This window comes from Pseudomonas sp. F007 (assembly GCF_057814275.1).
Genome location: NZ_JBVATA010000001.1, coordinates 276543 through 332336, shown reverse-complemented (window position 1 = coordinate 332336; position 55794 = coordinate 276543). Strand labels below are relative to the sequence as shown.

Genomic DNA, 55794 nt, shown 5'->3' with positions numbered 1-55794 from the left:
TCACCTGGACCATCAGACCATCCTCACCCTGGCAAGCAAGACCCGGCACTTCCTGACGCCCTTGGGCGTGGGTGAAACCCTGGTCAAATGGGGTGTCGATGCCAGCAAAGTCCGGCAACTGGACTGGTGGCAAGGTACCCAGGTCGACGGAATCCATTTCATCGCCACGCCTTCCCAGCACTTCTCCGGTCGTGGCCTGTTCGACGGCAACAGCACGCTATGGGCGTCGTGGGTCATCATCGACGCGGACAAGCGGATCTTCTTCAGCGGCGACACCGGCTACTTCGATGGCTTCAAGCGCATCGGCGAGCAATTCGGCCCGTTTGACCTTACCTTGATGGAGACCGGTGCCTACAACGTCGACTGGCCACTGATTCACATGCAGCCGGAACAAACCCTGCAAGCCCACATCGACCTCAAGGGACGCTGGTTGCTGCCTATCCATAACGGCACCTTCGACCTCTCCATGCATGCCTGGCACGAACCCTTCGATCGCATCCTGGCCCTGGCCTGGGAACGCAATGTGGCGATCACCACGCCGCAGATGGGTGAGGCATTCGACCTGAACCAACCATCAAGCGGACAGGCCTGGTGGCTGGAGGTCGAGGGGGCGGCCGAGCCGGCGGTTGCCAGGGGCTAGGGCCGGGCTCATTCAATCATCACGAAATCGGCTCGCCCCACCGGATCAGGTGCCGAACCCCTGACGCTCATGCCGCGCCCCGGGGCAAATCCCGGGAAGAACACCAGGCCCTCTGCCTCCAGCCTGTAGGTGATGGCCAGGCGCGTGACGTCAAGGACCTCGGCACCGGCTTCAAAGCGCTGGATGGCTTCGACGCTGACGCCGGACTCGCTGGACAACTGCTCGATCGACCAGCCGAGCATGGCCCGTGCCTGGGCGCAGTGTTTGGGGGTGAACTGGAACAGGGCGATCCGTTCCAGGGTGACTTTCATCGCAACTGAGGCCATGGCTTGCTCCGGCTTGAATGTGGCAAATCAACGAATACTGTGTTTTTGTACAGTTGTTTTGCGTGCGGATCAAACTCATTTTTTTGATGGATGGGATGTTGACCGATCGTCAGTGATCCAGACCCGGCGCCTCGCGGATGATGAGGTGGTCGAGATTCTCGATGGCAGCGCTGAACACCCCGAAAGTCTGATCAGGGTTTTTCTTGCTCGGCACCTGCTTCAACTCCGGCGTCACCCCGTAAAAGAAGCAGTACAGTTCATGCTCACTTTCAATGGCGTGCTTGATCTCCTCGAGGAACGCCTTGCGCTTGCGGTAGCCATCGATCAGTTTTTTGCTGAGGTAGACGGTGACCGAGTAGGGCTTCTTCTCGAGCCATACCTTCTTTTCGAAGTCGATGCGAAAGCTCTGGGTGTAATCCTTGATCTGCTTGATCCTGCCCCAGTAGACCAGCCCACTGTTGTCCTGCAGGTACTCGATCTTCTTGAAGAACGAGGCATAGGAGGCGGTGTGTTCGCCGATCTTCAGCGGCATGCGCTTGAGCAGGTCCTTGTTGGCGAAATTGGAAACAAAACATTCCACCGGGTGCGCAAACACACTGGTCTTGTCCGGCGCTGAATCTGCGCCAGGCGGGGAGATCTGCCGGGTGAGCGAGGTGTCAGACTCTTGCACCGGCAACCCGTCTGCAACGGCAGAAGCACTTATCGGCTTGCGCACATACTCACGTCGAGTCAGCAATAATTCCGACGGAAAATGCTCCTCCGGCCCGTCATCCGTTTCCCCGTTCTCCATGCTTGGCGTCTTCAGGCTGACATACGGACAACCCTCGACATGCCGGGTGCTGGGCACATTCTTGAAATGCGGTGTCCTGATGTAGTTCACGCTCTTGGCATTGATCGTCCCCAACACGTTCGTCCCATCAAACGCCCGCCGACAGTCATCGTTCGGGCACTGGAAGCGCTCCTTCGCGGAGTCGAAGTCCAGGGTCTCGTCGAAATTCAGATCGCGCACGTCATAGATCGATAGCTTGGTGTCGAGGCCGAGGCAGTAGGCGAGGTCGAATTTCATCGTGGTTCAGGTCCTTGGACGGAGGGCGTCGAGTCGTCGCTGCTTTGTTCGGCAATCAGCTGATGCACTTTCTCATATCAATGACGCTGAGTTCGTTTCTCATGCATGAGTGCGGCTTGTCTTACGCTGGTTGGCGCATGGCCTGTCTGATCTATCGGACTTGTCGCCGGCCACAAAAAAGCCCTGAACGTATTTCACATTCAGGGCTTTTCAGGTCAGCCATTCAGCAGGGATGAACCAGAGGCATCAGTCCCAGCTCAATGCTCCACCGGTCTGATACTCGATAACCCGGGTCTCGAAGAAGTTCTTCTCTTTCTTCAAGTCCATGATCTCGCTCATCCATGGGAATGGGTTGGTGGTGCCTGGGTATTCTTCTTTCAGGCCGATCTGCGACAGGCGACGGTTGGCGATGAATTTGAGGTAGTCCTCCATCATCGCGGCGTTCATGCCCAGTACGCCGCGCGGCATGGTGTCGCGGGCGTATTCGATTTCCAGTTGGGTGCCTTGCAGGATCATCTGCGAGGCTTCTTCCTTCATTTCGGCGTCCCACAGGTGTGGGTTTTCGATCTTGATCTGGTTGATCACGTCGATACCGAAGTTCAGGTGCATGGATTCGTCGCGCAGGATGTACTGGAACTGCTCGGCGACGCCGGTCATTTTGTTGCGACGGCCCATGGACAGGATCTGGGTGAAGCCGCAATAGAAGAAGATGCCTTCCAGAACGCAGTAGTAGGCGATCAGGTTGCGCAGCAGTTCCTTGTCGGTTTCGACGGTGCCGGTTTCGAACTTCGGATCGGAGATCGAACGGGTGTATTTCAGGCCCCAGGTGGCTTTTTTCGCGACCGATGGGATCTCGTGGTACATGTTGAAGATTTCGCCTTCATCCATGGCCAGCGATTCGATGCAGTACTGGTAGGCGTGGGTGTGGATCGCCTCTTCGAAGGCCTGGCGCAGGATGTACTGGCGGCACTCCGGGTTGGTGATCAGGCGGTACACGGCCAGGACCAGGTTGTTGGCAACCAGGGAGTCGGCGGTGGAGAAGAAGCCCAGGTTGCGCATCACGATGCGGCGCTCGTCGTCGGTCAGGCCTTCCGGGTTTTTCCAGAGGGCGATGTCGGCGGTCATGTTGACTTCTTGCGGCATCCAGTGGTTTGCGCAGCCGTCCAGGTACTTCTGCCAGGCCCAGTCATATTTGAACGGGACGAGCTGGTTGAGGTCGGCACGGCAGTTGATCATGCGCTTTTCGTCGACCGCTACGCGGGCGGAGGCGCCTTCCAGTTCAGCCAGGCCTTCGGCGATATCGAGTGTGTCGAGGGCGGCCTTGGCGCGAATGATCGCGGCCGAGTCGCTGGCGGTTACCGCGCGTGCTTCAAGCGCTGCAGCACCACCGGCGCTGTCGAGGCGGTCCATGTTGGCTTCTGTTGCATGGCCAGCATTGGCGCCTTTGGCGACAACTTCGCCGTCTTCTTTATCGAATTCGTCCCAGCTCAGCATGACGTGTCGTCTCCTGCGTGAGGGCCAGTTGCCCGTGTGAAAACACTGATGGTCGGTTGTTCACACGGCCGGTTGGCCGCGGTGGATCTAAAAGGAATCGTTTTGTTGCAGCGGTACGCAGGCAAAAAACAGAAATGTATACGGGTGTTCTGTAGCCGCTGGAGGGTGGGGGCGACGGGGTAGGTTCCGACGCAGACTCCAGCATGGCTGTGCCTCTCATGTAAGGAGGTGTTGCAGGCCCGATTGACCGGCGCATTATAGGTGTTTTTTCAGGTTTGTGGTGCGGCTAAGTGGCCCAGCAAGTCGGCTATTTCGGACAGAAGCCAGCGTTTATGGGGCTTTGCTCGCTATAGATTTTTTTACCGCGACCAGCGGAAATTTCGTCGGTCAATAAAACATCGAACGTGAGTCTTCCAGTTCCGCGCAGGTGATCGGCTTGTCCGGGCTGATACCCAGGCGTTTGAACGCAGGCAAGGTCGACAGGTCGATCTGGCCCAGCGGGTGGTGGCTGCCCTGATGGCTGTGGATAGTGGCCACTTGCACCAGATCCACATAGTCGACGAATTCGTTCTGGCGCTGCAGGTCGAGGTACTGTCCCGGCATGTTGACCAGCATCTCCGGAAACTCCCAGACGTGCAGCAGCTTGTCGCCGAGCATGGGATGGATGCGCTCGATCACGTGGTTGAGGCAGACCGGGTCCGACAGCAGTTCGTTATGGTCTTCGGCATAGGTCAGGATTGGCAGCACGCCGATCTGGTGCACCAGCCCGGCAAGGGCCGCCTGGTCGGGCTTGAGTTGTGTGTGGCTGCGACACAGGGCATAGCTGATGCCTGCCACTTCCTGACTCTTGCGCCAGACATCGCGCATTTTCTGAGCGACGACATCGGAGCGGGCGTGGAAGATCTGTTCCATCACCAGCCCGATCGCCAGGTTGCTGCTGTAGTTGATGCCCAGTCGCGTGATGGCGGTGTGCAGGTCGGTGACTTCCTGGGCCGAGCGCAACAAGGGGCTGTTGACCACTTTGATCAGGCGCGCCGACAGCGCCGTGTCGCGGCCGATGACTTTGCTCAGGGTGGTGACGCTGATATCCGGGTCTTCGGCGGCCCGGCGAATCTGCAGGGCCACTTCCGGTAACGTTGGCAGAACCAGGTCATCGTTATCGATGGCCTCAACCAAATCCTGTTGGACCATTGCTGCCAGCTTGCTCATTTCGTATCTCTAGGTGTTGCAACAAAAGTACTGCGGATTAACGCTGGATCTCACGATCGCGATCCAGTTGATAGGGCAGGTCGAGCAATTGCAGGGCAGGCCCTTCGAGCGCGCCCAGGTGCAGGTCGCCGCTCTCGGCCGCTTCGGCTTGCAGCACCGCGAGCAATTCGATGGCGCTCTCGGCGTGGGCGGCAATCACCACCTCACCGATGGAGCTGGCGTGGGTCGGGGAGAACAGGACGGTGCCTGGCTCCGGCAGTTCGCCGGCAGGCAGTTGCAGGCGATACAGGCGACGCTTGAGTTTGCCCAGGTACTGCATGCGCGCGACGATTTCCTGGCCGGTGTAGCAACCTTTCTTGAAGCTGACGCCACCGACGGCCTGCAGATTGAGCATCTGCGGGATGAACAGCTCGCGGGTTTGCGGCATGACCTGGCCAATACCGGAACGGATCTGCCCCAGCAGCCAATCATTGAGCGTGCCTTGCGCCAGGCTGGCCGAGAGTTTTTCGCCCAGTTCCTGCGCCTGCTCGCCGGCGGCCCACAACTCACAGCGACCCGGGGACACGCGAATGGCGATCAAGCCGGCGTGACGGGCGACGGCATCGGTGCTCTCGGGCAGGTCGAGGCCAAGGCTGGCGAGCGCCGCATCAGCGTTATTCAGGCCGAAGCGCACCCATGCCGCGCTTTCATCGGTGAGCTTGGACTTGGAGAACACCGCGTATTTCTTCAGGTCCGCCAGTTGCGGTTCCAGCAACTCACTGGCCATTGCCAGCAACACGCCATCGCCTTCCAGCAGGATGCGAAAACTCGATTGCATGCGGCCTTTCTGCGTGCAGCGGGCGCCGAGGCTGGCCTGGGTGTCGCTCAGGTAGTTGAGGTTGCAGGTCAGTTGTCCCTGCAGAAACTTGCTGGCATCGGAGCCGCGGACGGCGAGCACGCCTTCGTGGGACAAGGTGCAGAAAAAAGCGGAATCAGCCATGGGTCATCGCAGGGTAAAAAGTCTGGGGGACATCATAAGGGCGCGCTGTGGAAATGGGTAGTTCACAAAAGGATGGTGGTGCCCGACCAAAGCCGACTGTTCTACCCAGGCTCGGGCTGTATACTTGCGCTCTATTTGAGGAGCGCTCCATGGTCGAAGATGTTGAACTGAATCGCCTCTACTGGCACAGCCGCCGCGGCATGCTTGAGCTTGACGTGTTGCTGGTGCCCTTTGTCAAAGAGGTCTACTCGCAGCTGAACGAAGTTGATCGTGCCTGCTATGTCCGTCTGCTCGAGTGTGAGGATCAGGACATGTTCGGCTGGTTCATGGAACGCTCCGAATCCGAAGATCCCGAGCTGCAGCGCATGGTCCGGATGATTCTGGATCGTGTCCAGCCCAAGTAGTTTCGAATGCCGCTGGCAGGCCTCCGGGCAGTTGCTGGCGGCGTATCTGATTGCCCAGCTGTTCGCGCTGGGGTCATTGCTCCTGCTTGATATTCCCCTCTGGGCCAGCTTTGCTGCTGCTTTGGCGTGCCTGGCGCATGCTGCCTGGGTGCTGCCGCGAAACATTCGCTTGAGCCATCCGCGGGCCTTCAGTGGCTTGCGCCGCGATGCCCATGGTTGGCAACTGTGGAGCGCAGCGGGCGGCTGGCAGGCGGTGCAGTTGCGTCCCGACAGCCTGGCATTGCCCTTGATCGTGGTGCTGCGTTTTCGCTTGCACGGCCAGCGCCGCGTGCGTTCGATCTGCGTGCCCCGCGACGCACTGGCGCCGGATGTCCATCGGCGCCTGCGCGTGCGGCTCAAGTTCAGTCGACGTAGGTGGGCGGCACCAGAATAGTGTCCAGCGCCTGCGGCAACATCTGCGGATAGTCGAGGGTGTAATGCAGGCCGCGGCTTTCCTTGCGCGCCATGGCTGAGCGAATCATCAACTCTGCGACCTGGGCCAGGTTGCGCAATTCGATCAGGTCGCGACTGACTTTATAGTTGCTGTAGAACTCGCATAGATGAGGCTAAACCCAATGGATACAGGGGTTTCAGCCGATGACCATCAACCAGCGCTCCCAAACTGGGACAAACCTGTTACAAACTGCCCTCGCCAAGCCGTACCACTATCGCCGGTCTGGTCGCTATTACCTTCGCCTTCGCCCTCAAGGCACCGCTAAGGGCTTCTTCACGCTATCGCTCAGGACCACCGACAAGGCCACCGCTATGACCATCTCCCAAGACATCCTTCAGACCCTCAAGGCTTTCCACTTCGACAACCCTGAGGCCACTTGGGATGAGCTGAGAGGGCGCCTTGAGGACATCGCTGAGAGCTGCCTGACGATGGCTCATGGGGATGGCTCATTGATTGCCTACGAGATGATCCATGATGAGCAGCATGTTGCCCTTCGTGAGGCCAGCGCCAAGCTACCGCTCACAGTCAATCAGCAACGGGCTGTGAGCAAGGCATTGGAGATCCTTGAGGCCGCTCAAGAGCGCTTGGAGGGTCGTCCGGGGAAGCTGGTCGAGATCATGAGGGACCTCAAGAGTGAGGGTTGTAGCACGTCTGTAGCTCTGTCTCCGTCCCTATCTGTATTACCGTCTGAGCCTCTGACCTTCAAGACCCTCTCAGGGCTCTACATGGATGAGCATAAGGAGCATGCGGGGGAAGGGACCATACGAGACGTGAGGTCGTCCTGTAAGACCATCGCTGAGATCCTCGGTGGCTTGGACCTCAAGACCCACACTCGGGAGGACATGAAGAACCTTCGGGCCAAGCTCCTTGAAGGGCGCAAGCCTTTGACGGTGGGGAAGATCCTGACCACTCTATCAACGGTGATGAAGTGGGCAGTGAACAACGACTATCTCAGCAAGGCTCTCACGGATGGTCTCAAGCCAACCAAAGGCGCTGAAAGCTCCCGTCAGGCGTTCTCTCAGGATCAAGTCAAAGCCTTAATGGCTCACGCTGAGACCCTTCCAGTGGATGCATGGCAACGTTGGGCGCTGTCCCTTGGGGTCATCGCTGGGACTCGTATCGAGGAACTGAGGCAGCTCACCAAGGCGGACGTTAAGCGAGTCGGGGGTGTTTGGGTGATCGACATCAATAGGAATGATGGTAAGACAGCGAAGACCAAGAACGCTTTGAGGGTCATTCCGTTGACCGATGGGGGTCATGGGTTTGATCTTCAGGCGTTCCTTGAGTTTGTCGAAAAGGCAGACTCTCGGTTGTTCACGTTGGGCGGCGGTCAGTTCTCTGTATTGCTCAATGGAATGCTCAGGGATGTCTTGGATCTGAAGGCTGATAGGACCCAAACCTTCCATTCATTACGGCACTCACTGGCTGGCGCTTTGAAGGCCGCTGAGGTGCCTGTAGGGACCGCTGAGTCAATCTTGGGGCACGCTTCGGGGTCGATCAGTTATGACCTTTATGGAGCTGGGAGTGCCGTTGAGGTGGGGCGTATGGCTGAGGCGCTCGTGAAGACGTTCTCACTGGTCGCCAGAGTGATGTCTTAATGATACTGTTCTATCGTGTCTTAAGGAGATTTCAGATGCGTAAGGGGTCAATCGGATTGGTGAGTGCTATCTCCCTGATCCTCAGTTTCTCGGCTTCTGCGGGGCCAAGTTGGATAAGTCTTGATGAAACCAAGGATGGTTTAAAATGGGAAGCAAAGCCCGGCTCATTTGAGTTCTCTACAAATAGAAATAAAGTTTCCGTTGCGGTCATCGCAGGGAGAGTGGTTAATTCAAAGACTTCTGATATAGCGTTGTACAAGTGGTATGTGTCGGCTGCGGATTGCAGCAAGAAAATGGGGAAGCTTGTAAGCTTAGGTGTCGACGGCGAATATCAATTTGATAATGATTTTATGTATGGGAGTGGAAGTGTCGCTTCCAGTGTTGCTGAATTTATTTGCGCTGTGGCGGATAATAATATTAAGAAAGCAGAAGGTAAAAGCCTGTAAGTTGGACGTTCTGGTAGGTCACCCTGAACACGACCTGTTGTTTGTGGCTACACAAGTGGCACGCTACAGCGGTTTAAAAGACCCAAGCAATGCCGTCTCCGTCTATCGCAGCAAGAACCCTAAGGTAACTGGGGCGCTTCAATGGCGGGACGCCTTGAGAGTCTTGGATTCAGTCCAAGGCTCGTCTAACGCACACAACCGCGTCCCCGGACAACCGCCAAGTCAGGTGATTCAATCCAACTCGTGGCTGGCCTCTGAGGGCTGGGTCTACCGGATGCTCATGCGGGGTGACTCTCAGGCAGCCGAAGCATTCCGTACTTGGATTGCAGACGAGGTGGTCCCGACCATCCGCAAGACCGGCAAGTATGATGCTAAGCAGTCCACCAACCCTATCGCAATGGGCCTCATGGATGAACTCAAGGCGCGGCTGTTGAACCCAGAGGTTACCCAGAGGTGACTTAAAAACCCTCACTATTGCGACAGGCACCCCGCTTGTTGATCAGGCGATAGGAGGCCAGCCAATGACTACCGTTCAAAACACAATCAAGACAACCCTCGACACCCAAACTGGGCATGAACTGACGTTTGACATCCGCTCAGGTGAAATCCTTGCGACCCAAAAGGTCCACATAAAGAAGCACACCATCACCACCGATGTGGGCAAGCAATGCCGGTTCCCAATCGCTGCCCGCACCTCTGAGGAGCTCCTTGAGATCCTTTCTGTTCATGACCAGTGGACCAACAACTTGACCGTCGAGGCTGACAAGCTACTGGACCTACTCGAAACAGGAGAGATCACAGCGGGCGCCGTTAAGGTATTCCGGCAGATCCTCCTGGGACTGGCTGGTCGGAACATTTGGTTCGGCAAGCTGGCGGACATCGGGACCAAGCGAGAAATCGGGGACTTGACCCGCGCTGGCTTAATCCGTGTGATCCGACAAGGGAAGACGCTGCCCACCAAGGTGGCTGTGCATCCGTGGTATGGCTGGCGTGGGGACCTGATGAGTCGGCAGTCTTATATAGGCGACTGGATCGGCATTGGCAGCGTGGAATAAGGTCAAGGTTCCGAAACTGCAACCAACACATGGCTGGAGACCATAGCCACTGTGGGCCCTTGAATCTGCCTATACATATAAAAGGGCTACTTCAAGTTTCTCATTGAGGCCCATCGACCAGACTCATAGGAAGAGGGCGTTTGTTAATTACAACCCTCATCGAAAGGAATCTCAAAGTACATCGCCAAGGAGAACTTTATGACCGATCTCATCGCCTGCCCAGCTACCTCCCTGCTCACTGAGGACGACCTGACCACTTTGTCTCTTGTCTTCCCTCCACCTTCACGACCTCAACTGATTGAGCTTCGTTGTGTCCTCAATAAGCGAAACGCATCCTTTAGGACCTATGAGTCTGGGATCGTCACCTTCGACAAGAACACCATGCTCCGTGAGGTCGCCTTGAAGTGCTCCGCAAAGACTGCCGAACGGGTAACCCATCTGGTCGCCCAAGGTGTATGCCTTCAAGCCATCGCTTCGGTGCCCTTGAGGATTCCCTTGACGGGAACTGAGCCAATCTCGCTCAGGCTTTAAGGTGCCCGTCAAGGTAACCTTTAAAACCCCTCACTATTGGGAGACCCTCAGAGAATCCTAAAAGATTCCTGTAGTGGACCCTCACCAGCAATACCCGACCGTCGCCACGGTTGTCCTTCGATGCCTCTCAGGCTTGCCATGTCCTGATCCAGCATTAGCCACAAACCCAAACCAAGAACCTTTTGATCGACCTTGGAAGATGCCCATGCGGCTCCCTCCTTGCCGTCTTGTCGTGCGCGTCTATGGCGCCAAGGTCGATCAAAGGGTCACCTCACAGGAGATCCAAACCCATGAAAATCACTATCACCAAAGTCCTGAAGAATGAAGTAACCGTGTCCGGTCAGACCCTGGCCCGTGAGTATGTAGAGAACGTCATGTTGCCCTTGCTGATGGCCCAATGTGGTCGCAACAACGGCACCAAGTTCGCTGTGATCAAAGCCTTCGATGAAGCAGGTCTGTCCCTTAAGGCCATCCAAGAGGACGCACAGACCTACTTCCAGACCAAGCATGAAGAACAGGCCAAGAAGGCCCGTGAGCAACGCGAAGTCGATGCCCATGCTGAGAGTCTTCGTGAATGGTCGCCCCGTGAGCTGGCCCAAGCGAAGGCCGAGAAAGAAGCCCGTGCTGCTGCCATCCGTGAGCATGGTCGGCAAATCTTGGCTGCCCGGTCCCGTAACTCTGGTTGGTAAGCCCTCAAGGGAACTTAAAGACCACCTCTCTCAAAATCATTCAATCACCCAATTCAGGAGAACCAAACCATGAAACTGACTAACCAATACATTGCACCAACCAAAGACACCGTAAAGCACGCCTCAGTGGCCTACGAGAACGGTAGTACTATCCAATTCTCTACCGGTGACATCCGCCATGAGGACCTTGGAGCCTCCGACGTGTCCGTATATGTGGAAACTCTGACCGAGGGTCTCGATGAGTACCTCAACGGTGACGAATGGCGCCAAGCGGCTGCTGAGAGAACCCCTTGCGAGTTCCGTCCGGCTGGTACTGAGGCCACTGGTCAGCAGATCATCACCATGGCTGAGCGCACTGTCACCTTCGACCCTCGTAAGAACTGGGACAACCAGACCATCTCTAAGGGCCCCGTCTTGGCCGGGTCTGTGATCATCACTGAGCCTACCGACACCGCTCTGCTGATCAGCTACCGCCACACCATTCTCGACCACACCTTGATTGCTGGCTTCACTGAGCAGGCCTTGGACCAGACCGCTGAGAAGCTGCTGCGCGATATTGAGTATGGCGCCAGTGGCGAGATCGCTGGCATCCTCTCGACCGCTCCGAGCACCGAGGTCGTCTCTGAGACCAAGCCTACTGGCAAGCCTGTAGAGATCGCAGATGACCTCATCGACATCTTGACGATGAACATCAATCAGACCGTGGGCACCTCACTGGCGGACTTTGTGGTCCTGTTGCCAGTGTCTCTGGTTGCCGTGCTTGAGCGAGCTGCTCAGCGAGCTGGCAAGGGTGACCTCCAAGACCTCATCGGCGCCTCAGTGCAGCCTTACACTGGCACCGACTACGGTATGTTCCTGCTGCCTAAGATGTTCACCAGCCTGAGTTACCGTGAAGGCCGTAACGGCGACATCTGGAAGATCCAAGCGACCCGTAATGCTGCTCATCAAGCATGGGACGTTGAGATCATGGCTCAGGTGGACATCGTGGCTAACGGAAAGGTCAAGGTAAAGCTGACCACCGATGGTTTCCAGACTGAGGCTGTGGCCTTCCCGATGATCACCCGCATCACCTTGAACTGACCTAAGGGAATCCCTTAGAAGCCCTGTAAGGCCGACCCTGAGAGGGATCGGCAGGGGCATCGCTTCACCTGAGAGAGTTCCGAAAAGCCGAACTCTCCCTATCGCCCGTCGCTGGGCAATCACCAATTCGTAGAGTCTTCCTGTTTGCTTCTTCATGCCACCGTCCAGAACCTTTGTCGGGTCTCTGCGCTGGACCGTGGGAGCGAACTTGAGGGAGCAAACAAGAGGAACAAGACAATGAACGTGACCAATACCCCTATCCCTGTTTCCCTGATGGGTCAAACCTTCTCAGCCAATGACGAACGTATGTGGCATCTCAACGAGATCCATAAGGGGCTCAATCTACCAGACCGTAAGTCGCCGTCTGAGTGGCGTAACGCGGTCTCCGTAGAGCTACGAACCTCCGGAAATTTGCGGAGCTTGGATGGTAGCGGGACCTTTGCTGATGAGCTGGGAACAATCGCCTATGCCATGTGGGTCTCGACTGACTTCTATCTAATGGTCGCTGGTGCCTTCGTCGCTATGCGTAACAATGCTGTGGGCGAATTGAGATCCGCTAAGACTCTCTTAGATGCCAACATGCCCAAGGCTTCGACCCTCGACATGAAAGCCCGAGGCGCTGGTCTGACGTGGACTGAGGCTTGCCGTGTCGCTGGTATCCAACAATCACGCCTCGCGCTTGAGGCTCTGGTCACATTGGGCAACTTTGTGTACCCCGTCGACAACTTCGGAGCCCGTGAGGGCTCACCTCGACCACACAAGCAGGGCTTCGAGGTGGGTGCCTTTGTGAAGGTCTCATCTGACTTTGGCAACCGTGAAGGCTGGCGGGTAAAGCCTCGTGGTCTGGACTGGCTCCGCAAGAATGCTGAAGCGGTGAACCTCAGAGTGGCCGAAGTGAAAGCCCGTAAGGACAAAGCTCAGCGGGATGCCAAGGCCCGACTCAAGGAGAACCTCAAGGCATCATCCCCGGAATTCTGAGTCCACCACTATATAAAGGAGAACCCCAATGGACACCTTACAGGCTGCCTATCTGGTCTGTGTGGCTGTCCATCTGGCCTTGTGGCTGTACGGGCACCTCAAGAGACCTTAACGAGAAAATACAGAAAATTTGGGAGTGACCACCTCATTGCTTCTACAGGCTCAGTTTCCCCCGTATGGCCTCGCTCAGGTTCTCACGGGCAGGCGATAAGGACCCCAGCGATGGGACAAAGATGGCCCAAAGCTGTTACAAAACGGGTCCTCAGCGTGCTACGCTCAGGGCTCCTAACGTGCCTCATCTGGTCGGGGTAAGGATCGTATCCTTCGCCTCTGGCAGCATCTCTGGATAGTCCAGCGTGTAGTGCAGACCCCGAGATTCCTTGCGTTCCATCGCTGACCGGATCATCAGTTCAGCTACCTGAGCAAGGTTCCTCAATTCAATCAGGTCTCTACTCACTTTATAGTTGCTGTAGAACTCATCGATCTCGTCCAGCAGCAGGCGCACGCGGTGCTCGGCGCGCTGCAGGCGCTTGTTGGTGCGCACGATGCCGACGTAGTCCCACATGAATCGCCGCAATTCGTCCCAGTTGTGCGCAATGATCACGTCTTCATCGGAGTCGGTGACCTGGCTGGCATCCCAGGCCGGCAGCGCGTTGGGAATCGACACCCGCGGCAGTTGCTCGAGGATGTCGGCGGCCGCCGAGCGCGCGTAGACGAAGCATTCCAGCAGCGAGTTGCTGGCCATGCGGTTGGCGCCGTGCAGGCCGGTGAAGCTGGTTTCGCCAATCGCATAGAGGCCGGGCACGTCGGTACGACCCTGCTGGTCGACCATGACCCCGCCGCAGGTGTAGTGCGCAGCGGGCACCACCGGGATCGGCTGTTTGGTGATGTCGATGGAGAATTCGAGGCAGCGCTCGTAGACGGTCGGGAAGTGCGACTTGATGAAGGCTTCGGGCTTGTGGCTGATGTCCAGGTAGACGCAGTCGATGCCCAGTCGCTTCATCTCGTGGTCGATGGCACGGGCGACGATGTCGCGCGGCGCCAGCTCGGCCCGCGGATCGAAGCGCTGCATGAAACGCTCGCCGTTCGGCAGCTTGAGGTGTGCGCCTTCGCCACGCAGGGCTTCGGTGACCAGGAAGCTCTTGGCCTGCGGGTGATACAGGCACGTGGGGTGGAACTGGTTGAACTCGAGGTTGGCGACCCGGCAGCCCGAGCGCCAGGCCATGGCGATGCCATCGCCGCAGGCGCCATCAGGATTGCTGGTATAGAGGTAGACCTTGGCCGCGCCACCGGAGGCGAGAATCACGAAGCGTGCGCCGTAGGTGTCGACTTCGCCGCTGTCGCGGTTGAGCACGTAGGCACCCAGGCAGCGATCGCCAGCCAGGCCCAGGCGCTTCTCGGTGATCAGGTCAACGGCGACCCGCTGCTCCAGCAATTCGATGTTCGGCCGCTGCCGGGCCTGCGCCAGCAGCGTATTGAAGATGGCCGCGCCGGTGGCGTCGGCGGCATGGATGATGCGCCGGTGACTGTGGCCGCCTTCGCGGGTCAGGTGGAACTCGAAACCGCCGTCTTCGGTGCCGGACTGTTCATCGCGGGTAAACGGCACACCTTGATCGATGAGCCATTGGATGGCTTCGCGGCTATGCTCGACGGTAAACCGCACGGCGTCTTCATGACACAGGCCGCCGCCCGCATTGAGGGTGTCATCGACGTGGGATTCGACGGTATCGGTGTCGTCCAGCACGGCGGCGACGCCGCCCTGGGCCCAGTAGGTCGAGCCGTTGGCAAGGTTGCCCTTGCTCAGTACGGCAATGCGCAAATGCTCGGGCAGTGTCAGTGCCAGACTCAAACCGGCAGCGCCGCTGCCAATCACCAGAACATCGTGTTGAAACTGTTGGCTCATTTCAGGATTCCGCTCAAAGCGACCCGGGAAGGGGTTGGCGCAAGACACCTGATTCGGCGAGTCGAGGCAGCCACACAGCGCACTAGTATATAGAGGGGTGGATCGGCACAATAGCCGGGCCTACGTGGCAATGTGAAACTACTGTGACGGAGAGGTCTTGCCCGATTGTCGGGCGATTTACCTTGTGATGGGCGTTGGAGGTCGGCTTTTCGCCGACATATAGCGCTTTTTCGCCTCGGTTCATACAGTATTGGTTTCACCCTGCTTGAAAGATTGGGAACTTTTGCCAAGCGCCCAAACTCAATAGAAGGTTGCCTGAAACAAGGGACAGCGTCGGTTTCACGCAGGGATCTGTGTAGCGGTCATTGCGTCTGGATTCGACAACAGGATTATTCGCGCAGCCGGCCCAGCCGGTGCTGCGTTTTTCGTGTGTGCCAAATCAGAGCGCACAGGAAACTTGCTTGGAGGGGGAGAACTTTTGCGAAAAGCCCGAGTCTATGTTTGCAAGCCTGATCGATTAGTTTTGCAAGCCTCCTCCGAGCTTATCGAGGAGTGTTCATGCTAACCCAGGAAGAGGATCAGCAACTGGTCGAACGCGTTCAGCGCGGCGACAAGCGTGCTTTCGATCTGCTCGTGCTGAAGTATCAGCACAAAATTCTCGGGTTGATCGTGCGTTTCGTGCACGACACCCATGAAGCCCAGGATGTTGCCCAGGAAGCCTTTATCAAGGCCTACCGAGCACTTGGAAATTTTCGCGGCGACAGCGCGTTTTACACGTGGCTATACCGCATCGCCATCAACACGGCGAAGAACTATCTGGTTTCACGCGGCCGTCGGCCGCCGGATAGCGATGTCAGTTCCGAGGATGCGGAGTTCTACGACGGCGATCACGGCCTCAAGGACCTCGAGTCGCCAGAGCGTGCATTGTTGCGCGATGAGATCGAAGGCACTGTTCATCGAACCATCCAGCAATTGCCAGAAGATTTACGTACAGCGCTAACTTTACGTGAGTTTGATGGTCTGAGTTACGAGGATATTGCGAGCGTCATGCAATGTCCGGTGGGTACCGTGCGCTCCCGGATTTTCCGCGCTCGGGAAGCCATCGATAAGGCCCTGCAACCGTTGTTGCAGGAAAGCTGAGACAGCGGCGACAGCCAAGAGAGGAACCGCCATGAGTCGTGAAGCCCTGCAGGAATCGCTGTCCGCAGTGATGGATAACGAAGCGGACGAACTGGAATTGCGTCGGGTATTGAATGCCTTCGACGATGTTGAAACCCGCGAAACCTGGGCGCGTTACCAGATTGCTCGGGCGGTGATGCACAAGGATCTGCTGATCCCGCGTCTGGATCTGGCGTCGGCCGTTTCCCAGGCCCTGGCCGATGAGGCGGTGCCGGCAAAAGTGAGCCGTGGTCCTTGGCGTAGCCTGGGGCGTCTGGCCGTTGCTGCTTCGGTGACTGTGGCGGTGCTGGCGGGTGTGCGTCTGTACAACCAGGATGAGATCGCCGGTGTCGAATTGGCCCAGCAATCCACCCAACCCGGTCTTGCCGTTCCTCAAGTAAAAGGCCCGGCCGTTCTGGCAGGCTACAATGAGAGTTCGCAAGCCACGGGGCCAATGGCCAATGGGGTTTTGCAAGGTCAGCCAGGTTGGCACGATCAGCGTCTGCCAGGCTATCTGCGCCAACATGCTCAAGAAGCTGCACTCAAAGGCACTGAAAGTGCCCTGCCTTACGCTCGTGCAGCGAGCCTGGAAAACCGTTAAGGGGGATCATGCGCGCCATACCTCTACTTACGCTGTTGCTGAGCGGCTGGTTCGTTGTACCAGCCCATGCCGATGAGGCTCAGGATTGGTTGAACCGTCTGAGCCAGGCCGAGCAGCAGCAAAGCTTCCAGGGCACCTTCGTCTACGAGCGCAACGGTAGTTTTTCTACCCATAACATCTGGCACAGCGTCCAGGATGGCAAAGTCCGCGAGCGTTTGCTGCAGCTCGACGGCTCGGCCCAGGAAGTCGTTCGCCTTGATGGCCGTACGCAATGCGTCAGCGGCACGCTGGTAGCAGGGCTCGGAAGCACTCCCGATTCATCAGCGCGTGCGCTCGATCCGCAAAAACTCAAGAGTTGGTACGACCTTGCCGTTATCGGCAAGTCGCGTGTGGCTGGGCGGCCGGCAGTTATCGTCGCGCTTACTCCTCGTGACCAGCATCGTTACGGATTCGAACTGCATCTGGATCGGGAAACCGGTCTGCCACTGAAATCCCTGTTGCTCAACGAAAAAGGCCAATTGCTCGAGCGATTCCAGTTTACCCGGCTGGACACCCGCGATTCGCCTTCGGACGATGATCTGCAAGCCAGTGCCGAGTGCAAGCCAGTGGTGCTCGACAACGACAAGGCGACAGCGGTCAAGACCGCCCAGGTCTGGCACTCCGACTGGTTGCCGCCGGGTTTTGAGCTGACCAGCAGTGGTGCGCACAAGGATCCCGAGACCAAGACCCAGGTCAGTAGCCTGATGTATGACGACGGCCTGGCGCGGTTTTCGGTATTCCTGGAACCCCTCAATGGCGAGGTCGTCACCGACACCCGCACTCAGTTGGGGCCGACCGTTGCCGTGTCCCGGCGCCTGACCACGCCCGAGGGCGAGATGATGGTGACCGTGGTGGGAGAAATCCCGATCGGCACGGCTGAACGGATTGCGCTGTCGATGCGCACTGACGCCACAGCCAAGCAGTAAATCACCCATGCTGCGGACGGATCGACAGGGTCGTCGGAGAAAGGTCAGCCTTGGCGCCATTCTTCGACGAGATGTCGAAATGTTTGGTGAGCATTTCAATTTGCAAAACTTCTTAAAATTTTCTATAGGTCAGGGTCCCTCGGCTCTGGCCTTGTATAGTTGTTCCCGGAACAAAAGTATCGGCGCCTGTTCCCCGGTACTTGTTGTTCCATATCGCTTAACCATGCTCGTCGTAACGGGAGCCGTATGTCGATACCACGTTTGAAATCCTACCTGACCATTTTTGCCACCGTATTGGTGCTGGGTCAGGCCGTCTCCACCCAGGCGGCCGAATTGCCTGACTTCACGCAATTGGTCGAGCAGGCCTCGCCTGCGGTGGTGAACATCAGTACTACGCAAAAGCTGCCGGACCGCAAGGTCTCCAACCAGCAGATGCCTGACCTCGAAGGCCTGCCGCCGATGCTGCGGGAGTTTTTCGAGCGTGGCCTGCCGCCGCAGCAGCGTTCCCCGGGAGGTGGTCGCCAGCGTGAGGCGCAATCGCTGGGCTCGGGCTTCATCATTTCGCCCGATGGCTACATCCTGACCAACAACCACGTGATTGCCGATGCCGACGAGATTCTCGTGCGCCTGGCTGATCGCAGCGAGCTCAAGGCCAAGCTGATCGGTACCGACCCGCGCTCCGACGTGGCGTTGCTGAAAATCGAAGGCAAGGACCTGCCGGTGCTCAAGCTCGGTAAATCCCAGGACCTGAAGGCCGGGCAGTGGGTGGTCGCGATCGGCTCGCCGTTCGGCTTTGACCACACCGTGACCCAGGGCATTGTCAGCGCCATCGGTCGTAGCCTGCCGAATGAAAACTACGTGCCGTTCATCCAGACCGACGTGCCGATCAACCCAGGCAACTCCGGCGGCCCGCTGTTCAACCTGGCGGGTGAAGTGGTGGGGATCAACTCGCAGATCTACACCCGTTCCGGTGGATTCATGGGCGTGTCGTTCGCCATTCCGATCGACGTTGCGATGGACGTGTCGACCCAGCTGAAAAGCGGCGGCAAGGTCAGCCGTGGCTGGTTGGGTGTGGTGATCCAGGAAGTGAACAAGGATCTCGCCGAATCCTTCGGCCTGGACAAGCCGGCCGGTGCGCTGGTGGCGCAGATTCAGGACGACGGTCCGGCCGCCAAGGGTGGTTTGCAGGTGGGTGATGTGATCCTGAGCATGAACGGCCAGCCAATCGTCATGTCGGCTGACCTGCCGCACCTGGTAGGCGCGCTCAAGGCGGGGGCCAAGGCCAATCTGGAAGTGATCCGCGACGGTAAGCGCAAAAACGTCGAACTGACCGTGGGCGCCATTCCGGAAGAAGGCAAGGAACTCGATACGTTGTCGCAATCTGGCGTCGAGCGCAGCAGCAACCGCCTGGGCGTTGCCGTGGTCGAGCTCAGTGACGAACAGAAGAAGACGTACGACCTCAAGGGCGGCGTGGTGATCAAGGAAGTCCAGGACGGTCCTGCAGCCCTGATCGGCCTGCAGCCAGGCGATGTGATCACTCACCTGAACAATCAGGCGATCTCGTCGGCCAAGGAGTTCACTGACATTGCCAAGGCATTGCCAAAGAATCGGTCGGTGTCGATGCGCGTCCTGCGTCAGGGCCGCGCCAGCTTTATCACCTTCAAGCTGGCTGAGTAACCAGGCCGGTCACTGAATAAAAAACCGCCTCGATCGAGGCGGTTTTTTTTTGGCTCGCGGATTACAGGCAAAAGAAAACCCCCGGCAAACCCAGAGGGTCTGGCGGGGGTTGAGATGAGCGCCGGGCAGCGCTCATCGGCTCAGCTTATTGGCAAGCTTCGCAATCCGGCTCGTCGATGGCGCAGGCCTTCGGTACTGGAGCTGGACCGGCAGGGGCTGCCAGGGCCGAGTCGTCACCGTGGTTGCCGCCGCTGGAAACAGCGTTCAGTTTACCGGTGTTGATGGTCGACTTCTCGGTGCTGGTCGCGGCCAGGGCACGGAGGTAGTAAGTGGTTTTCAGGCCACGGTACCAGGCCATGCGGTAGGTCACGTCGAGCTTCTTGCCCGATGCACCCGCGATGTACAGGTTCAGCGACTGCGCCTGGTCGATCCACTTCTGACGACGGCTGGCCGCGTCAACGATCCACTTGGTGTCCACTTCGAACGCGGTGGCGTAGAGCGCCTTGAGCTCGGCCGGGATGCGCTCGATCTGCTGCACGGAACCGTCGTAGTACTTCAGGTCGTTGATCATCACCGAGTCCCACAGGCCACGAGCCTTGAGGTCGCGAACCAGGTACGGGTTGATCACGGTGAATTCGCCCGACAGGTTCGATTTCACGTACAGGTTCTGGTAGGTCGGTTCGATCGACTGCGAAACGCCAGTGATGTTGGCGATGGTTGCGGTCGGAGCGATGGCCATGATGTTCGAGTTACGGATGCCTTTCTGTACACGGGCGCGAACCGGTGCCCAGTCCAGGGTTTCTTCCAGGTTCACATCGATGTACTTGGCGCCGCGAGCCTCGATCAGGATCTGTTGCGAATCCAGTGGCAGGATGCCCTTGGACCACAGCGAGCCCTGGAACGTCTCGTACGCGCCACGTTCGTCCGCCAGGTCGCAGGACGCCTGGATCGCGTAGAAGCTGACCGCTTCCATCGACTTGTCGGCGAACTCGACGGCAGCATCGGAACCGTAAGGAATGTGCTGCAGGTACAGCGCGTCCTGGAAGCCCATGATGCCCAGGCCGACTGGACGGTGCTTGAAGTTGGAGTTCTTCGCTTGCGGCACCGAGTAGTAGTTGATGTCGATCACGTTGTCGAGCATGCGCACGGCGGTGTTCACGGTGCGTTGCAGCTTGGCGGTGTCGAGCTGGCCGTTGACGATGTGGTTCGGCAGGTTGATCGAACCCAGGTTGCAGACTGCGATCTCGTCCTTGTTGGTGTTCAAGGTGATCTCGGTGCACAGGTTCGAGCTGTGGACCACGCCAACGTGCTGCTGCGGGCTGCGCAGGTTGCACGGGTCTTTGAAGGTCAGCCATGGGTGGCCGGTTTCAAACAGCATGGACAGCATCTTGCGCCACAGGTCTTTGGCCTGGATGGTCTTGAACAGCTTGACCTTGCCCGGGTACTCGGTCAGGGCTTCGTAGTACTCGTAGCGCTCTTCAAAGGCCTTGCCGGTCAGGTCGTGCAGGTCCGGAACTTCCGATGGCGAGAATAGGGTCCACTTGCCGTCATCGAAGACACGCTTCATGAACAGGTCAGGGATCCAGTTGGCGGTGTTCATGTCGTGGGTACGACGACGGTCATCACCGGTGTTCTTGCGCAACTCGATGAACTCTTCGATGTCCATGTGCCAGGTTTCCAGGTAGGCACATACAGCGCCTTTGCGCTTGCCACCCTGGTTAACGGCTACAGCGGTATCGTTGACTACTTTCAGGAACGGTACGACACCCTGGGACTTGCCGTTGGTGCCCTTGATGTACGAACCCAGTGCACGGACCGGGGTCCAGTCGTTGCCCAGGCCACCGGCGAATTTCGACAGCATGGCGTTGTCGTGGATCGCGTGGTAGATGCCCGAGAGGTCATCCGGCACGGTGGTCAGGTAGCAGCTCGACAGCTGAGGACGCAGGGTGCCGGCGTTGAACAGGGTCGGGGTCGACGCCATGTAGTCGAAGGACGACAGCAGGTTGTAGAACTCGATCGCACGGGCTTCGCGGTCTTTCTCTTCGATGGCCAGGCCCATGGCCACGCGCATGAAGAAGATCTGCGGCAGTTCGAAGCGCACGCCATCCTTGTGGATGAAGTAACGGTCGTACAGGGTTTGCAGGCCCAGGTAGGTGAACTGCTGGTCGCGCTCGTGGTTGATTGCCTTGCCGAGTTTTTCCAGGTCGAAACTGGCCAGCTCAGGGTTCAGCAACTCGTATTCGATACCCTTGGCGACGTAGGCCGGCAGGGCCTTGGCGTACAGGTCGGCCATCTCGTGGTGAGTGGCGCTTTCGGCGACTTGCAGGAAGCTCAGGCCTTCGGCACGCAGGGTGTCCATCAGCAGGCGGGCGGTGACGAACGAGTAGTTCGGCTCGCGCTCGACCAGAGTACGGGCGGTCATCACCAGGGCGGTGTTGACGTCGGTCAGGGCCACACCGTCGTAGAGGTTCTTCAGGGTTTCGCGCTGGATCAGCTCGCCGTCGACTTCTTCCAGGCCTTCGCATGCTTCGGTGACGATGGTGTTCAGGCGACCCATGTCCAGCGGCGCCAGGCTGCCGTCGGCGCGGGTGATGCGGATCGAGGGGTGCGCGTTGACCGCGGCTTCGGCCGGGGTGTGGGCGGCACGCTCCTTGGAGCGGGCGTCACGGTAGATCACGTAGTCGCGAGCGACTTTCTGCTCGCCGGCACGCATCAGGGCCAGTTCGACCTGGTCCTGGATTTCTTCGATGTGGATGGTGCCGCCCGATGGCATGCGACGCTTGAAGGTCGCGGTGACCTGTTCGGTCAGGCGGGCCACGGTGTCGTGGATTCGCGACGAGGCAGCAGCGGTGCCGCCCTCAACTGCGAGAAACGCTTTGGTGATGGCGACGGTGATCTTGTCATCGGTGTAAGGAACGACAGTGCCGTTACGCTTGATCACTCGCAGTTGGCCTGGCGCGGTGGCGGACAGATCCGAAGTCGAATCGGCGGCCTGCGGCAAGGTGCCCTGCGGGTTCTCGCGAGTTGTGTCGGTTTGCATGAGTGTCTCCACATTCTATGTTTGTTTGGGCACCGCGAAGGTGCCCACCGTTCCGTCCTGAAGCACTACAACCGGCAAGCGCCGGGCATAACAACTTCGGGACAGGAGGAAGGGGGCTGTTGGGCGCCGCTTCCATGCCGAAGTCTTTGGTCTCAGGCCAGGAGGCCGAGATCCGAATTCCATTGGGTGTCAGTAAATGACTGCAACACCCGTACCGTTTTCATTCTTTTGGGCCTGAAAACGATCGCCATCCGCGGGAGCGGTTTGGGCTACTGAAAAAGTGTTTGGTTCCACCGGAATCAGGCAAGAAAAGCACTTGAGTTTCTTGGCTGTTTGGTGTTTGGGTTTTGACGCAAAACCCTATATGTAGGGTTTTTCTGCGCGCGAGCTACAAGATAATGCGTTTGTGGGGGTGATGCAACGTACTACCTGTGGATAAAGCTGTGCGTAAAATGTGTATGAATCCACCAATCGTCGTGTAGGCCGCGACCCTGCTGGATCAGACCGTTTGTCACTGTTTTTTGCCCCCGAAAATCCCCTGGGTGGAATTTTAAGGGCGCGAACCCTATCACAAAAAATCCCGCTTACCGAGCGCATTTGCCCGCTTGTGTTGATAAGGGTTGGCGTTGTTACAATCGACTGCTGTCTATGCAGTCTTATCCACTATAAAAGTTACAAAAATACCAGTGGATCCTCCCTTTATTAGTGTTCTGGCAAGCAGAGGTCACCCGTGGAGCAAGAAGCCTGGCAGGTATTGATTGTCGAGGACGACCAGCGCCTGGCTGAGTTGACCCGCGAATACCTGGAAAGCAATGGATTGCGCGTCGCCATCGAAGGCGATGGTGGTTTGGCGGCGGCGCGGATAATTGCCGAGCAACCGGACCTGGTGATCCTCGACCTGATGTTGCCCGGAGAAGACGGCCTGAGTATCTGTCGCAAGGTGCGTGATCAGTATGACGGTCCGATCCTGATGCTCACGGCCCGCACCGACGACCTGGACCAGATCCAGGGCCTGGACATGGGCGCCGACGATTATGTGTGCAAACCAGTGCGTCCGCGCCTGTTGCTGGCGCGCATCCAGGCCCTGCTGCGGCGCAGCGAGGCACCGGAACCCGCGGTGCCGCAGAAGCTTCGGCGCCTGCAGTTCGGGCCACTGGTGGTCGACAATGCGCTGCGTGAGGCCTGGTTGCAGGACCAGGGTATCGAGCTGACCAGCGCCGAATTCGATTTGCTCTGGTTGCTGGTGGACAACGCCGGGCGAATCCTCTCGCGCGAGGAGATCTTCACCGCGCTGCGCGGGATCGGCTATGACGGCCAGGATCGCTCGATCGACGTGCGTATCTCGCGGATCCGCCCGAAAATCGGCGACGACCCGGATCACCCGCGCCTGATCAAGACCATTCGCAGCAAGGGTTATTTGTTCGTGCCCGAAGCCTGTGTAGACCCATCCCTGTGAACTCGATCTTCCTGCGCATCTACGGTGGCATGTGCGCCGCGCTGATCCTGGTGGCGGTGCTCGGCGCGCTGGCCCTGCATCTGCTCAACGAAGTGCGCAGCGAGCAGTACCGCGAGCGCCTGGCCCACGGCACGTTTTCGCTGATGGCCGACAACCTGCAGCCGATGAACCCGACCGAGCGCCATCGCGCGCTGGTGGTCTGGGAGCGCTTGCTGGGGATTCCCATGAGTTTGCAGTCCTTCAGCCAGACCGGTCTCGATCTGGGCCAGCGTACCCGCATCCTGCGCGGTCAGGCGTTGGTCGAGCAGACGGGGCCCCATGCGGCCCGGGTCTATCGGCTGGTCAGTGAAAAAGAGCAGTTGGTGCTGACGGGCGAAGTGCAGCAGATCAGCGAGCAACTGGCACGGGCGACTATTTACCTGCTGGCGGACGAGTTGGTGCGCTATCCGGTGAGCGAGCAGCCCAAGCGCCTGGAGGCATTGAAAACAGATAAGGGCTTCGGCTTCGAGCTGCAACTGGTCACGGTGGACCAGGCCGATATGGACGAAGACCAGAGTCGCCGGGTCTCCGAAGGCGATACGGTCATGGCACTGGGCAAGGGCGGTGATTCGATCCGGGTGTTTGCCGGCATGGTGGGTACGCCCTGGGTGCTGGAAATCGGCCCGTTGTACCAGATGAATCCTTATCCACCCGAGTGGCTGGTGTTGATCGCCGCCCTGGGATTGAGCCTGATCGGCTTGATCGTCTATTTATTGGTGCGCCAGCTCGAGCGTCGGCTCAGTGGCCTGGAGTCGGCCGCCACGCGTATCGCCAAGGGCAGCCTGGAGACCCGAGTACCGGCGCGCGGTGCCGATTCGGTCGGACGCCTGGCCGCGGCATTCAATGGCATGGCCGAGCATCTGCAGCAACTGCTGGCGATTCAGCGTGAGCTGGTGCGTGCGGTGTCCCATGAACTGCGCACTCCGGTGGCGCGCCTGCGCTTTGGCCTGGAAATGATCAGCTCGGCGAGCACCGACCAGGCGCGGGAAAAGTACCTGGTTGGCATGGATCACGACATTCAGGACCTCGATGGCCTGGTGGATGAGATGCTCACCTATGCCCGCCTGGAGCAGGGTTCGCCCGCGCTGAACTTCCAGCGGGTGGATCTGGACGCTCTGGTCAACCAGGTGATCGGCGAGCTGGCGCCATTGCGCGCGGATGTCAGGGTACAGCGCGGGTTGTGCCTGTCGGCTGCCGATTGCGACGGGGCCTGGGTCGAGGCCGAGCCGCGCTACCTGCATCGGGCGCTGCAGAATCTGGTGAGCAACGCCATGCGCCATGCGCAGTCCCAGGTTGCCATCAGCTTTCAGGTCGGCCAGCAACGGTGCCGGGTGGATGTCGAGGACGATGGCCCGGGCGTACCGGAAAGTGCCTGGGAAAAAATCTTCACACCGTTCCTGCGCCTGGATGACAGTCGCACCCGGGCCTCGGGTGGCCATGGCCTCGGCCTGTCGATTGTGCGGCGGATCATCCATTGGCATGGCGGCCGGGCGCTGATTGGCAAGAGCAAGAACCTTGGCGGTGCCTGCTTCAGCTTGAGTTGGCCGCGCAATCAGGAAAAGCCCGAACGCTGACGAGTGTCAGGCCGGGATGCTGACCAGGCTCAGCAACTGGCCATCTTTCACCGCGAACTGCGCATCCAGTTCCACGCCGTGGTGCCATTCGCTGGACAAGTCCGTCAACAGCCGCAGACGGGCCAGGCCGTCAGTTGTCCATTCCAACACCTCGGCATGCTCGAAATAGAAGCGCTGCCGGACGATGGGATAGAGCGCCTTGAACAGGCTCTCCTTGACCGAAAAAGTCAGGGTCACCAGCAACGCCAGCTGCGCGCGATCACCTGCTGCCATGCGCTGCAGTTCTGCCGGGGTGAGGATTTCACCTGCCAGGCGCTCGGCGCGTGCGGGATCGAGCAGGTTTTCCAGGTCCATGCCCAGTCCGCGCCAGTGCTCCTTGTGCGCGACAATCGCGGCGGCCCGGCCCGTGGTGTGGGTGATCGAGCCGCAAATGTCGCTTGGCCAGACCGGCGCCCGGTCTTCGCCAATCGCCGGGATGCACGGCTCTCCCGTCAATTGCAGCAACGCGGCGCGGGCACACAGGCGCCCGGCGAGAAACTCGGCCTGACGTTTGGCCACCGAGCGCTGGATGCTCGGCGGAGGCTCGACGTTGCAGCCGCGAAAGTCCTCCGGCACCAGCAATGCAGGATCGAAACGGGTGCTGAGCAAAACACTGTCGGGCAGTGCGGCAGGCAACGGCCAATGGGCGTCGAGCGGCGTGCAGCAGGCGGGCAGGGCGGGGAGCGAGTTCATCGCGGCATTTTGCCGATTCGCCGCCCGGCTGGGTAGTGTTACTGCGTGTCCAGCTCGTTCAGGCCAGGTTCAGCGCGTGTTCAGGGGGAGTTCAGTGGGGGGTGAGTAACCTGCACGCATCAACCAAGAGCACATTGCGAACGAGGAAACTCAGGATGACAACCTTCAAAAAACTGATGTTGGCCATGACCGTGCTGGGCGCCAGTGCCGCTGCCCAGGCCGCCGACGACAACTTCGCCAGCCTGACCCTGGGCCAGACCAGCGACAAGGTGAAAAAATCCAGCCTGCTCAACAGCAACCTTGATCACCCCAACGCCAATGGCGTGATTGGCAAGGACACCACCTACGGTGTTCGTCTCGGCCAGCAGAACAACGACCGTCGCTACTACGCGACCTACGACAATGTCTCGGGCACCCACAACGGCATCAAGTTGCGTCAGGAAAACCTGCTGGGCAGCTACGACCTGTTCCTGCCGGTGACCAGCAGCACCAAGCTGTTCGGCGGTGGCACTGCCGGCCTGACCAAGCTGACCCAGGACTCGCCAGGCTACAGCCGCGACAGTGACATCGGTTATGCCGTAGGTGTGCAGGGCGGTGTCCTGCAACAGGTTTCGAAAAACGTGTCGGTGGAAATGGGTTACCGTTACCTGCGCAGCAATGCCAGTACCGAGATGAGTGCCCAGGGCACCAAGCAGGGTTCGCTGAGCCTCGACAGCAGTGCCCAGACCTACCTGTCCGCCAACTACGCTTTCTGATCATTGGCCAGCGTTGACCTGCGCCGGATCATCCAAAGGGTGATCCGGCGCAGGCATGTCGGTAAGCTGGGTGCGAGGCACCCGTGGAGTGCTTGATTTGCCTGGGAGAGCGTCATGAAACTGTTGGTCGTCGAAGACGAGGCGCTGTTGCGCCATCACCTGCACACCCGCCTGACCGAGAATGGGCATGTGGTAGAAGCGGTCGCCAATGCCGAAGAGGCGTTGTACCAGTCCGAGCAATACAATCATGACCTGGCGGTGATCGACCTGGGCTTGCCGGGCATGGGGGGATTGGATCTGATCCGTGAGCTGCGCCACCGAGGCAAGACCTTCCCGATCCTGATCCTCACCGCCCGTGGCAACTGGCAGGACAAGGTCGAAGGCCTCGCCGCCGGCGCTGATGACTATGTGGTCAAGCCGTTCCAGTTCGAGGAACTCGACGCACGTCTCAATGCCTTGCTGCGCCGCTCCAGCGGCTTCACCCAGTCGACCATCGTTGCCGGGCCCTTGCTGCTGGACCTCAATCGCAAGCAGGCGACGCTCGATGAGCAGCCACTGGCGCTCACGGCCTATGAGTACCGGATCCTCGAATACCTGATGCGCCACCACCAACAGGTGGTCGCCAAGGACCGATTGATGGAGCAGCTCTATCCGGATGACGACGAGCGCGATCCGAACGTCATTGAAGTGCTGGTCGGGCGCCTGCGGCGCAAGCTTGAAGGGCCCAACGGATTCAAGCCGATCGAGACGGTGCGCGGCCTGGGCTACCTGTTCAACGAGCGCTGCCAGTGATTCGATCCCTGCGTCTGCGGCTGATGCTGGCCGCTACCACCCTTGCCGTGCTGTTCATGCTGGCCTTGCTGCCGGCCATGCAGGGTGCGTTCAGCCTGGCGCTGCAAGATTCGATCGAGCAGCGCCTGGCGTCGGACGTCACCACCCTGATTTCCGCGGCGCGCATCGAAAATGGCCGCCTGGTCATGCCTTCCCAACTCCCCGATGAGCGATTCAATCTCGCCGACAGCCGTCTGCTGGGCTACATCTATGACCGCGAAGGGCAATTGGTCTGGCGTTCGCGGGCGACTCAGGATGAGCACATCAACTACAAACCCCGGTACGACGGCCGCGGCAACGAGTTTGCGCGAATCCGCGAGGCCAGCGGCCAGGAGTTCTTCGTCTATGACGTCGAGGTCAAGCTGCTTGGCGGCAAGAGTGCGGCGTTCAGTATCGTCGCCCTGCAACCGGTGCGCGAATACCAGCAGACCCTCGAGGGCGTGCGGGAAAACCTCTACCTGGGCTTCGGCGCCGCGCTGCTGGTGTTGTTGGCGCTGCTGTGGATTGGCCTGACCTGGGGGCTGCGGGCCTTGCGCCGCTTGAGCCAGGAACTCGACCAGATCGAAAGCGGTGCGCTGGAAAGCCTCAGTGAGGAACACCCACGTGAATTGCTGCGTCTGACCGGCTCCCTGAACCGTCTGTTGCGCAGCGAGCGCGAGCAGCGCAGACGCTACCGTGACTCGCTGGACGATCTGGCCCACAGCCTGAAAACGCCGCTGGCGGTCCTGCAAGGGGTCAGTGAGGACATGGCCCAGCGCCCCGAGGATCGAGAGCAAGCATGGGTATTGCAATCGCAGATCGAGCGCATGAGCCAGCAGATCAGCTACCAATTGCAGCGTGCCAGCTTGCGCAAAAGCGGCCTGGTGCGCCATCAGGTGGCGTTGCAGCCAGTGCTCAAGAGCCTGTGCGACACCCTCGACAAGGTCTATCGCGACAAGCGGGTGCGTACCCGCTTCGATCTGCCGGACCCTTGCTACGTGCCCATCGAGCAGGGTGCCTTGCTGGAAATGCTCGGCAACCTGCTGGAAAACGCCTATCGCCTGTGCCTGGGTGAGGTGCGGGTCAGCCTGCGCCAGACCGTGGCCGGCATTGAGCTATGCGTCGAGGATGACGGGCCTGGGGTGCCGGTGGATCAGCGGGCACGGATTCTCCAGCGTGGCGAGCGCCTGGATCGCCAGCATCCGGGGCAGGGTATTGGCCTGGCGGTGGTCAAGGACATCATCGAAAGCTATGCGGCGCAGCTGACGCTCGGTGACTCGCCACTGGGCGGCGCTGCGTTTCGCATTCACTTCCCGGCTGCCTGAGGCCGGGGTTCATTGCTCCTGCGCCCTGTACGCCCCCGGCGTCAGCCCCGTCCACTTCTTGAACGCCCGGTGAAACGCCGAAGGTTCGGAAAACCCCAGCTGCTCGGCGATCTGTTGCAACGACAGGTCGGCGCGGCTGAGGTGATAAATCGCGATGTCGCGGCGCAGTTGATCCTTGAGTTCCTGAAAACTCGCCCCTTCTTCCCGCAGATGCCGGCGCAGGGTCTGCGGGCTGACGTGCAACTGCGCGGCCACCGCCTCCAGGTCAGGCCAGCGTCGGCTGTCTCGTCCCAGCAGGCGGTGCAGGCGGCTGCACATGCTGTCGCCGTCATCCGGGCGAGCGAGCAGATCGGCCGGTGAGCGTTCGAGGAAATGCTTGAGGGTGCGCTCGTCCTGTAACAGCGGCATGCCCAGGTAGCGGCTATGAAACAGCAGGCTGGTGCGTTGGGCGTCGAACGCCAACGGGCAGGCAAACAGCAGTTCGTATTCGGCGCCGTGCACGGGTTTGGCATAGCTGAAACTGGCCTGTTCCAGGCGAATCCGCTGGCCGATCAGCCAGCTGCCCAGGCGGTGCCAGGTGACCAGCAGGCATTCGCTGAGGAAATGGTCGGGGTCGGACAGCTGAGAATCGTCCAGGCTCAGGCGCACCCATTCGTCTTCCCGGCTCAAGCTCAGGCGCGGACTGTCGGGAAATAGGCTATAGAAAAGTAAGCCGCGACTGAATGCTTTCTCCAGGTTGGCGCAATGGATCAGCGCGTGGCACATCATGGCGAAGGTGCCGCGCTTGCTCACGCTTTGGGCCAGACCTAGGTACTCGTCGTCCAGTGCCAGCCACAGGCCCTGGAGCAGGGCGCTGAACTGCTCGGGAGCGATTCGCGCACGGGGCTCGTCGAGCCACTCGGGGTTGATTCCCAGCGCCTGCAGCAGGCCTGAATAGTCATGCCCGAGCCGGCGCGCGCCGCCGGTGGCCGCGCGGGCAAAATGACTGGCAATGGTGCGTTCGCGCATGGGAAGTCATCCGTCCATTGAGTGGCGGATCTTAGCCAGCCCCCCAGTATCGGACAAGGCGGATATCCGCCAATTTCCAGGAGTGGATCGGGTCGATGGGCGGGAATCCGCCAACACCGATCGCCAAGGCAAATCACCAGAGTTACCTGTAACCCTTCTGGTACGCGGTTTGTGGGCGATCCGGCAAAGCTGGCACGAGCTCTGCAATAAGACCAGTAGACCTGCCAGCACGCAGTTCGCCACAACAAATCCCTCCAGTGCAGGAGGGTTCGCACTTTAGGTGTCGCTTGCATCGGATGGATGATTGCAACGCGGTGCTCTTGAGGAACTTTGCAATGACGACTCGTCAGCCAATTTACAAATCCCTGTATTTCCAGGTAATCGTTGCCATCGTTATCGGCATCTTGCTCGGTCACTTCTATCCGCAGACCGGGGTGGCGCTCAAGCCGCTGGGTGACGGGTTCATCAAGCTGATCAAGATGGTCATCGCACCGATTATCTTCTGTACCGTGGTCAGCGGCATTGCTGGCATGCAGAGCATGAAATCGGTCGGCAAGACCGGTGGCTACGCGCTGCTGTACTTTGAAATCGTCTCCACCATCGCCCTGCTGATCGGCCTGGTAGTGGTCAACGTCGTGCAACCGGGCGCCGGCATGCACATCGATGTATCGACCCTGGATGCCTCGAAAGTCGCGGCCTACGTCACGGCTGGCGCTGACCAGAGCATCGTTGGCTTCATCCTCAATGTGATCCCGAACACCATCGTCGGCGCGTTTGCCAACGGCGATATCCTGCAGGTCCTGATGTTCTCGGTGATCTTCGGTTTCGCCCTGCATCGCCTGGGTGCCTACGGCAAACCGGTACTGGACTTCATCGATCGTTTCGCCCACGTGATGTTCAACATCATCAACATGATCATGAAGCTGGCGCCGATCGGTGCGCTGGGTGCCATGGCCTTCACCATCGGTGCCTATGGCGTTGGTTCGCTGGTGCAGTTGGGCCAGTTGATGATCTGCTTCTACATCACCTGCGTGCTGTTCGTCGTGCTGGTACTGGGTGCGATCTGCCGCGCGCACGGCTTCAGCGTACTGAAACTGATCCGCTACATCCGTGAAGAACTGCTGATCGTACTGGGCACTTCCTCGTCCGAATCGGCACTACCACGCATGCTGATCAAGATGGAGCGCCTGGGTGCGAAGAAATCGGTGGTCGGCCTGGTGATCCCTACCGGCTACTCGTTCAACCTTGACGGTACTTCGATCTACCTGACCATGGCCGCCGTGTTTATCGCTCAGGCGACCGACACCCACATGGACATCACCCACCAGATCACCCTGCTGCTGGTGCTGTTGCTGTCCTCCAAAGGTGCGGCCGGTGTGACCGGTAGCGGCTTCATCGTGCTGGCGGCGACCCTGTCGGCGGTAGGCCACCTGCCGGTTGCCGGCCTGGCGCTGATCCTCGGTATCGACCGCTTCATGTCCGAGGCCCGTGCCCTGACCAACCTGATCGGCAACGCCGTGGCAACCCTGGTCGTGGCCAAGTGGGTCAAGGAACTGGACACAGACAAACTGCAGGTCGAACTGGCTTCTGGCGGTCGCGGTATCTCCGACGAGCGTGAAGTCGATGACCTGGGCGTGGCTGAAGGCCCGGCCCCGGCTTCGGTGAAGTAATCCGCCAAGGCTGATGAGAAAACCCGCTAAGGCGGGTTTTTTCTTGTCCGTGATTTGAGCGCAAAGGTCACCTCGGCTGTCGCTTAAAGTGATTGCCGCCCGGGCATCCGCTGCCTAGTCTGGACGGATCGTCCAAGGAGAAGACTTATGCAGGGGCCATTGGCATCACTGAAGATTCTGGATTTTTCGACACTGCTGCCAGGGCCGTTCGCCTCGTTATTGTTGGCGGACATGGGCGCCGAAGTGCTGCGTATCGAGTCGCCAACCCGCATGGACCTGCTGCGCGTCCTGCCGCCCCACGACCAGGGCACCTCGGCCAGCCACGCCTACCTCAACCGCAACAAGCGCAGCCTGGCGCTGGATCTCAAGCAGCCGCAGGCGCTGGAAGTGGTCAAGCAACTGTTGCAGGACCACGACATTCTCCTCGAGCAATTCCGGCCCGGTGTCATGGAACGCCTGGGCCTGGGCTACGAAGCGTTGAAGGCGATCAATCCGCGGCTGATCTACGTGTCCATCACCGGCTACGGCCAGACCGGGCCCTACAAGGATCGCGCCGGGCATGACATCAACTACCTGGCGCTGGCCGGCCTGGCGAGCTACACCGGGCGCGCCGACAGTGGTCCGTTGCCCTTGGGCATCCAGGCCGCCGACATTGCCGGTGGCTCCCTGCATGGGGTCATCGGCCTGCTGGCGGCGGTGATCGCCCGCCAGCACACGGGTCAAGGCCAGCATCTGGATGTGAGCATGACCGACTGCGCGTTCAGCCTGAACGCACTGGCCGGGGCGGGGTACCTGGCATGTGGCGTGGAGCCGGGGCGCGAAGAGCAGGTGCTCAATGGCGGCAGCTTCTACGACTACTACCGCAGCCGCGATGGGCGCTGGATGTCGGTGGGCAGCCTGGAGCCGAACTTCATGCAGCAGCTGTGTGCGGCGTTGGGCCGGCCCGAGTTGGCAGCTCAAGGCTTGTCACCTCGACCCGAGCAGCAACAAGCCCTGAAGCAGACGCTGCAGATCGAGTTCGAAAAGCGCGACTACAGCGAACTGTGTGCGCTGTTCGGTGCGATCGATGCCTGCGTCGAGCCGGTTCTGAGCCTGTCCGAGGCGGTGGCGCATCCCCAGCTCCAGGCGCGCCAACTGGTGACGCAGGTGCCGCGCGCGGACGGCACGACTCAGGCGCAGATGGCTTGCCCGCTGAAATTCTCCGCTGGCTTGCCGGCGCCGCGGCACATCGGTGCAGCTGTCGGCGCCCATAGCGATCAGGTGCTGGCCGAGTTGGGCTACAGCGTCGAACAGATCGCTGAATTGCGGCGTACCAAAACCATCGCCTAGCGCCGTTATTCGACCCGCGACTCGCCAGTGAATACCAGGGTTTGCCGGCAGCGTCGACACAGGTAGCGCCGCCCCTGGCGGACCAGGCTGTGGCGCTGGGCCGAGAACGGGAAGTCGCTGTCGGCGCAGGGGCAGCGGTAGATATAGCGGGTCACGCTGCGACGCTTGATTGCGTAGGTGTGGCAGCGGTTGGGCGGCAGCTCGTAGACGCCGCGCATGATCAACTGCCACTCCTCGCCGTGGGGCGCGATGCGGTCGCCAAACAGCTGGTGGGCGATCAGGTGCGCGACTTCGTGGGCGACGGTCTGCTTGAGGAAATCTTCGGTATTTTCGCGGTACAGCTGTGGATTGAAACGCAGCAGGTTTTCATGCAGGTGTGCCACACCGGCCTTCTGGCCGCGCAACTTGAGGCTGACCACCGGACGTTTGAAAGGGCGTTTGAAAAAGGATTCAGCGAGTTGGAAACAGTCTTCGACGCGGGTATTGAGTTGCTCGGGCATGCTTAACGGATCTCCAGAGGCGTCAGTATGCGTTAAACCCCGGGCATTGCGAATCGCCCAGGCGCCCAATGGTCGTCGCCACATGAAAAGGCCGCCTTGCGGCGGCCTGTCGGTCAAACAGGATGAGCTAATTGGTGTAGACCGGGCCAACGCCCAAGCCCCAGACGATCACGGTGAAGGCCATGATGGCCACCAGCACCACCAGCCCTACGGCCAGTACCGAACTGGAAAACAGAAAGCCCTCGTCGGATGGAATGCCCATGAAGGTCGGCAAGCCCACATACAGCAGGTACACCGTGTAGCAAATGGCTGCCGTGCCGACGATCATGCCCAGCCACATGTGTGGGTAGAGCGCCGCCAGGCCGCCGATGAACAACGGGGTTGCAGTGTAGGTGGCAAAGGCGACACAGCGTGCCAGGCTCGGTGTGGCGTCGTAGGTACGGGCCATCCAGTGGATGAACGCGCCCATCACTGCGACGCCGCAGAGCATCGCCAGGTACGACATGATGGTCATCCACAGGGCGCTTTCGTGGGTCAGCATGACCGGTGCGCGGCTGCCGATCACCCAGCCCACCTGGGTAGTGCCGATAAACGCCGAAACAGCGGGGATCGCCGCGAGAATCAGCGTGTGCGTCAGGTACATGTGGCTGATGCTTTCCTCTTGGTCGCCACGAATCTCCTTCCATTCTTGATCGGGGTGGGTAAAGAGTCCCACGACGTGATGGATCATAGTCAGTCACTCCTTCGTGATTGCTATCGCCCCCCAACGGAGCGCCTACCGGCCAGTGGCCAAAGGTCTAGAGGTGTGTACGACCTTATGTCGCAGTATAGAAAGGACTGAATCGCGCCGGTACGCCGCCTTTAGAGCAAATCGCGCTGTAAAAATCCGCGTTAATCGCAGATGGATAGCTCGCCGCTTAGGCGTTTTTGCGTAAAATGCCGGCCTTTCGTCACACCTCGCGGATTTCAAGCGCCATGGGCACTCTTACGGTCAACCAGAACAAACTGCAGAAACGTCTACGCCGGCAGGCCGGTGAGGCCGTTGCCGACTTCAACATGATCGAGGACGGTGACAAGGTCATGGTCTGCCTGTCCGGCGGCAAGGACAGCTACACCATGCTCGACGTGCTGCTGCACCTGCAGAAGGTCGCGCCGATCAAGTTCGAGATCGTTGCGGTCAACATGGACCAGAAGCAGCCGGGTTTCCCCGAGCATGTGTTGCCGGCGTACCTCAAGGAGTTGGGGGTCGAGTACCACATCGTCGAGAAGGACACCTACTCGGTGGTCAAGGAGCTGATTCCCGAGGGCAAGACCACCTGCTCGCTGTGTTCGCGCCTGCGTCGCGGCACGCTCTACACCTTTGCCGACGAAATCGGTGCGACCAAGATGGCCTTGGGGCATCATCGCGACGACATCGTCGAGACGTTCTTCCTCAACATGTTCTTCAACGGCTCGCTCAAGGCCATGCCACCGAAGCTGCGCGCCGATGACGGGCGCAACGTGGTGATTCGCCCGCTGGCCTACTGCAACGAGAAGGACATCCAGGCCTACTCGGACCTCAAGCAGTTCCCGATCATCCCGTGCAACCTCTGTGGTTCGCAGGAAAACCTGCAGCGCCAGGTGGTCAAGGAGATGCTTCAGGAGTGGGAGCGCAAGACCCCTGGGCGCACCGAGAGCATTTTCCGCAGCCTGCAGAACGTGATCCCGTCGCAACTGGCGGACCGCAACCTGTTCGACTTCACCAGCCTGACCATCGACGAAAGCGCGGCGTCGCGCTTCGTCAATGTGGTCAATCTCTGACCCCTGTCACCGGCTGGGTCTGACGGCGCTCGTGGGCGCCGTTTCCATTTCTATGCTCAGGAGAGGGCATGCACGATTACAAGTGGCTGCACGAGTACTGCCTGAACCGCTTTGGTTCGGCCTCTGAACTGGAAGCCCATCTGCCCGTTCCCAAGACTCCCGACCAACTACGGCAGATCAGCGACGATCGCTACCTGTCGACCCTGGCGCTGCGGGTGTTCCGCGCCGGTCTCAAGCACAGCCTGGTGGATGCCAAGTGGCCGGCCTTTGAACAGGTATTCTTCGGTTTCGACCCGGAAAAGGTCGTGCTGATGGGCGCCGAGCACCTCGAGCGTTTGATGCAGGACGCGCGGATCATCCGCCACCTGGGCAAGCTCAAGAGCGTGCCGCGCAATGCGCAGTTCATCCTCGATGTGGCGAAGGAGAAAGGCAGTTTCGGCGAATTGATCGCCGAATGGCCGGTGACCGATATCGTTGGCCTGTGGAAGTACCTGGCCAAGCACGGGCACCAATTGGGCGGCCTGTCGGCACCACGTTTCCTGCGGATGGTCGGCAAGGACACTTTCGTGCCGAGCTATGACGTGGTCGCGGCGCTGAATGCACAGAAGATCGTCGACAAGGTGCCCACCAGCCTGCGAGACCTGGCCACGGTGCAGAACGCCTTCAATCAATGGCACGCCGAGAGTGGCCGGCCGATGTGCCAGCTATCGATGATGCTGGCGTTTACCGTCAATCATTGAGGCGATGGCGCCGCCGGTACGGGCGGCGCCTGTCATGCGGCTGCAGGTTCGCCTTCGCCGGCCAGCTTGCGATTGAGCTGGAAGCGCCAGCGCACATACAGCAGCGCCGAGCAGAACACCGCCAGGCTGGCGGCCATTTCCAGCAGGCCGAATACCTGGCGATTCGGGTCGAACGCGGCAATCGCGCCCTTGATGAAGTACAGGTTGACCACAAAGCACATCCACGAATGGCCACGCGGGCTGCCGCTGATCATCCCCGGTGCCAGCAGCAACAGCGGCACCAGTTCGATCAGCAGGATCACCCAGGGCCGGGCGCCGTGCAGGTCGGCAAACACCAGGTAATAGGCGCAAAGCAGACCAATCAAGCCAAAAAAGCACAGCAGGCTGGCCGCGCGGCTGATACGGACGCGCGGTTCGAGCCAGTCGATGGCGGGCAGGATCTTCGGCTTTTTAGCCACGGTCGCTCTCCAGCTTCTGCGCGGTTTTGCCCAGGCGCAGGCCGAGGGCCCGGCACAGGGCGATTTCATGCTCGTTCAGGCCACTCTTGCCATCGGCGCCGGCGTGATGACTGGCGCCGTACGGCGTACCACCGCCACGGGTTTCCAGCAGGGCCGATTCGCTGTAGGGCAGGCCGGTGATCAGCATGCCGTGGTGCAGCAGCGGCAGCATCATCGACAGCAGGGTGGTTTCCTGGCCGCCGTGCAAGCTGGCAGTCGAGGTGAAAACCCCGGCCGGCTTGCCCACCAGCGCACCGGTCAGCCACAGGTTGCTGGTGCCGTCGAGGAAGTACTTGAGCGGCGCCGCCATGTTGCCGAACCGGGTCGGGCTGCCCAGGGCCAGGCCCGAGCAGTGCTTGAGATCGTCGAGACTGGCGTACAGCGCGCCTTCGTCGGGAATGCTCGGCGACACGGCTTCGCATTCGGCGGAGATGGCCGGCACCGTACGCAGGCGCGCCTCCATGCCGGACTGTTCGACGCCGCGGGCAATCTGCCGGGCCATTTCATTGGTCGAGCCGCTGCGGCTGTAATACAGGACCAGAATGTACGGCGCACTCACGGCAGCAGCTCCAGCACATTCTCTGGTGGACGGCCGATGATGGCTTTGTCGCCGACTTCGAGAATCGGTCGCTCCATCAGCTTCGGGTGAGCGGTGATGGCGGCGATCAACTGCGCCTCACTGAGGCTGGTGTCGGCCAGGTTGAGGGTTTTGTACTCGTCTTCGCCGGTGCGCAGCAGTTGCCGCGCACTGATCCCCAGTTTGCCCAACAGGCTCTGCAGTTGCCCGGCGTCGAGCGGGGTTTCCAGGTAGCGCACCACGGTCGGTGTCAGGCCACGGGCCTCAAGGAGTTCCAGCGCACCGCGGGATTTCGAGCAGCGCGGATTGTGATAAAGCGTCAGATCGGTCATGTGCGGGTCGCATCTTGCGTAAGGTGGCGGCTATTCTACCTGTGTGGCGAGCAGTCCAGAACCTCGCGAGGCAATGGGTCGCAAGCAGTACCTATTTTTTCAACAAGGATCAGCCCCATGACAAGGCGATTGACCGCAGTACTGGCACTTTTCGCAACCTTGCTGCTGGGCGGCTGTGGTTACGACTACGGCACCGACCAATCGGGACAGAAAGTGGCGTCCGAGCGCCTGGATGGCAAGTGGTTCGTGCTCAATTACTGGGCCGAATGGTGCGGGCCATGCCGTACCGAGATCCCTGAGCTCAATGCCTTGGCCGAACAGCTCAAGGGGCAGAAGATCGGTGTTTTCGGGGTGAATTTCGACGGCGTGCAGGGCGAAGAACTCAAGAGCGCCAGCAACAAGTTGGGCATCGCCTTCACCGTGTTGGCCCAGGACCCGGCGGAGCGTTTCGAACTGCCGCGCAGCGAGGCGTTGCCTGTGACGTATATCGTCGACAACAAGGGCAAGGTGCGTGAGCAGTTGATGGGTGAGCAGACGGCGGCGGGGGTGATGGCCAAGTTGCAGGCGTTGCAGGCGAAGAATTGAAGAGAGGCGCCAGTCAGGGAAACCGGCGGGTGCTCTGCATGCTTTTTGTCGGAGCCAGCCCGGGCGGCGCTCCGCTGCTGGCGATGGTGTAACAGGCGATGGGTTTTGCCTGGATTAACGCGTTATCGTTAACGACCATCGCGAGCAGGCTCGCTCCCACAGGGGGGGGGCGGGTGCAGTCCACCCAAGCAGGCTCGCTTAGCCTTCTTCCAGCCACCAGCGCAACGGCTTGCCTTCGGCCGGCCAGAAGCGCATCTGCTCGATCGGCGAGACGTCCCAGCGTTGCACGGTTTCCAGTGCTTGCAGGAAGCGTTTTTCCTGCTCCATCAGCGCCGGCGCGCACAGTTTGCGGGTGCTGCCGACTTTGCCGAAGCTCAACCTGTCACCGTCCAGGGTATAGGGCGCGAACCAGTGGTTGCAGCCGCCGTTGCCGTAGGCGCGACCGTCGCCACCGAGGGTGATGGTCAGGTGGCTGTAATCGATCAACGGACGCTCGCCAATCCATTCCAGGATATAGCTGCGGTCCTGTTGCAGCTTCACCGGCTCGGCGGCGCAGCCCAGCAGGGCTGCGCCCGCGACCCCGGCCAGAACCAGGTGTTTCATCACGCGGACTCCTGGCACTTTGGGCAAATGTGCTTGTCGCCGACGGTGCTCCAGCCCAGTTCGGCAATGCGCGCGGTGGCAGCCGGCTTTTCAGCCTTGTTGCCCAGCTTGGCATCCACCGCGAACTCGAAACTCAACTCCTTGGCGCAGCTGTCGCAATTGACTTGCCAGGTGTGAATCGCCAGTTCGCCGAACACCGGACCGGTAGCTACCGCAACCCACTGGCCCATGGGCTTGAGCAGGTGACGAACGTTGTCGACGGTCAGGCGCATGGACAAGTCCTTGCTGCCCTTGAGGGTCACCAGCAGCACGTCGTTGGCGCGAATCGAGCCACCGTTGCCGGTGACTTGATAGCGTCCCGGCGTCAGTGCGCGGCATTCGGTCAGGGTGTGTTGCGGGTTCATCAGGTTGTAGCGGAAATCGTGTTCGACCATGGGTCCTCCAAATATGGCCGATATGCTAGCACGCGAAGCACTGGCCCATGGCCCACGGAAACGACCTTCGATCCGGCAAAATCAGCCTTCGACCTGATTTTGCGGGGTGCCCGCGGCCCAGTCGGCAATGTTCTGCAACGTAGTCGCGGCAATCGCCGCCAGGGCCTCGCGGGTCAGAAACGCCTGGTGGGCGGTGACAATCACGTTGGGGAAGGTCAACAGCCGGGCGAGCACGTCGTCCTGCAGCGGCAGGTCGGAGCGATCCTCGAAAAACAGCTGCGCTTCCTCTTCATAGACATCCAGCCCCAGGTAACCCAATTGCCCGGATTTCAATGCCTCGATCAGCGCCGGTGTGTCTACCAACGCGCCACGCCCGGTGTTGATCAGCATGGCGCCGGGTTGCAGGCCGGCCAGCGACTGGCTGTTGATCAGGTGCTTGCTGTCGGCGGTCAGCGGACAGTGCAGGCTGATGATTTGCGATTGCGCCAGCAGTTCCGGCAATGGCAGGTAGCGGCCGCCGAGGGCCTCGACTTCCGGGTTGGGGTAGGGGTCATAGGCCAGCAACTGGCAGCCGAAGCCGGCCATGATTTTCGCGAAGGTGGCGCCGATCTGCCCGGTGCCGACCACGCCCACCGTCTTGCCGTACAGGTCGAAACCGGTCAGGCCGTGCAGGGTGAAGTCGCCCTCGCGGGTGCGGTTGTAGGCGCGATGCAGGCGGCGGTTGAGCGCCAGGATCAGGGCCACGGCGTGTTCGGCCACGGCGTGCGGCGAGTAGGCCGGGACGCGGACGATGCTCAGGCCCAGGCGATGCGCCGCAGCCAGGTCGACATGGTTGTAGCCGGCCGAACGCAGGGCAATCAGGCGTGTGCCGCCGGCCGCCAATTGCTCCAGGACCGGGGCGCTGAGGTCGTCATTGATGAAGGGGCAGACCACTTCGTAACGCTCGGCCAGGGCCACGGTGTCGAGGCTCAGGCGTGCGGCCTGGAAGTGCAGTTCGTTGGCACCAGGTTGCGCGGCAGCGAGAAAGCTTTCGCGGTCGTAGGTCTGACTGCTGAAAAGTAGGGTGCGCATGGTCTCATCCTGATTCTGATTGCACTGAGTCTACAGGCCGTTGCACCGGCCGCCATTGCCGTGGATCAGGCACTGATGCGGGCTTGCTGCGCCAGGCGGTTGATCGCCCGCTCGAGGTCTTCCAGCGCCGAGTGGGCCTTGGGGTCCTGTTGCTTGAGCAGGGTTTCGCTGCGTTGGCAGGCGGCACGCAACTGCGGCACGCCACAGTAACGGGTCGCCCCGTGCAGGCGGTGGACGCGCTCGATCAGCGCATTGTGGTCATGGCTGTCGCGGGCGGCGCGAATGGCCTCGCGATCGGCCTCCAGCGAAGCCAGGAGCATGGCCAGCATGTCGGCGGCCAGATCAGCCTTGCCGGCGGCCAGGCGCAGGCCCTCATCCGGGTCGAGCACCAGCAACTCGTTGGCATGGGCAGGGCTATCAACGGGTTCCGGCGCTTGATTGCGCAGGGCCAGGCCGGTCCACTTCAACACTACCTGGGCCAGTTGCCGTTCGCTGATGGGCTTGGTCAGGTAGTCGTCCATGCCGCTTTGCAGCAAGGCGCGTTTTTCATTGGCCATGGCGTGGGCGGTGAGGGCGACGATTGGCAGTGGCGTACTCTGTCGCGAGTTCTCCCACTGCCGAATGGCCTCGGTGGTCTGGCGTCCATCCATGCCCGGCATCTGCACGTCCATCAGCACCAGGTCGAAGGTCTCGGTCTGCACCGCCTTGATCGCGGCATAGCCACTTTCCACCGCCAGCACCCTGGCGCCCATGTCCTCGAGCAGGGTCTGCACCAGCAGCAGGTTGGCCGGGTTGTCATCCACGCACAGCACCTTCGGCGCACGGCTGGAAAGGGGTTCGTTGGGTTCGTTGCGCACTGGCCGCGGGCTGACCAGGTCCGACAGCGCCCGGCGCAATTTGCGGGTGCAGGCCGGCTTGGCCTGCAACTGGCTGTGGGGATTGGGCACCGACAGGTGATACAGGGTCTGCTCGGTGGTCGGGCACAGCACCAGCACTTTGCAGCCCAGGTGTTCGAGGTCCCAGATGTGCTGGTTGAGGCGCTCCGGTGGCATGTCGTTGGCAGTCACGCCGAGCACTGCCAGGTCGATGGCCTGCTCGGTCTGGTGTGCGCCCGTGACCCCGTTGGTCAGGCTTTCCAGGGTGTTGAACGGGGTCACCTGCAAGCCACAGTCTTCCAGTTGATGCTGCAGCGCCTGGCGCGCCAACTCATGGTTTTCCAACACCGCGACGCGCCGGCCCAACAGCGGCGCGAGCGGCAGGTCCTCGGCATCGTCGCGGGTTTTCGGCAGGCTCAGGCTGATCCAGAACTCCGAGCCTTCGCCCGGGGTACTGTCGACCCCGATCTCGCCACCCATCTGCTCGATCAGGCGCTTGGAAATCACCAAGCCCAGGCCGGTGCCGCCGGGTTGGCGCGACAGCGAGTTGTCGGCCTGGCTGAACGCCTGGAACAGCGCGCGCACATCCTGGTTGGACAGGCCGATGCCGGTGTCCTGAATACTGATGCGCAGTTGCACGCTGTCTTCATGCTCGTCTTCAAGCATGGCGCGAGCAACGATCGTACCTTCGCGGGTGAACTTGATTGCGTTGCTCACCAGGTTGGTGAGGATCTGTTTCAGGCGCAGCGGATCGCCGATCAGCGACAGCGGCGTGTCGCGATACACCAGGCTCACCAGCTCCAGCTGCTTGGCGTGGGCGGCGGGGGCGAGGATGGTCAGGGTGTCCTGCAGCAGGTCGCGCAGGTTGAACGGAATGCTGTCGAGCACCAGCTTGCCGGCCTCGATCTTCGAGAAGTCGAGAATCTCGTTGATGATTCCCAGCAGGCTGTCGGCGGACTTCTCGATGGTGCCCAGGTAGTCGAGCTGGCGCGGGGTCAGCTCACTTTTCTGCAGCAGGTGGGTGAACCCGAGGATGCCATTGAGCGGTGTGCGGATTTCATGGCTCATGTTGGCGAGGAATTCGGACTTGATCCTGCTCGCTTCCAGGGCTTCCTTGCGCGCCAGGTCCAGCTCGATGTTCTGGATTTCAATGGTTTCCAGATTCTGGCGCACGTCTTCGGTGGCCTGGTCGATGCTGTGCTGCAATTCTTCCTGGGCGTTTTGCAGGGTGCTGGCCATGCGATTGATGCCGGAAGCCAGTTCATCCAGTTCCTGGCTGCCCAGCGGTGGCAGGCGGGTTTCCAGATGGCCGTCCTTGAGCTGGGCCACGGCCTGCTTGATGCTGTTGAGCGGGTTGTTGATGGTGCGGCCCATCCGCAGGGCAAGCAGGGCGGTGCAGATCAGGCCGCCGCCAATCAGCATCAGGCTGGCGAACAGGCTGCGGTAGCCGCGCAGCAGCATGCCGCTGTGGGACAGTTCGAGTTCGACCCAGCCGAGCAGGCGGTCGTCTTCCCCCGGGATCACTTCACCCGCCAGGTTGCGATGCTTGCCGAATACCGGCAGCAGGTAGCGGGTGGCGTCGTTGCCGCTGCGTCGCAACAGGTGCGAGCTGTCACCCGTGGGGGCCTGGTTGAGCATCAGCGGCCCGGCATGGGCCAGCAGGCTGCGGTCCGGGGCGAGGAACGACACCGCGCGCACATCCGGCTGCTCCAGCGATTGCGTGGCAATGCGCTCGAGTTGCTCGGCATTGCGGTGGGCCATGGGCGGGGCCACCAGCGGCGCCAGTTGTTCGGCGATCATTTCGCCACGGGTGAGCAGTTGGGTTTGCAGGTCAGTCTGCTGCATCCACGTGAAGTATCCACCGAGGACCAGCGCCATCAGGCTGGTTGGCAGCAAGGTCAGCAGCAGGACACGACCCTTGATCCCGAGTTTCTTCAGCACGCCGCTCTCCAGTCAACACCCTGTTCATCGATGCTCGATGCGCACATCCGGCGCGCAGCACCCGGCCAGTGTAGCGATTTGCGGGTGTGCAATCTTCGTTTATTACCCGCAGTCGGTTCTTCCTTCCATCGCTTGACCAGGCCGCGACCAAAGTCACGGGTTGCTCATGGCCAGACAATCTTGAATAATCAGTGATTGAGAATTACTTGCAGAAGCTAATGACTCCCGTATCTGTTGGCCTTCCCCGCATTCTGACCATCGAAGACGACCTGGTGCTCGGCGCTTATGTGCATGAGCATCTGGGGCGCAGTGGCTTTCAGGTGACCTGGTGCCAGAACGGCCGGGAAGGGCTGGAAATGGCGCGCGCCCAGGCGTTTGACGTGGTGCTGATGGATATCCTGCTGCCGGGCATGGACGGCCTGGCGGTGCTGACGGATTTGCGCGCCAGCGACTCCACGCCTGTGTTGCTGATGTCGGCGCTGGGGGCCGAGGCCGACCGCATCAGCGGCTTTCGCCTGGGCGCCGACGATTACTTGCCCAAACCCTTCAGCATGGCCGAACTGCGCGTGCGCATAGAAGCCATCTTGCGCCGGGTGGCCCTCGACCGGCGTCACGTTGCTCCGGTCCCGAGCAGCGAAGCCCACAGCCTGCGCTTCGATGAAGAACTGTGTGACGTGCATTATGGCCAGGGCTGGGCCGGCCTGACCCGCAGCGAGTATCGCCTGCTCGACACCCTCAATCGCAACGGCGACGAAGTCCTCAGCAAGGCCTTCCTGTATCAGCACGTCCTGCAGCGCGGCTACGCGCCCCATGACCGCAGCCTGGACATGCACATCAGCCAGATCCGCCGCAAGCTCAAGGCCATCGGCTACAGCGAGCGCGAAGTGCGCACGGTGTGGGGCAAAGGCTATGTATTGAGCGCCGCCGATGAAGTGGTCTGACGTACCGGGCCGCCACTCGCTGTTCTGGAAGCTGGCGTTGCTCCTGGTTGCCTTCTGCCTGCTGATGATCTGGTTGAGCTGGTCCTGGGGCCGCTACATGGAGAAGCAGGACCAGTTTCTTTCGGCGCAGGCGCGCGCCACCTTGTCGGGCTACGCCGCCGAAGCCGAGCAAGCCTGGCTGAACGGCCGGTCCGAAGCCGTCGACCGTTGGTTGCAGGGGCTGCGCAAACGGGAAAAAGGCTGGGCCGACGTTGTCGGCGCGGACCTGCAATCCCTCGGCACCCAGCCCTTGAGCGATCAACAGGTCGAGCGCCTGACCTTCCTGCGCAACCTCGACTGGCCCATTCACAACAAACGCCTGCCCGGGTTGCGCCTGCCGTTTCCCGGCAATCCCGCCGCCGGCAGCCTGGTGATGGAACTGCCCCAGCGTTTCATGCCGGGGCGCAATCAGCTGTTCTGGCGAGTGATCACCAATGGCGTGATCCCCGGCTTTATCACCCTGTTGTTGTGCGTCGGGTTGTACCGCCTGCTGGTGGTCCCGCTCAACAGCCTGCGCGAACAGGCCAACGCCTGGCGTGCCGATCAACTGGGCGTGCGCCTGTCGAGCCAGACCATCAATCGCCAGGACGAATTGGGTGAACTGGGGCGGGCGTTCGATCACATGTCCGAGCGCCTGCAAAGCACCGTGGCCCTGCAGCAACAATTGCTGCGCGACCTGTCCCACGAACTGCGCACGCCGTTGAGCCGACTGCGGGTGGCCAGCGAGAGCGAGCAGGACCTGGGCCAATTACGCGAGCGCATCGGCCGCGAGGTCGACGGCATGCAGCGCCTGGTTGAGGACACCCTGCAACTGGCGTGGCTCGACACCGAGCGCACGCCGCTGCCGGACGAGGCGATCCAGATCCAGGCGCTGTGGGAAATGCTCTGCGAAAATGCCTGCTACGAAAGCGCCTGGCCCAGCGCCCAGTTGCAGTGTTCGGTGGATGCCAGCTGTTGGGTACGCGGCAACCTCAATACCCTGGCCCAGGCCCTGGAAAACATCCTGCGCAATGCCATCCGCCATTCACCGGCAGGCGGCCGTGTCAGTCTCGGCGGACGCCGCGATGGCGATTTCTGGCAGCTGTGGCTGGAGGATCAGGGCGGCGGCGTGGCCGAAGCCGATCTGGAACGAATCTTCCTGCCCTTCACTCGCCTCGACGGCTCGCGCCCGGGCAATGGCGGCTTCGGCCTGGGACTGAGCATCGCCAGGAATGCGGTGCAGCGCCAGGGCGGATTCATCTGGGCGCAGAACACCGGGCGTGGTTTGCGCTTGAATATTCGTCTGCTGGCCCATGATGGTGCAGCCTGATCGCGGCTGCTTTCTGTCTTATAGCGTTCAGCCATAAGCACCACACTTTGCGTGATATGGCCGGCGCACGTTTGCCGGTATGATGGGCGCCCCCGCAGTCCGGATTGCGAATACGCCATGACTCTGCAGTACCCAACCATCGCCGATTGCGTCGGCAACACCCCGCTGGTCCGTCTTCAGCGCCTGCCTGGCGTGACCAGCAACACCCTGCTGCTCAAGCTCGAGGGTAATAACCCGGCGGGTTCGGTCAAGGACCGTCCGGCGCTGTCGATGATTACCCGTGCCGAACTGCGTGGGCAGATTCATCCCGGCGATACCCTGATCGAGGCGACTTCCGGCAACACCGGGATTGCCCTGGCCATGGCCGCGGCGATCAAGGGCTACAAGATGATCCTAATCATGCCCGACAACTCCAGTGCCGAGCGCAAGGCAGCGATGACCGCCTACGGTGCCGAGTTGATCCTGGTCAGCCAGGAAGAAGGCATGGAAGGCGCCCGCGACCTCGCCCAGCGCATGGAGGCCGAAGGCCGTGGCAAGGTGCTGGACCAGTTCGCCAACGGTGACAACCCCGAGGCGCACTACACCACCACCGGCCCGGAAATCTGGCGCCAGACCCAGGGCAGCATCACCCATTTCGTCAGTTCCATGGGCACCACCGGGACCATCATGGGCGTTTCGCGCTACCTCAAGGAACAGAGCCAGGACGTGCAAATCGTCGGCCTGCAACCCATGGAAGGCGCGGCGATCCCGGGCATCCGCCGTTGGCCCGAGGAATACCTGCCGAAGATCTATCAAGCCGATCGGGTCGACCGCATCGTCGACATGGCCCAGGCCGAAGCCGAGGACGTGACCCGACGCCTGGCGCGCGAAGAAGGCATCTTCTGTGGTGTGTCGTCCGGTGGTGCAGTCGCGGCCATGCTGCGCTTGTCTCAAGAGCTGGAAAACGCGGTGATCGTCGCGATCATCTGTGACCGTGGCGACCGTTACCTGTCGACCGGCATTTTCGACGCGCCCAACTGATGGCCAAGCAACCGAGAGGCCTGCGCTTCCAACCCACGGGTGGCAGCAAGGCCCCGCAAGTCCCGACCGGCAAAAAGCAGCGCTTGAGCATCGAGCGCCTGGCCAATGACGGTCGCGGTATCGCGTTTTTCGAAGGGCGCACCTGGTTCGTCATGGGCGCCCTGGCCGGTGAAGAAGTCGAGGCGCGCGTTCTTGGCGCCCACGGCAAGGTGGTGGAGGCGCGTGCCGAGCGGGTATTCGTCGCCAATGACCTGCGTCGTCCGGCACCTTGCGCCCACGCTGGGCGCTGTGGCGGTTGCAGCGTGCAGCACTTGCCCCACAGCGAACAACTTGCCCTGAAACAGCGCATGCTCGCCGAGCAGTTGTCGCGGGTCGCCGGGGTTGAGCCCGAATCCTGGGCTGAGCCATTGAGCGGGCCGGAGTTCGCCTACCGGCGCCGTGCCCGGGTGGCCGTGCGCTGGGATCAGAAGAGCAAGAAGCTCGAAGTCGGCTTCCGTGCCGCGGGCAGCCAGGACATCGTCGGCATCGACGAGTGCCCGGTGCTGGTACAGCCCTTGCAACCGATCATGAGCCGTTTGCCGCAGATGCTGCGACGCTTGGGCAAGCCGCAGGCGCTGGGGCATGTCGAATTGTTTGCCGGGTCGTCATTGGCCTTGTTGCTGCGGCACATGGCGCCGTTGTCCGAGGCCGATCTCGCCATCCTCAAGGAGTTCTGCGCCTTCCATGAAGCCCAGCTGTGGCTGCAGGGCGAGGGTGAGCCGCAACCGGTGGACAGCGAACAGCACCTGGGCTATCGCCTGGAGCGCTGGAACCTGGAGCTGGCGTACCGGCCGGGCGACTTTGTGCAGGTCAATGCCGGGGTCAACGAAGCGATGGTGGCCCAGGCGTTGGACTGGCTGCAGCCCGGCAGCGAAGAGCGGGTGCTGGATCTGTTCTGTGGCCTGGGTAACTTTGCCTTGCCGCTGGCCCAGCAGGTGCGCGAAGTGGTGGCGGTAGAAGGCGTGCAGACCATGGTCGAGCGCGCGGCGGCCAACGCCGCTAGCAATAATCTGCATAACGCGAAGTTTTTTCAGGCCGATTTATCCCAGCCTCTGGCGGGTGCCAAATGGGCCGAAGAAGACTTTTCTGCGGTACTCTTGGACCCACCGCGTGACGGTGCCTTCGAGGTGGTGCGCACCCTCGCGTCGCTCGGCGCCAAGCGCCTGGTGTATGTGTCGTGCAACCCGGCTACGCTGGCGCGTGACACGCTCGAATTGGTCAAGCAAGGCTACCGGTTAAAACGTGCCGGGATCCTCGATATGTTTCCTCAGACGGCACATGTCGAGGCCATGGCGTTATTTGAAGCGAGCTAGGATGCTCGTCTGGTCCGACTGGACCGCCCGTGCAGGATTCGCCGCGAGCGTGCACGGGCAACCAAGGTCAGCGATTTGACGCATTGAAGCTGCGTCGTAGGGAAGGTAAGCAAGATGGTACAGGTGAGAGCACACCAGCCGATCAACACCGACGGCAGTATCAACCTCGAGGCTTGGCTCGATCATGCGGTCAGTGTCGATCCGGCACTGGATCGCGAAGCCTTGAAGCAAGCCTGCGAGTTCGCTCGCGAGGCCGAACAGCAAGATAACGCCGCGAAGAACCTGTGGGCCGAAGGCACCTCGAGTTTTCGCACCGGTCTTGAGATCGCCGAGATTCTCGCCGACCTCAAGCTCGATCAGGACTCGCTGGTGGCGGCGATTCTTTACCGTGGCGTGCGCGAAGGTCAGATCCAGTTGCCGGCGGTCAGCCAGCGCTTTGGCGCGGTGGTCGGCAAGCTGATCGATGGCGTGCAACGCATGGCGGCCATCAGCGCCAGCCTGAGCCCGCGTCAATCGATGGTCATGGGTACCCAGGGCCAGGTGGAAAACCTGCGCAAGATGCTGGTGGCCATGGTCGATGACGTGCGCGTCGCGCTGATCAAACTGGCGGAGCGCACCTGCGCGATCCGTGCGGTGAAAACCGCCGACGATGAAAAGCGCAATCGGGTCGCCCGCGAAGTCTTCGACATCTATGCCCCACTGGCACACCGCCTGGGCATCGGTCATATCAAGTGGGAACTGGAGGACTTGTCCTTCCGTTACCTGGAGCCCGACCAGTACAAACAGATCGCCAAACTGCTGCACGAGCGGCGGCTGGACCGCGAGCGCTTCATCAGCGACGTGATGAACCAGTTGCAGAGCGAGTTGCAGGCCACCGGCGTCGATGCCGACATCAGCGGCCGGGCCAAGCACATCTATTCGATCTGGCGCAAAATGCAGCGCAAAGGCCTGGCCTTCAGCCAGATCTACGACGTGCGTGCGGTGCGCGTGCTGGTGCCGGAAATGCGCGATTGCTACACCGCGCTGGGCATTGTCCACACCCTGTGGCGGCACATTCCCAAGGAGTTCGACGACTACATCGCCAACCCCAAGGAAAACGGCTATCGCTCGTTGCACACGGCGGTGATCGGCCCCGAGGGCAAGGTGCTGGAAGTGCAGATCCGCACCCACGCCATGCACGAAGAAGCCGAGTTGGGCGTGTGCGCGCACTGGCGCTACAAGGGCACCGACGTCAAGTCGGGCTCCAACCATTACGAAGAGAAAATCTCCTGGTTGCGCCAGGTGCTGGAATGGCACGAAGAGCTGGGGGATATCGGCGGCCTGGCCGAGCAGTTGCGGGTCGATATCGAGCCGGATCGGGTCTACATCTTCACCCCCGACGGGCATGCCATCGACCTGCCCAAGGGCGCGACTCCGCTGGACTTCGCCTACCGCGTGCACACTGAAATCGGTCACAACTGCCGTGGCGCGAAGATCAACGGGCGCATCGTGCCGCTCAACTACAGCCTGCAGACCGGTGAACAGGTCGAGATCATCACCAGCAAGCACGGTACGCCGAGCCGCGACTGGCTGAACCCGAACCTGGGCTACATCACCACCTCGCGGGCGCGGGCGAAGATTGTCCATTGGTTCAAGTTGCAGGCCCGGGACCAGAACGTCGCGGCGGGCAAGACCCTGCTCGAACGCGAACTCAATCGCCTCGGCCTGCCGCAGGTGGATTTCGAAAAGCTGGCCGACAAGGCCAACATGAAAACCGCCGAGGACATGTTCGCTGCCCTGGGTGCGGGCGATTTGCGTCTGGCGCAGTTGGTCAACCTCGCGCAGCAACTGGTTGAGCCGGAACGCGGCAACGAACAGCTGGAACTGATTCCGCGCAAGGCCGCCGGCTACAAGCCAGGCAAGCGTGGCGACATCCAGATCCAGGGCGTGGGCAACCTGATGACCCAGATGGCCGGCTGCTGCCAGCCGTTGCCGGGCGATGCGATCGTCGGCTACATCACCCAGGGCCGCGGCGTGAGCATTCACCGCCAGGACTGCGCTTCGGTGCTGCAACTGGGCGGGCGCGAGCCAGAGCGGATCATCCAGGTCAGCTGGGGACCGGTGCCGGTGCTCACCTATCCGGTGGACATCATCATCCGTGCCTACGACCGTTCCGGCTTGCTGCGTGACGTGTCCCAGGTGTTGCTCAACGAGCGGATCAACGTGCTGGCGGTCAACACCCGCTCGAACAAGGAGGACAACACCGCGTTGATGTCCCTGACCATCGAGATCCCGGGCCTGGATGCGTTGGGGCGGTTGCTGGGGCGTATTTCCCAGTTGCCGAACATCATTGAAACCCGGCGCAATCGTACGCCTTGACCCCACCCTGTAGGAGCTGGCTTGCCAGCGAAGCGTTCGCCATGCCGGTACAAGGCTTGAGATATTCGCCGGCAAGCCGGCTCCTACAGATGGTTGTTTGACGAGAATCGCGGATGTACACACTCCAAGACCTGCTGCACCTGATGAACCGCCTGCGCGATCCGCAGTACGGTTGTCCATGGGACATCAAGCAAACCTACGCCAGCATCGTCCCCCACACCCTTGAAGAAGCCTACGAGGTGGCCGACGCTATCGAGCGCGGTGACTTCGATCATCTGCAGGGCGAATTGGGCGATCTGCTGTTCCAGGTGGTGTATTACAGCCAGCTGGCGCGGGAAGAAGGGCGCTTCGAATTCGCTGGGGTGGTCGACAGCATCACCCGCAAACTGATCCGCCGGCATCCTCATGTATTCCCCACCGGCGACCTGTATGCGCCGCTGGATGTTCCGCGACTGAACGAGGAGCAGGTCAAGCAGCGCTGGGAAGAGATCAAGGCCGAAGAGCGTGCGGAACAGTCCGCGGCGCCCGAGCAGTTGTCGTTGCTCGACGATGTGCCAGCAGCCCTGCCGGCGCTGTCGCGTTCGGCCAAACTGCAGAAGCGTGCCGGTCAGGTCGGCTTCGACTGGCCGGAGGCGTTGCCGGTGCTCGACAAGGTCCGCGAAGAGCTGGATGAAGTGCTCGAAGCCATGGCCGATGATGACCCGGTGGCCATCCGTGACGAGATTGGCGACCTGCTGTTTTCCGTGGTCAACCTGGCCCGTCACCTCAAGGTCGATCCGGAAACCGCATTGCGCGAAGCCAACGGAAAATTCGAGCGACGGTTCCGATTTATCGAACAGGCATTGCGCGACACCGGCCGTCCCATGGAAGATTGCACCCTCGAAGAGTTGGACGCCCTGTGGGGTGAAGCCAAACGTCAGGAAAAGAATTTGCCCAACTGCGGTTGAGCAGTTGCCTAAGTGAGTAAGCACATGAGCATTTCCCTTCGCGACCAGTTGCTCAAAGCAGGGCTGGTCAACCAGAAGCAGGCCAAGCAGGTCGGCAAAGAGAAGCAGAAACAGCAGCGCCTGGCCCACAAGGGGCAGATCGAACTGGATGACACCCAGCAGCGCCAGGCGCAGGAAGCCATGGCCGAGAAGGTCAAGCGCGACCAGGAGCTCAACCGTCAGCAGCAGGAGAAGGCCGAGCAGAAAGCCCGTGCCGCGCAGATCAAGCAATTGATCGAAGTCTCGCGCCTGCCGAAGCTGACCACCGAGGACTACTACAACTTCGTCGACGACAAGAAGGTCAAGCGCCTGTCGGTGAACACCCTGATGCGCAACAAGCTCAGCAACGGTTCCCTGGCCATCGTGCATCACGCTGGCGGCTACGAAGTCATTCCGCGCGAAGCGGCCCTGAAAATCCAGGAGCGCGACCCCAAGCGTATCGTGCAGATGAACGAGAAGGTCGAAGAGGTCAGTGCCGAGGACGATCCGTACGCGGCGTATCAGATTCCTGATGACCTGATGTGGTAAGCCGTCAGGCGCTGTAAACACGAACCCCGCCAATCGGCGGGGTTCGTTGTTTTCAATGCTGTGCTCAGGCGGAGCGGGTCGCTCGCTGTTGTTCCTGGGCTTCGAGTTCGATCCTGTAGCGGTGAGCGTCACTTTCAGAGTGGAACATGCCCACCAGCAGGTCCTGCTGATGCACATCCCAGATGTGAATGCCGGCGGCTACGGCTTCATGGGACATATGTGAATCATCGCGTTCAGTTACTTTTACAGTCATCGGCTGGCTCCAATCTCAATTGATCTGCAGCAAGGCGTGTGCAGGCCTTTGTTATATGTTTTGATAGCTTGCTAAGTAAATCCGCAGAATCGGTAACGGTCTGTTGCAGAAATTGAGAGAATCCTGCAGCCCAGGCAGGCCGCGACATTCAGTCGCAGGGCCAAAGGTTTCATGACATATGTTTCATGGTTTCAGGGGCGTTGCAGGCAAATTCGAGGCGAAAAAAAAGCCCCGCATTCGCGAGGCTTTTCGGGTATTGCCCAGGCTTATTGGCCTTTGACCGCCTTGCCGTCGACCTTACCGTCCTGGAGCATGATGTTGTACTCCTTGCCGTCGGTTTCCACCTGACGCAAGGCCACAAGTACATAACCCCAATCCTTGGCGAACCACATTTCGGTGATGCGTTTGCTGCCACTCTCGGCTGGTGGGCGTACGCGCTCGACCTTGATCGCATCGATGGTGCCAACCTTGGTGCTGACCTTTTCGGCGCCCAGCACGCGGAAGTCGTAGGTGTCGGTGTCTTCACCTTCGACCACCTGGTAGCTCATGCTTTTCTTGCCGGCCGCCACGTCACGCTGCAAGGCCAACTGGTAGGTGGACTTGTCGAGCATGCCGGTGTTGAGTGGAACCTTGACCGGATCGCCCCGATCGGTGCCGGTGACCATCTTGGTCGCCCAGTCGAAGTCCAGGTCGACCTTCTTGGCTTTGCCCAGGCCGCCGCGTTCAAAGTGATACGACTGCGGCAGCAGGGTGTCCTTGTCGAGCTTGAGGGTGCTTTCTTCCGTCAGGCTGGCAATCATCATCGATGCCTTGAAATGCAGCTTCCAGGCACCGTTGGCCTCTTTGGTCAGGCTACGTTCAGCGGTGCCGCTCATGGGCAACTGCTTCCAGTCGGCGGTGTAGCTGGCGGAGAACGGTTGAAGGTCTGCGGCCTGCGCAAGCGGCAGGGCGAACAGAGCACAAGCGAAGAGCAGGGCGCGACGCATAAAATCTCCTAGTTACGAATCAAGTGACCGCTGGCCCCAAGTAGCTGGCCATCCAGTAAAGCACCTTCTTCGCCAAGGCTCAGGCGACCCTCGGCAAACCAGCGAACGGCCAACGGATAAATCTGGTGTTCGCGTACGTGGACGCGCTGCGCCAGACTTTGCGGCGAATCGTGTAACTCTACCGGTATTACTGCCTGTACGACCAGTGGGCCGCCATCGAGTTCCTCGGTAACGAAGTGCACGCTGCATCCGTGTTCAGTGTCGCCGGCCTCCAACGCTCGCTGATGAGTGTGTAACCCTTTGTATTTGGGTAGCAGCGAAGGATGGATATTGAGCAGGCGGCCCTGGTAGTGGCGGACGAAATCAGCGCTGAGAATGCGCATGAAACCGGCCAGTACCACCAGCTTGGGCTGGAAAGCGTCAATCAATTCGATCAAGGCGGCATCGAAGGCCTCGCGGCCCTCGAACGCCTTGTGATCCAGGGTGCGGGTATCGATACCTGCATCCCGGGCGCGCTGCAGGCCATAGGCATCAGCGCGGTTCGAAATCACCGCACGAATGCGGGCAGGGTTGCCCGCAGTCTGTGCGTCGATCAAGGCCTGCAAGTTACTGCCGGTGCCGGACAACAGCACCACAACATCACAGGTCTGCGACATCGGCTCTTGCATCAGTGCGCCTTGAGGTTCTTCAGTTCGACCTGGGCCGCGCCTTCGGCAGCGGTGGAGATCTGGCCGATGACCCATGGCTGCTCGCCGGCTTCGCGCAGGACGTTCAGCGCGGTTTCAACGTGCTCCTGGGCGACGCAGATGACCATGCCGACGCCGCAGTTCAGCACGCGGTGCATTTCGGTTTCGTCAACGTTGCCTTTCTCTTGCAGCCAGTCGAACACCGCTGGACGGTTCCAGCTGGCCACGTCAACCACGGCCTGGGCGCCTTTTGGCAGGACGCGCGGGATGTTGTCGAGCAGGCCGCCACCGGTGATGTGGGCCATGGCCTTGACCGCGCCGGTGTCCTTGATCAGCTTGAGCAGTGGCTTGACGTAGATGCGGGTCGGCGCCATCAGCAGGTCGGTCAGCGGCTTGCCGTCGAGCTGGATGTTTTCGATGTCGGCACCCGATACTTCGATGATCTTGCGGATCAGCGAGTAGCCGTTGGAGTGCGGGCCGGAAGACGGCAGGGCGAGCAGGGCATCGCCAGCGGCGACTTTCGAGCCGTCGATGATTTCGGCTTTTTCTACAACGCCGACGCAGAAACCAGCCAGGTCGTAGTCTTCGCCTTCGTACATGCCAGGCATTTCAGCGGTTTCGCCGCCCACCAGCGAGCAGCCGGACAGTTCGCAGCCTGCGCCAATACCGGTCACTACCTGGGCAGCGGTGTCGACATTCAACTTGCCGGTGGCGTAGTAGTCGAGGAAGAACAGCGGCTCGGCACCGCAGACCACCAGGTCGTTGACGCACATGGCAACCAGGTCGATGCCGATGCTGTCGTGCTTGTTCAGGTTCAGTGCCAGGCGCAGCTTGGTGCCGACGCCGTCAGTGCCGGAAACCAGTACAGGCTGCTTGTAGCCGGCCGGGATTTCGCAGAGGGCGCCGAAACCGCCCAGGCCGCCCATGACTTCCGGGCGCGCAGTGCGCTTGGCGACGCTCTTGATGCGTTCGACCAATGCTTCACCGGCGTCGATGTCTACACCGGCGTCCTTGTAGCTCAGGGAGGGTTGCTTGCTCATGATCCAGGCCTTTAGGGGGGATTCAGGGGTAACGACCGATCTGGCGGGAACGCTGAATGAGTCCTGGCGGGGTGGCCGCGCAAAAATCCAGAGTGCCCGGCCATTGCCGGTCTGCGAAGGCGCGCGATTTTATCAGGCTTGAGGGGCAGCGGCCATCCTCGGGCCGACGGGCAGGGACATATCGCGTAAAAAAAAGCCAAAAAACCTCGCCGCTGGTGACTGGGCGCGTCCCTGTATAAGGTAGGGCCGTTTACCGTCTATGGTTATGACGGGGTGAAAACTTCTGCCGAGCCTGTGAATGTTTTGCCGGGTGCTGTGGTCACAGCCCTGTTCAAGCGCGTTCATGCGCTCAGTTCCAGCCGCTTTCTGTCGTCGGGAATCTTCCATGCGTCTGTGTAAATTACTGTTTGCCGGTTGTTTGTCAGTCCTCAGTCTGGCCAGTCAGGCCGAAACCGTTAAAGGTCTCTACCAAGTGCGCGAGCCGGTGAGCAGCCAGGCCCCGCAAGAGCGTGACCAGGCCACCCAGCGTGCGCTCGACACCCTGATTCTGCGGCTCACGGGTGATGCCAAGGCCGTGCAAAGTCCCGGTCTGGCGGCGATTCGCAAGGATCCGCAGCAGATCATCAGCCAATACGGTTACGACGCCGGGCCGCCGGAAAGCCTGCAGGTCGACTTTGATCCGGCCAGTACCGAGCGCGCCCTGCGTCAGGCTGGCTTGCCGGTGTGGGGCGCCAGTCGACCGTCGATTCTCGGTTGGTGGCTCAATGATTCAGCCGAAGGCTCGAACCTGGTCGGCGATGCTCAGTCCAGCGCCGCGCCGCTGCGCCGTGCTGCTCAGCACCGTGGCTTGCCATTGCGCTTGCCGCTGGCTGACCTGAGCGAGCAACTGGTGGCGACCGCGCCGAATCTCGAAGGCAATGACCCGGCACCGTTGCGCGAGGCCTCGCAACGTTACGGCGCTGATGGCCTGCTGGCGGTGCATGCCCGTGAAGAAGGCGGGCAATGGCAGGCCAAGTGGCATTTGTGGCTGGGCGATCAGCGCGAGCAGGGCACCGCCCAGGGCGCCGACAGCGCGGCGCTGGCCGATGCGGTATTGCTTGCGGTGAGCGAGCGCCTGGCGCCACGTTTTGCCGCCAGACAAGGCGTTGCCAGCGAGCAGTTGCTCGAAGTGCAGGGCATGAACCTTGAGCGCTATGCCGCGCTGGGGCGTTTGCTCGAGCCTTTCAACGCGCGTTTGCAGCGGGTGGTGGGTGACCGGATTGTCTACCGGGTCAATGGCAGCAGTGAACAGCTGCGGGCCCAGTTGGGCCT

General features: G+C 60.7%; 55 protein-coding genes and 1 pseudogene (2 of these 56 running past the window's edge). 33 read left to right on the top strand and 23 right to left on the bottom strand.

Features of this window, described 5'->3' with window-relative positions:
• On the top strand, window positions 1-640 hold the 3' portion of the coding sequence (locus ACZYR5_RS01655; protein ID WP_489088191.1) for an MBL fold metallo-hydrolase. It extends 416 nt beyond the left edge of the window; the window shows 640 of its 1056 coding nt (coding positions 417-1056); the start codon falls outside the window, past its left edge; its stop codon occupies window positions 638-640.
• An 8-nt stretch (window positions 641-648) separates the two neighbouring features.
• On the opposite strand, the gene ACZYR5_RS01650 is transcribed toward ACZYR5_RS01655, so the two are convergent.
• The 5 genes from ACZYR5_RS01650 to ygfZ form a co-directional block, all read right to left on the bottom strand.
• Complete coding sequence (locus tag ACZYR5_RS01650; protein WP_489088192.1) at window positions 649-966, bottom strand: helix-turn-helix domain-containing protein; 318 nt, start codon at window positions 964-966, stop codon at window positions 649-651.
• Window positions 967-1075: 109 nt separating this feature from the next.
• The gene (locus ACZYR5_RS01645; protein WP_489088193.1) at window positions 1076-2032 is read right to left on the bottom strand and encodes a hypothetical protein; all 957 of its coding nucleotides are present in this window, start codon (window positions 2030-2032) and stop codon (window positions 1076-1078) included.
• A gap of 246 nt (window positions 2033-2278) precedes the next feature.
• A complete protein-coding gene (locus ACZYR5_RS01640; protein ID WP_489088194.1) occupies window positions 2279-3526 on the bottom strand; it encodes a ribonucleotide-diphosphate reductase subunit beta in 1248 nt (415 codons plus the stop codon).
• 387 nt (window positions 3527-3913) lie between these two features.
• Window positions 3914-4735 carry an HDOD domain-containing protein gene (locus ACZYR5_RS01635; RefSeq protein WP_489088195.1) on the bottom strand — a complete coding sequence of 274 codons (822 nt, stop codon included), beginning with the start codon at window positions 4733-4735 and terminating at the stop codon, window positions 3914-3916.
• A gap of 37 nt (window positions 4736-4772) precedes the next feature.
• The gene (gene ygfZ / locus ACZYR5_RS01630) at window positions 4773-5714 is read right to left on the bottom strand and encodes a CAF17-like 4Fe-4S cluster assembly/insertion protein YgfZ (RefSeq protein ID WP_489088196.1); all 942 of its coding nucleotides are present in this window, start codon (window positions 5712-5714) and stop codon (window positions 4773-4775) included.
• 149 nt (window positions 5715-5863) lie between these two features.
• On the opposite strand from ygfZ, the gene ACZYR5_RS01625 reads away from it, so the two are divergent.
• On the top strand, window positions 5864-6118 hold the full coding sequence (locus ACZYR5_RS01625; RefSeq protein WP_027619936.1) for an FAD assembly factor SdhE: 255 nt from the start codon (window positions 5864-5866) through the stop codon (window positions 6116-6118).
• Window positions 6102-6551 carry a protein YgfX gene (locus ACZYR5_RS01620; RefSeq protein ID WP_489088197.1) on the top strand — a complete coding sequence of 150 codons (450 nt, stop codon included), beginning with the start codon at window positions 6102-6104 and terminating at the stop codon, window positions 6549-6551. Before ACZYR5_RS01625 ends, ACZYR5_RS01620 begins: the two co-directional genes overlap by 17 nt.
• Here ACZYR5_RS01620 and ACZYR5_RS01615 read toward each other — a convergent pair.
• Window positions 6520-6711: pseudogene (locus ACZYR5_RS01615) on the bottom strand (L-aspartate oxidase); the annotation flags it as partial. The gene ACZYR5_RS01620 and the pseudogene ACZYR5_RS01615 overlap by 32 nt on opposite strands.
• Window positions 6712-6754: 43 nt before the next feature.
• Here ACZYR5_RS01615 and ACZYR5_RS01610 point away from each other — a divergent pair.
• From ACZYR5_RS01610 to ACZYR5_RS01575, 8 genes are all read left to right on the top strand, one after another.
• Window positions 6755-8209: a tyrosine-type recombinase/integrase gene (locus ACZYR5_RS01610; RefSeq protein WP_489088198.1), complete on the top strand. Its 1455-nt coding sequence runs from the start codon at window positions 6755-6757 to the stop codon at window positions 8207-8209.
• 35 nt (window positions 8210-8244) lie between these two features.
• Window positions 8245-8655: a hypothetical protein gene (locus ACZYR5_RS01605; protein ID WP_105753834.1), complete on the top strand. Its 411-nt coding sequence runs from the start codon at window positions 8245-8247 to the stop codon at window positions 8653-8655.
• The gene (locus tag ACZYR5_RS01600; protein ID WP_489088199.1) at window positions 8564-9112 is read left to right on the top strand and encodes a BRO family protein; all 549 of its coding nucleotides are present in this window, start codon (window positions 8564-8566) and stop codon (window positions 9110-9112) included. Before ACZYR5_RS01605 ends, ACZYR5_RS01600 begins: the two co-directional genes overlap by 92 nt.
• Before the next feature lie 64 nt (window positions 9113-9176).
• Window positions 9177-9710, top strand: coding sequence for a hypothetical protein (locus ACZYR5_RS01595; RefSeq protein ID WP_105753832.1), 534 nt, complete (start codon window positions 9177-9179; stop codon window positions 9708-9710).
• 198 nt (window positions 9711-9908) lie between these two features.
• Complete coding sequence (locus tag ACZYR5_RS01590; RefSeq protein WP_105753831.1) at window positions 9909-10241, top strand: hypothetical protein; 333 nt, start codon at window positions 9909-9911, stop codon at window positions 10239-10241.
• Window positions 10242-10531: 290 nt separating this feature from the next.
• Complete coding sequence (locus ACZYR5_RS01585) at window positions 10532-10930, top strand: hypothetical protein (RefSeq protein WP_489088200.1); 399 nt, start codon at window positions 10532-10534, stop codon at window positions 10928-10930.
• A 69-nt stretch (window positions 10931-10999) separates the two neighbouring features.
• Complete coding sequence (locus ACZYR5_RS01580) at window positions 11000-12010, top strand: hypothetical protein (RefSeq protein WP_489088201.1); 1011 nt, start codon at window positions 11000-11002, stop codon at window positions 12008-12010.
• A gap of 237 nt (window positions 12011-12247) precedes the next feature.
• Window positions 12248-12988 (top strand): hypothetical protein, encoded by a 741-nt coding sequence (locus tag ACZYR5_RS01575; protein WP_105753828.1) that lies wholly within the window; start codon window positions 12248-12250, stop codon window positions 12986-12988.
• 295 nt (window positions 12989-13283) lie between these two features.
• Here ACZYR5_RS01575 and nadB read toward each other — a convergent pair whose 3' ends face one another.
• Complete coding sequence (gene nadB, locus ACZYR5_RS01570) at window positions 13284-14891, bottom strand: L-aspartate oxidase (protein ID WP_489088202.1); 1608 nt, start codon at window positions 14889-14891, stop codon at window positions 13284-13286.
• Window positions 14892-15449: 558 nt separating this feature from the next.
• Here nadB and rpoE point away from each other — a divergent pair.
• The 4 genes from rpoE to ACZYR5_RS01550 all read left to right on the top strand — a co-directional run bounded on the left by rpoE (window position 15450) and on the right by ACZYR5_RS01550 (window position 19292).
• The gene (gene rpoE / locus ACZYR5_RS01565) at window positions 15450-16031 is read left to right on the top strand and encodes an RNA polymerase sigma factor RpoE/AlgU (protein WP_019692537.1); all 582 of its coding nucleotides are present in this window, start codon (window positions 15450-15452) and stop codon (window positions 16029-16031) included.
• Between the two features lie 31 nt (window positions 16032-16062).
• Entirely contained in the window at window positions 16063-16650 is a 588-nt protein-coding gene (locus tag ACZYR5_RS01560) for a sigma-E factor negative regulatory protein (protein WP_489088203.1), read from the top strand.
• 8 nt (window positions 16651-16658) lie between these two features.
• A complete protein-coding gene (locus ACZYR5_RS01555; RefSeq protein WP_489088204.1) occupies window positions 16659-17615 on the top strand; it encodes a MucB/RseB C-terminal domain-containing protein in 957 nt (318 codons plus the stop codon).
• Window positions 17616-17861: 246 nt separating this feature from the next.
• Window positions 17862-19292 (top strand): DegQ family serine endoprotease, encoded by a 1431-nt coding sequence (locus ACZYR5_RS01550; protein WP_489088205.1) that lies wholly within the window; start codon window positions 17862-17864, stop codon window positions 19290-19292.
• 145 nt (window positions 19293-19437) lie between these two features.
• Here the strand turns inward: ACZYR5_RS01550 and ACZYR5_RS01545 are convergent, their stop codons facing one another.
• Complete coding sequence (locus ACZYR5_RS01545; RefSeq protein WP_489088206.1) at window positions 19438-22332, bottom strand: ribonucleoside-diphosphate reductase subunit alpha; 2895 nt, start codon at window positions 22330-22332, stop codon at window positions 19438-19440.
• A 730-nt stretch (window positions 22333-23062) separates the two neighbouring features.
• Here ACZYR5_RS01545 and ACZYR5_RS01540 point away from each other — a divergent pair.
• Together ACZYR5_RS01540 and ACZYR5_RS01535 are read left to right on the top strand one after the other, a co-directional pair.
• On the top strand, window positions 23063-23788 hold the full coding sequence (locus ACZYR5_RS01540; RefSeq protein ID WP_489088207.1) for a response regulator: 726 nt from the start codon (window positions 23063-23065) through the stop codon (window positions 23786-23788).
• Window positions 23785-25401: an ATP-binding protein gene (locus ACZYR5_RS01535; protein WP_489088208.1), complete on the top strand. Its 1617-nt coding sequence runs from the start codon at window positions 23785-23787 to the stop codon at window positions 25399-25401. The genes ACZYR5_RS01540 and ACZYR5_RS01535 overlap by 4 nt, the downstream gene beginning before the upstream one ends.
• 6 nt (window positions 25402-25407) lie before the next feature.
• On the opposite strand, the gene ACZYR5_RS01530 is transcribed toward ACZYR5_RS01535, so the two are convergent.
• Window positions 25408-26133 carry a 4'-phosphopantetheinyl transferase family protein gene (locus ACZYR5_RS01530; protein ID WP_489088209.1) on the bottom strand — a complete coding sequence of 242 codons (726 nt, stop codon included), beginning with the start codon at window positions 26131-26133 and terminating at the stop codon, window positions 25408-25410.
• A 155-nt stretch (window positions 26134-26288) separates the two neighbouring features.
• On the opposite strand from ACZYR5_RS01530, the gene ACZYR5_RS01525 reads away from it, so the two are divergent.
• From ACZYR5_RS01525 to ACZYR5_RS01515, 3 genes are all read left to right on the top strand, one after another.
• The gene (locus ACZYR5_RS01525; RefSeq protein ID WP_489088210.1) at window positions 26289-26888 is read left to right on the top strand and encodes a hypothetical protein; all 600 of its coding nucleotides are present in this window, start codon (window positions 26289-26291) and stop codon (window positions 26886-26888) included.
• A gap of 114 nt (window positions 26889-27002) precedes the next feature.
• The gene (locus tag ACZYR5_RS01520) at window positions 27003-27680 is read left to right on the top strand and encodes a response regulator (protein WP_489088211.1); all 678 of its coding nucleotides are present in this window, start codon (window positions 27003-27005) and stop codon (window positions 27678-27680) included.
• A complete protein-coding gene (locus tag ACZYR5_RS01515; RefSeq protein WP_489088212.1) occupies window positions 27677-29023 on the top strand; it encodes an ATP-binding protein in 1347 nt (448 codons plus the stop codon). Before ACZYR5_RS01520 ends, ACZYR5_RS01515 begins: the two co-directional genes overlap by 4 nt.
• A gap of 9 nt (window positions 29024-29032) precedes the next feature.
• Here the strand turns inward: ACZYR5_RS01515 and ACZYR5_RS01510 are convergent, their stop codons facing one another.
• The gene (locus ACZYR5_RS01510; RefSeq protein ID WP_489088213.1) at window positions 29033-30031 is read right to left on the bottom strand and encodes an AraC family transcriptional regulator; all 999 of its coding nucleotides are present in this window, start codon (window positions 30029-30031) and stop codon (window positions 29033-29035) included.
• A 335-nt stretch (window positions 30032-30366) separates the two neighbouring features.
• On the opposite strand from ACZYR5_RS01510, the gene ACZYR5_RS01505 reads away from it, so the two are divergent.
• Window positions 30367-31701, top strand: a complete 1335-nt coding sequence (locus ACZYR5_RS01505) for a dicarboxylate/amino acid:cation symporter (protein ID WP_489088214.1) — start codon at window positions 30367-30369, stop codon at window positions 31699-31701.
• A gap of 147 nt (window positions 31702-31848) precedes the next feature.
• On the top strand, window positions 31849-33030 hold the full coding sequence (locus ACZYR5_RS01500; RefSeq protein ID WP_489088215.1) for a CaiB/BaiF CoA transferase family protein: 1182 nt from the start codon (window positions 31849-31851) through the stop codon (window positions 33028-33030).
• Window positions 33031-33035: 5 nt separating this feature from the next.
• Here ACZYR5_RS01500 and ACZYR5_RS01495 read toward each other — a convergent pair whose 3' ends face one another.
• Entirely contained in the window at window positions 33036-33530 is a 495-nt protein-coding gene (locus ACZYR5_RS01495) for a SprT family zinc-dependent metalloprotease (RefSeq protein ID WP_027619952.1), read from the bottom strand.
• Window positions 33531-33657: 127 nt separating this feature from the next.
• Window positions 33658-34260: a Yip1 family protein gene (locus tag ACZYR5_RS01490; RefSeq protein ID WP_489088216.1), complete on the bottom strand. Its 603-nt coding sequence runs from the start codon at window positions 34258-34260 to the stop codon at window positions 33658-33660.
• Window positions 34261-34505: 245 nt separating this feature from the next.
• On the opposite strand from ACZYR5_RS01490, the gene ttcA reads away from it, so the two are divergent.
• Together ttcA and ACZYR5_RS01480 are read left to right on the top strand one after the other, a co-directional pair.
• On the top strand, window positions 34506-35330 hold the full coding sequence (ttcA, locus tag ACZYR5_RS01485) for a tRNA 2-thiocytidine(32) synthetase TtcA (protein WP_027619954.1): 825 nt from the start codon (window positions 34506-34508) through the stop codon (window positions 35328-35330).
• Between the two features lie 68 nt (window positions 35331-35398).
• A complete protein-coding gene (locus ACZYR5_RS01480) occupies window positions 35399-36070 on the top strand; it encodes a DNA-3-methyladenine glycosylase I (protein ID WP_027619955.1) in 672 nt (223 codons plus the stop codon).
• Between the two features lie 32 nt (window positions 36071-36102).
• Here the strand turns inward: ACZYR5_RS01480 and ACZYR5_RS01475 are convergent, their stop codons facing one another.
• From ACZYR5_RS01475 to arsC, 3 genes are read right to left on the bottom strand one after another with little or no spacing between them, the layout of a single operon-like run.
• Complete coding sequence (locus ACZYR5_RS01475) at window positions 36103-36528, bottom strand: DUF2069 domain-containing protein (protein WP_489088217.1); 426 nt, start codon at window positions 36526-36528, stop codon at window positions 36103-36105.
• Window positions 36521-37126: an NAD(P)H:quinone oxidoreductase gene (gene wrbA, locus ACZYR5_RS01470; protein ID WP_489088218.1), complete on the bottom strand. Its 606-nt coding sequence runs from the start codon at window positions 37124-37126 to the stop codon at window positions 36521-36523. Before wrbA ends, ACZYR5_RS01475 begins: the two co-directional genes overlap by 8 nt.
• A complete protein-coding gene (gene arsC, locus ACZYR5_RS01465; RefSeq protein WP_489088219.1) occupies window positions 37123-37476 on the bottom strand; it encodes an arsenate reductase (glutaredoxin) in 354 nt (117 codons plus the stop codon). Before arsC ends, wrbA begins: the two co-directional genes overlap by 4 nt.
• A gap of 117 nt (window positions 37477-37593) precedes the next feature.
• Between arsC and ACZYR5_RS01460 the strand changes: the two genes are divergently transcribed.
• Window positions 37594-38061 (top strand): TlpA family protein disulfide reductase, encoded by a 468-nt coding sequence (locus ACZYR5_RS01460; protein WP_489088220.1) that lies wholly within the window; start codon window positions 37594-37596, stop codon window positions 38059-38061.
• 198 nt (window positions 38062-38259) lie between these two features.
• On the opposite strand, the gene ACZYR5_RS01455 is transcribed toward ACZYR5_RS01460, so the two are convergent.
• The 4 genes from ACZYR5_RS01455 to ACZYR5_RS01440 all read right to left on the bottom strand — a co-directional run bounded on the left by ACZYR5_RS01455 (window position 38260) and on the right by ACZYR5_RS01440 (window position 42985).
• A complete protein-coding gene (locus ACZYR5_RS01455) occupies window positions 38260-38664 on the bottom strand; it encodes an META domain-containing protein (protein ID WP_489088221.1) in 405 nt (134 codons plus the stop codon).
• Window positions 38664-39098, bottom strand: coding sequence for a hypothetical protein (locus ACZYR5_RS01450; protein WP_489088222.1), 435 nt, complete (start codon window positions 39096-39098; stop codon window positions 38664-38666). The genes ACZYR5_RS01455 and ACZYR5_RS01450 overlap by 1 nt, the downstream gene beginning before the upstream one ends.
• A gap of 81 nt (window positions 39099-39179) precedes the next feature.
• Window positions 39180-40169: a 2-hydroxyacid dehydrogenase gene (locus ACZYR5_RS01445; RefSeq protein ID WP_489088223.1), complete on the bottom strand. Its 990-nt coding sequence runs from the start codon at window positions 40167-40169 to the stop codon at window positions 39180-39182.
• Between the two features lie 65 nt (window positions 40170-40234).
• Window positions 40235-42985, bottom strand: a complete 2751-nt coding sequence (locus ACZYR5_RS01440; RefSeq protein ID WP_489088224.1) for a response regulator — start codon at window positions 42983-42985, stop codon at window positions 40235-40237.
• A 218-nt stretch (window positions 42986-43203) separates the two neighbouring features.
• Between ACZYR5_RS01440 and ACZYR5_RS01435 the strand changes: the two genes are divergently transcribed.
• The 7 genes from ACZYR5_RS01435 to ACZYR5_RS01405 all read left to right on the top strand — a co-directional run bounded on the left by ACZYR5_RS01435 (window position 43204) and on the right by ACZYR5_RS01405 (window position 51518).
• A complete protein-coding gene (locus ACZYR5_RS01435; RefSeq protein ID WP_489088225.1) occupies window positions 43204-43926 on the top strand; it encodes a response regulator transcription factor in 723 nt (240 codons plus the stop codon).
• Window positions 43913-45274 (top strand): histidine kinase sensor domain-containing protein, encoded by a 1362-nt coding sequence (locus ACZYR5_RS01430; RefSeq protein ID WP_489088226.1) that lies wholly within the window; start codon window positions 43913-43915, stop codon window positions 45272-45274. Before ACZYR5_RS01435 ends, ACZYR5_RS01430 begins: the two co-directional genes overlap by 14 nt.
• A 117-nt stretch (window positions 45275-45391) precedes the next feature.
• Window positions 45392-46294: a cysteine synthase CysM gene (cysM, locus tag ACZYR5_RS01425; RefSeq protein ID WP_027619965.1), complete on the top strand. Its 903-nt coding sequence runs from the start codon at window positions 45392-45394 to the stop codon at window positions 46292-46294.
• Entirely contained in the window at window positions 46294-47646 is a 1353-nt protein-coding gene (rlmD, locus tag ACZYR5_RS01420) for a 23S rRNA (uracil(1939)-C(5))-methyltransferase RlmD (protein WP_489088227.1), read from the top strand. The genes cysM and rlmD overlap by 1 nt, the downstream gene beginning before the upstream one ends.
• A 114-nt stretch (window positions 47647-47760) precedes the next feature.
• Window positions 47761-50004 carry a GTP diphosphokinase gene (gene relA, locus ACZYR5_RS01415; RefSeq protein ID WP_489088228.1) on the top strand — a complete coding sequence of 748 codons (2244 nt, stop codon included), beginning with the start codon at window positions 47761-47763 and terminating at the stop codon, window positions 50002-50004.
• 113 nt (window positions 50005-50117) lie between these two features.
• Window positions 50118-50951, top strand: a complete 834-nt coding sequence (gene mazG, locus ACZYR5_RS01410) for a nucleoside triphosphate pyrophosphohydrolase (RefSeq protein WP_489088229.1) — start codon at window positions 50118-50120, stop codon at window positions 50949-50951.
• A 24-nt stretch (window positions 50952-50975) separates the two neighbouring features.
• Window positions 50976-51518, top strand: coding sequence for a DUF2058 domain-containing protein (locus tag ACZYR5_RS01405; protein WP_489088230.1), 543 nt, complete (start codon window positions 50976-50978; stop codon window positions 51516-51518).
• A 64-nt stretch (window positions 51519-51582) separates the two neighbouring features.
• Here ACZYR5_RS01405 and ACZYR5_RS01400 read toward each other — a convergent pair whose 3' ends face one another.
• From ACZYR5_RS01400 to purM, 4 genes are all read right to left on the bottom strand, one after another.
• A complete protein-coding gene (locus ACZYR5_RS01400; protein ID WP_489088231.1) occupies window positions 51583-51771 on the bottom strand; it encodes a DUF3110 domain-containing protein in 189 nt (62 codons plus the stop codon).
• 266 nt (window positions 51772-52037) lie between these two features.
• Window positions 52038-52757 (bottom strand): DUF3108 domain-containing protein, encoded by a 720-nt coding sequence (locus ACZYR5_RS01395; RefSeq protein ID WP_489088232.1) that lies wholly within the window; start codon window positions 52755-52757, stop codon window positions 52038-52040.
• A gap of 8 nt (window positions 52758-52765) precedes the next feature.
• On the bottom strand, window positions 52766-53413 hold the full coding sequence (purN, locus tag ACZYR5_RS01390) for a phosphoribosylglycinamide formyltransferase (protein WP_027619972.1): 648 nt from the start codon (window positions 53411-53413) through the stop codon (window positions 52766-52768).
• An 11-nt stretch (window positions 53414-53424) separates the two neighbouring features.
• Window positions 53425-54483, bottom strand: coding sequence for a phosphoribosylformylglycinamidine cyclo-ligase (gene purM, locus ACZYR5_RS01385; RefSeq protein ID WP_027619973.1), 1059 nt, complete (start codon window positions 54481-54483; stop codon window positions 53425-53427).
• 385 nt (window positions 54484-54868) lie between these two features.
• Here purM and ACZYR5_RS01380 point away from each other — a divergent pair, with 385 nt between their 5' ends.
• On the top strand, window positions 54869-55794 hold the 5' portion of the coding sequence (locus ACZYR5_RS01380) for a DUF2066 domain-containing protein (protein WP_489088233.1). Its footprint extends 115 nt past the window's final position; only the first 926 of its 1041 coding nucleotides appear in the window; it begins with the start codon at window positions 54869-54871; its stop codon lies beyond the right edge, outside the window.

Bases quoted from the DNA above. Each gene is read 5' to 3' on its own strand.
- ACZYR5_RS01625 (WP_027619936.1), top strand. From the start codon at position 5,864: ATGGTCGAAGATGTTGAACTGAATCGCCTCTACTGGCACAGCCGCCGC.
- nadB (WP_489088202.1), bottom strand. From the start codon at position 14,891: ATGAGCCAACAGTTTCAACACGATGTTCTGGTGATTGGCAGCGGCGCT.
- ttcA (WP_027619954.1), top strand. From the start codon at position 34,506: ATGGGCACTCTTACGGTCAACCAGAACAAACTGCAGAAACGTCTACGC.
- ACZYR5_RS01405 (WP_489088230.1), top strand. From the start codon at position 50,976: ATGAGCATTTCCCTTCGCGACCAGTTGCTCAAAGCAGGGCTGGTCAAC.
- ACZYR5_RS01575 (WP_105753828.1), top strand. From the start codon at position 12,248: ATGAACGTGACCAATACCCCTATCCCTGTTTCCCTGATGGGTCAAACC.
- ACZYR5_RS01600 (WP_489088199.1), top strand. From the start codon at position 8,564: ATGGGAGTGGAAGTGTCGCTTCCAGTGTTGCTGAATTTATTTGCGCTG.
- rlmD (WP_489088227.1), top strand. From the start codon at position 46,294: ATGGCCAAGCAACCGAGAGGCCTGCGCTTCCAACCCACGGGTGGCAGC.
- ACZYR5_RS01585 (WP_489088200.1), top strand. From the start codon at position 10,532: ATGAAAATCACTATCACCAAAGTCCTGAAGAATGAAGTAACCGTGTCC.
- ACZYR5_RS01640 (WP_489088194.1), bottom strand. From the start codon at position 3,526: ATGCTGAGCTGGGACGAATTCGATAAAGAAGACGGCGAAGTTGTCGCC.
- ACZYR5_RS01450 (WP_489088222.1), bottom strand. From the start codon at position 39,098: ATGGTCGAACACGATTTCCGCTACAACCTGATGAACCCGCAACACACC.
- ACZYR5_RS01490 (WP_489088216.1), bottom strand. From the start codon at position 34,260: ATGATCCATCACGTCGTGGGACTCTTTACCCACCCCGATCAAGAATGG.
- ACZYR5_RS01505 (WP_489088214.1), top strand. From the start codon at position 30,367: ATGACGACTCGTCAGCCAATTTACAAATCCCTGTATTTCCAGGTAATC.
- ACZYR5_RS01495 (WP_027619952.1), bottom strand. From the start codon at position 33,530: ATGCCCGAGCAACTCAATACCCGCGTCGAAGACTGTTTCCAACTCGCT.
- ACZYR5_RS01555 (WP_489088204.1), top strand. From the start codon at position 16,659: ATGCGCGCCATACCTCTACTTACGCTGTTGCTGAGCGGCTGGTTCGTT.
- ACZYR5_RS01645 (WP_489088193.1), bottom strand. From the start codon at position 2,032: ATGAAATTCGACCTCGCCTACTGCCTCGGCCTCGACACCAAGCTATCG.
- ACZYR5_RS01635 (WP_489088195.1), bottom strand. From the start codon at position 4,735: ATGAGCAAGCTGGCAGCAATGGTCCAACAGGATTTGGTTGAGGCCATC.
- ACZYR5_RS01605 (WP_105753834.1), top strand. From the start codon at position 8,245: ATGCGTAAGGGGTCAATCGGATTGGTGAGTGCTATCTCCCTGATCCTC.
- purN (WP_027619972.1), bottom strand. From the start codon at position 53,413: ATGTCGCAGACCTGTGATGTTGTGGTGCTGTTGTCCGGCACCGGCAGT.
- ACZYR5_RS01480 (WP_027619955.1), top strand. From the start codon at position 35,399: ATGCACGATTACAAGTGGCTGCACGAGTACTGCCTGAACCGCTTTGGT.
- ACZYR5_RS01520 (WP_489088211.1), top strand. From the start codon at position 27,003: ATGAAACTGTTGGTCGTCGAAGACGAGGCGCTGTTGCGCCATCACCTG.
- ACZYR5_RS01435 (WP_489088225.1), top strand. From the start codon at position 43,204: ATGACTCCCGTATCTGTTGGCCTTCCCCGCATTCTGACCATCGAAGAC.
- mazG (WP_489088229.1), top strand. From the start codon at position 50,118: ATGTACACACTCCAAGACCTGCTGCACCTGATGAACCGCCTGCGCGAT.
- ACZYR5_RS01500 (WP_489088215.1), top strand. From the start codon at position 31,849: ATGCAGGGGCCATTGGCATCACTGAAGATTCTGGATTTTTCGACACTG.
- purM (WP_027619973.1), bottom strand. From the start codon at position 54,483: ATGAGCAAGCAACCCTCCCTGAGCTACAAGGACGCCGGTGTAGACATC.
- ACZYR5_RS01395 (WP_489088232.1), bottom strand. From the start codon at position 52,757: ATGCGTCGCGCCCTGCTCTTCGCTTGTGCTCTGTTCGCCCTGCCGCTT.
- rpoE (WP_019692537.1), top strand. From the start codon at position 15,450: ATGCTAACCCAGGAAGAGGATCAGCAACTGGTCGAACGCGTTCAGCGC.
- ACZYR5_RS01595 (WP_105753832.1), top strand. From the start codon at position 9,177: ATGACTACCGTTCAAAACACAATCAAGACAACCCTCGACACCCAAACT.
- ACZYR5_RS01430 (WP_489088226.1), top strand. From the start codon at position 43,913: ATGAAGTGGTCTGACGTACCGGGCCGCCACTCGCTGTTCTGGAAGCTG.
- ACZYR5_RS01455 (WP_489088221.1), bottom strand. From the start codon at position 38,664: ATGAAACACCTGGTTCTGGCCGGGGTCGCGGGCGCAGCCCTGCTGGGC.
- ACZYR5_RS01525 (WP_489088210.1), top strand. From the start codon at position 26,289: ATGACAACCTTCAAAAAACTGATGTTGGCCATGACCGTGCTGGGCGCC.
- ACZYR5_RS01400 (WP_489088231.1), bottom strand. From the start codon at position 51,771: ATGACTGTAAAAGTAACTGAACGCGATGATTCACATATGTCCCATGAA.
- ACZYR5_RS01530 (WP_489088209.1), bottom strand. From the start codon at position 26,133: ATGAACTCGCTCCCCGCCCTGCCCGCCTGCTGCACGCCGCTCGACGCC.
- ACZYR5_RS01610 (WP_489088198.1), top strand. From the start codon at position 6,755: ATGACCATCAACCAGCGCTCCCAAACTGGGACAAACCTGTTACAAACT.
- ACZYR5_RS01445 (WP_489088223.1), bottom strand. From the start codon at position 40,169: ATGCGCACCCTACTTTTCAGCAGTCAGACCTACGACCGCGAAAGCTTT.
- ACZYR5_RS01460 (WP_489088220.1), top strand. From the start codon at position 37,594: ATGACAAGGCGATTGACCGCAGTACTGGCACTTTTCGCAACCTTGCTG.
- cysM (WP_027619965.1), top strand. From the start codon at position 45,392: ATGACTCTGCAGTACCCAACCATCGCCGATTGCGTCGGCAACACCCCG.
- ACZYR5_RS01560 (WP_489088203.1), top strand. From the start codon at position 16,063: ATGAGTCGTGAAGCCCTGCAGGAATCGCTGTCCGCAGTGATGGATAAC.
- ACZYR5_RS01650 (WP_489088192.1), bottom strand. From the start codon at position 966: ATGGCCTCAGTTGCGATGAAAGTCACCCTGGAACGGATCGCCCTGTTC.
- ACZYR5_RS01580 (WP_489088201.1), top strand. From the start codon at position 11,000: ATGAAACTGACTAACCAATACATTGCACCAACCAAAGACACCGTAAAG.
- ACZYR5_RS01550 (WP_489088205.1), top strand. From the start codon at position 17,862: ATGTCGATACCACGTTTGAAATCCTACCTGACCATTTTTGCCACCGTA.
- ACZYR5_RS01545 (WP_489088206.1), bottom strand. From the start codon at position 22,332: ATGCAAACCGACACAACTCGCGAGAACCCGCAGGGCACCTTGCCGCAG.
- ACZYR5_RS01590 (WP_105753831.1), top strand. From the start codon at position 9,909: ATGACCGATCTCATCGCCTGCCCAGCTACCTCCCTGCTCACTGAGGAC.
- ACZYR5_RS01510 (WP_489088213.1), bottom strand. From the start codon at position 30,031: ATGCGCGAACGCACCATTGCCAGTCATTTTGCCCGCGCGGCCACCGGC.
- arsC (WP_489088219.1), bottom strand. From the start codon at position 37,476: ATGACCGATCTGACGCTTTATCACAATCCGCGCTGCTCGAAATCCCGC.
- relA (WP_489088228.1), top strand. From the start codon at position 47,761: ATGGTACAGGTGAGAGCACACCAGCCGATCAACACCGACGGCAGTATC.
- ygfZ (WP_489088196.1), bottom strand. From the start codon at position 5,714: ATGGCTGATTCCGCTTTTTTCTGCACCTTGTCCCACGAAGGCGTGCTC.